The organism is Pseudomonas sp. PNPG3 (assembly GCF_023093815.1).
GTDB classification, from domain to species: Bacteria; Pseudomonadota; Gammaproteobacteria; order Pseudomonadales; family Pseudomonadaceae; genus Aquipseudomonas; species Aquipseudomonas asiatica.
The window spans coordinates 225,493-282,001 of the sequence record NZ_JALLKV010000001.1 but is presented as its reverse complement, the minus strand read 5'-3'; the positions used below and the strand labels follow the sequence as shown (position 1 = coordinate 282,001).

At 63.3% G+C, this 56,509-nt stretch carries 51 protein-coding genes and 3 pseudogenes (2 of these 54 running past the window's edge); 18 read left to right on the top strand and 36 right to left on the bottom strand.

The features are described from left to right. From MJ643_RS01310 to MJ643_RS01295, 4 genes and pseudogenes are all read right to left on the bottom strand, one after another. Window positions 1–225 carry the 5' portion of an entry exclusion lipoprotein TrbK gene (locus MJ643_RS01310; RefSeq protein ID WP_146537816.1) on the bottom strand. Its footprint begins 54 nt before the window's first position, so the window shows 225 of its 279 coding nt (coding positions 1–225); its start codon is at window positions 223–225; its stop codon lies beyond the left edge, outside the window. Further along, a pseudogene (locus tag MJ643_RS01305) lies at window positions 222–821 on the bottom strand (LysR family substrate-binding domain-containing protein); the annotation flags it as partial. The pseudogene MJ643_RS01305 and the gene MJ643_RS01310, both read right to left, overlap by 4 nt. A 59-nt stretch (window positions 822–880) precedes the next feature. Then, on the bottom strand, window positions 881–2,170 hold the full coding sequence (locus MJ643_RS01300) for an ISL3 family transposase (RefSeq protein WP_023343400.1): 1,290 nt from the start codon (window positions 2,168–2,170) through the stop codon (window positions 881–883). Window positions 2,171–2,184: 14 nt separating this feature from the next. Further along, on the bottom strand, window positions 2,185–2,502 hold the full coding sequence (locus MJ643_RS01295) for a multidrug efflux SMR transporter (RefSeq protein ID WP_146537815.1): 318 nt from the start codon (window positions 2,500–2,502) through the stop codon (window positions 2,185–2,187). A 148-nt stretch (window positions 2,503–2,650) separates the two neighbouring features. Here MJ643_RS01295 and MJ643_RS01290 point away from each other — a divergent pair, with 148 nt between their 5' ends. The 3 genes from MJ643_RS01290 to MJ643_RS01280 all read left to right on the top strand — a co-directional run bounded on the left by MJ643_RS01290 (window position 2,651) and on the right by MJ643_RS01280 (window position 4,041). Then, window positions 2,651–3,025 (top strand): FAD:protein FMN transferase, encoded by a 375-nt coding sequence (locus MJ643_RS01290; protein ID WP_077255916.1) that lies wholly within the window; start codon window positions 2,651–2,653, stop codon window positions 3,023–3,025. A 94-nt stretch (window positions 3,026–3,119) separates the two neighbouring features. Further along, the gene (locus MJ643_RS01285) at window positions 3,120–3,557 is read left to right on the top strand and encodes an HIT family protein (protein WP_042938790.1); all 438 of its coding nucleotides are present in this window, start codon (window positions 3,120–3,122) and stop codon (window positions 3,555–3,557) included. A 58-nt stretch (window positions 3,558–3,615) separates the two neighbouring features. Further along, window positions 3,616–4,041: a hypothetical protein gene (locus tag MJ643_RS01280; RefSeq protein WP_042938792.1), complete on the top strand. Its 426-nt coding sequence runs from the start codon at window positions 3,616–3,618 to the stop codon at window positions 4,039–4,041. A gap of 24 nt (window positions 4,042–4,065) precedes the next feature. On the opposite strand, the gene MJ643_RS01275 is transcribed toward MJ643_RS01280, so the two are convergent. From MJ643_RS01275 to MJ643_RS01245, 7 genes and pseudogenes are all read right to left on the bottom strand, one after another. Next, a complete protein-coding gene (locus MJ643_RS01275; protein ID WP_042938794.1) occupies window positions 4,066–5,391 on the bottom strand; it encodes an MATE family efflux transporter in 1,326 nt (441 codons plus the stop codon). Window positions 5,392–5,424: 33 nt separating this feature from the next. Then, window positions 5,425–5,850, bottom strand: coding sequence for a MarR family transcriptional regulator (locus MJ643_RS01270; protein ID WP_042938796.1), 426 nt, complete (start codon window positions 5,848–5,850; stop codon window positions 5,425–5,427). Between the two features lie 46 nt (window positions 5,851–5,896). Further along, window positions 5,897–6,235: pseudogene (locus MJ643_RS31435) on the bottom strand (LysR family transcriptional regulator); the annotation flags it as partial. A gap of 46 nt (window positions 6,236–6,281) precedes the next feature. Further along, window positions 6,282–7,523, bottom strand: a complete 1,242-nt coding sequence (locus MJ643_RS01260; RefSeq protein ID WP_308718689.1) for an MFS transporter — start codon at window positions 7,521–7,523, stop codon at window positions 6,282–6,284. A 61-nt stretch (window positions 7,524–7,584) separates the two neighbouring features. Next, window positions 7,585–9,017, bottom strand: a pseudogene (locus MJ643_RS01255) (efflux transporter outer membrane subunit). 14 nt (window positions 9,018–9,031) lie between these two features. After that, the gene (locus MJ643_RS01250; protein WP_247726584.1) at window positions 9,032–12,172 is read right to left on the bottom strand and encodes a multidrug efflux RND transporter permease subunit; all 3,141 of its coding nucleotides are present in this window, start codon (window positions 12,170–12,172) and stop codon (window positions 9,032–9,034) included. Window positions 12,173–12,188: 16 nt separating this feature from the next. Beyond that, window positions 12,189–13,238 (bottom strand): efflux RND transporter periplasmic adaptor subunit, encoded by a 1,050-nt coding sequence (locus tag MJ643_RS01245; protein WP_247726583.1) that lies wholly within the window; start codon window positions 13,236–13,238, stop codon window positions 12,189–12,191. Window positions 13,239–13,490: 252 nt separating this feature from the next. Here MJ643_RS01245 and MJ643_RS01240 point away from each other — a divergent pair, with 252 nt between their 5' ends. From MJ643_RS01240 to MJ643_RS01220, 5 genes are all read left to right on the top strand, one after another. After that, window positions 13,491–14,237, top strand: coding sequence for a response regulator (locus MJ643_RS01240; RefSeq protein WP_222436205.1), 747 nt, complete (start codon window positions 13,491–13,493; stop codon window positions 14,235–14,237). Then, window positions 14,234–15,313 (top strand): ATP-binding protein, encoded by a 1,080-nt coding sequence (locus tag MJ643_RS01235; protein WP_146537808.1) that lies wholly within the window; start codon window positions 14,234–14,236, stop codon window positions 15,311–15,313. The genes MJ643_RS01240 and MJ643_RS01235 overlap by 4 nt, the downstream gene beginning before the upstream one ends. Before the next feature lie 243 nt (window positions 15,314–15,556). Then, entirely contained in the window at window positions 15,557–16,741 is a 1,185-nt protein-coding gene (locus MJ643_RS01230; protein WP_247726582.1) for an efflux RND transporter periplasmic adaptor subunit, read from the top strand. A 2-nt stretch (window positions 16,742–16,743) separates the two neighbouring features. Next, window positions 16,744–18,690, top strand: a complete 1,947-nt coding sequence (locus tag MJ643_RS01225; RefSeq protein WP_146537806.1) for a MacB family efflux pump subunit — start codon at window positions 16,744–16,746, stop codon at window positions 18,688–18,690. 2 nt (window positions 18,691–18,692) lie between these two features. After that, the gene (locus MJ643_RS01220; protein WP_186775244.1) at window positions 18,693–20,075 is read left to right on the top strand and encodes an efflux transporter outer membrane subunit; all 1,383 of its coding nucleotides are present in this window, start codon (window positions 18,693–18,695) and stop codon (window positions 20,073–20,075) included. 50 nt (window positions 20,076–20,125) lie between these two features. Here the strand turns inward: MJ643_RS01220 and MJ643_RS01215 are convergent, their stop codons facing one another. The 12 genes from MJ643_RS01215 to MJ643_RS01160 form a co-directional block, all read right to left on the bottom strand. Then, window positions 20,126–21,922, bottom strand: a complete 1,797-nt coding sequence (locus MJ643_RS01215; RefSeq protein WP_186775243.1) for an ABC transporter ATP-binding protein — start codon at window positions 21,920–21,922, stop codon at window positions 20,126–20,128. Between the two features lie 210 nt (window positions 21,923–22,132). After that, on the bottom strand, window positions 22,133–22,732 hold the full coding sequence (locus MJ643_RS01210) for a cytochrome b (RefSeq protein ID WP_146537805.1): 600 nt from the start codon (window positions 22,730–22,732) through the stop codon (window positions 22,133–22,135). 241 nt (window positions 22,733–22,973) lie between these two features. Beyond that, complete coding sequence (locus MJ643_RS01205; protein ID WP_146537804.1) at window positions 22,974–24,956, bottom strand: relaxase/mobilization nuclease and DUF3363 domain-containing protein; 1,983 nt, start codon at window positions 24,954–24,956, stop codon at window positions 22,974–22,976. A gap of 436 nt (window positions 24,957–25,392) precedes the next feature. After that, entirely contained in the window at window positions 25,393–26,004 is a 612-nt protein-coding gene (locus MJ643_RS01200; protein ID WP_006473307.1) for a S26 family signal peptidase, read from the bottom strand. Then, window positions 26,001–26,546 carry a DUF2840 domain-containing protein gene (locus MJ643_RS01195; protein WP_006473306.1) on the bottom strand — a complete coding sequence of 182 codons (546 nt, stop codon included), beginning with the start codon at window positions 26,544–26,546 and terminating at the stop codon, window positions 26,001–26,003. The genes MJ643_RS01200 and MJ643_RS01195 overlap by 4 nt, the downstream gene beginning before the upstream one ends. Continuing rightward, the gene (locus MJ643_RS01190; protein ID WP_006473305.1) at window positions 26,543–26,827 is read right to left on the bottom strand and encodes a hypothetical protein; all 285 of its coding nucleotides are present in this window, start codon (window positions 26,825–26,827) and stop codon (window positions 26,543–26,545) included. Before MJ643_RS01190 ends, MJ643_RS01195 begins: the two co-directional genes overlap by 4 nt. After that, window positions 26,824–27,462, bottom strand: a complete 639-nt coding sequence (gene parA, locus MJ643_RS01185; protein WP_006473304.1) for a ParA family partition ATPase — start codon at window positions 27,460–27,462, stop codon at window positions 26,824–26,826. Before parA ends, MJ643_RS01190 begins: the two co-directional genes overlap by 4 nt. Window positions 27,463–27,715: 253 nt before the next feature. Then, a complete protein-coding gene (locus tag MJ643_RS01180) occupies window positions 27,716–28,561 on the bottom strand; it encodes a replication initiator protein A (RefSeq protein ID WP_006473303.1) in 846 nt (281 codons plus the stop codon). 26 nt (window positions 28,562–28,587) lie between these two features. Then, window positions 28,588–28,872, bottom strand: coding sequence for a helix-turn-helix domain-containing protein (locus MJ643_RS01175; RefSeq protein WP_004883058.1), 285 nt, complete (start codon window positions 28,870–28,872; stop codon window positions 28,588–28,590). Between the two features lie 111 nt (window positions 28,873–28,983). Next, on the bottom strand, window positions 28,984–29,754 hold the full coding sequence (locus MJ643_RS01170) for a DUF2285 domain-containing protein (protein ID WP_006473302.1): 771 nt from the start codon (window positions 29,752–29,754) through the stop codon (window positions 28,984–28,986). Between the two features lie 56 nt (window positions 29,755–29,810). Continuing rightward, complete coding sequence (locus MJ643_RS01165; protein WP_006473301.1) at window positions 29,811–29,978, bottom strand: hypothetical protein; 168 nt, start codon at window positions 29,976–29,978, stop codon at window positions 29,811–29,813. A 121-nt stretch (window positions 29,979–30,099) separates the two neighbouring features. Then, window positions 30,100–30,450 (bottom strand): DUF2958 domain-containing protein, encoded by a 351-nt coding sequence (locus MJ643_RS01160; protein ID WP_012076328.1) that lies wholly within the window; start codon window positions 30,448–30,450, stop codon window positions 30,100–30,102. Between the two features lie 319 nt (window positions 30,451–30,769). Between MJ643_RS01160 and MJ643_RS01155 the strand changes: the two genes are divergently transcribed. Beyond that, window positions 30,770–31,063 (top strand): helix-turn-helix transcriptional regulator, encoded by a 294-nt coding sequence (locus tag MJ643_RS01155; RefSeq protein WP_006473299.1) that lies wholly within the window; start codon window positions 30,770–30,772, stop codon window positions 31,061–31,063. Here MJ643_RS01155 and MJ643_RS01150 read toward each other — a convergent pair. The 4 genes from MJ643_RS01150 to MJ643_RS01135 all read right to left on the bottom strand — a co-directional run bounded on the left by MJ643_RS01150 (window position 31,060) and on the right by MJ643_RS01135 (window position 35,482). Next, a complete protein-coding gene (locus MJ643_RS01150; RefSeq protein ID WP_006473298.1) occupies window positions 31,060–31,326 on the bottom strand; it encodes a hypothetical protein in 267 nt (88 codons plus the stop codon). The two genes, MJ643_RS01155 and MJ643_RS01150, sit on opposite strands and share 4 nt — an antisense overlap. Window positions 31,327–31,365: 39 nt before the next feature. Further along, window positions 31,366–31,680 (bottom strand): DUF736 domain-containing protein, encoded by a 315-nt coding sequence (locus MJ643_RS01145; RefSeq protein WP_006473297.1) that lies wholly within the window; start codon window positions 31,678–31,680, stop codon window positions 31,366–31,368. 812 nt (window positions 31,681–32,492) lie between these two features. Further along, window positions 32,493–34,571, bottom strand: coding sequence for a ParB/RepB/Spo0J family partition protein (locus tag MJ643_RS01140; RefSeq protein ID WP_006473296.1), 2,079 nt, complete (start codon window positions 34,569–34,571; stop codon window positions 32,493–32,495). A gap of 80 nt (window positions 34,572–34,651) precedes the next feature. Continuing rightward, complete coding sequence (locus MJ643_RS01135) at window positions 34,652–35,482, bottom strand: DUF932 domain-containing protein (RefSeq protein WP_247726581.1); 831 nt, start codon at window positions 35,480–35,482, stop codon at window positions 34,652–34,654. Between the two features lie 658 nt (window positions 35,483–36,140). On the opposite strand from MJ643_RS01135, the gene MJ643_RS01130 reads away from it, so the two are divergent. Then, entirely contained in the window at window positions 36,141–37,271 is a 1,131-nt protein-coding gene (locus tag MJ643_RS01130; protein WP_006473292.1) for a nucleoid-associated protein, read from the top strand. Next, complete coding sequence (locus tag MJ643_RS01125; protein ID WP_006473291.1) at window positions 37,237–38,919, top strand: hypothetical protein; 1,683 nt, start codon at window positions 37,237–37,239, stop codon at window positions 38,917–38,919. The genes MJ643_RS01130 and MJ643_RS01125 overlap by 35 nt, the downstream gene beginning before the upstream one ends. Here the strand turns inward: MJ643_RS01125 and radC are convergent. After that, window positions 38,862–39,371, bottom strand: a complete 510-nt coding sequence (gene radC, locus MJ643_RS01120; RefSeq protein ID WP_006473290.1) for a DNA repair protein RadC — start codon at window positions 39,369–39,371, stop codon at window positions 38,862–38,864. The genes MJ643_RS01125 and radC overlap by 58 nt on opposite strands. Before the next feature lie 483 nt (window positions 39,372–39,854). Here radC and MJ643_RS01115 point away from each other — a divergent pair, with 483 nt between their 5' ends. Continuing rightward, the gene (locus MJ643_RS01115) at window positions 39,855–40,550 is read left to right on the top strand and encodes a helix-turn-helix transcriptional regulator (protein ID WP_012076332.1); all 696 of its coding nucleotides are present in this window, start codon (window positions 39,855–39,857) and stop codon (window positions 40,548–40,550) included. A gap of 299 nt (window positions 40,551–40,849) precedes the next feature. On the opposite strand, the gene MJ643_RS01110 is transcribed toward MJ643_RS01115, so the two are convergent. From MJ643_RS01110 to MJ643_RS01080, 7 genes are all read right to left on the bottom strand, one after another. Then, entirely contained in the window at window positions 40,850–41,023 is a 174-nt protein-coding gene (locus MJ643_RS01110; protein ID WP_006473282.1) for a hypothetical protein, read from the bottom strand. Window positions 41,024–41,028: 5 nt separating this feature from the next. Next, window positions 41,029–41,349 carry a helix-turn-helix transcriptional regulator gene (locus MJ643_RS01105; protein ID WP_006473281.1) on the bottom strand — a complete coding sequence of 107 codons (321 nt, stop codon included), beginning with the start codon at window positions 41,347–41,349 and terminating at the stop codon, window positions 41,029–41,031. After that, window positions 41,346–41,711, bottom strand: a complete 366-nt coding sequence (locus tag MJ643_RS01100; protein ID WP_247726580.1) for a type II toxin-antitoxin system RelE/ParE family toxin — start codon at window positions 41,709–41,711, stop codon at window positions 41,346–41,348. Before MJ643_RS01100 ends, MJ643_RS01105 begins: the two co-directional genes overlap by 4 nt. 139 nt (window positions 41,712–41,850) lie before the next feature. Next, on the bottom strand, window positions 41,851–43,050 hold the full coding sequence (locus MJ643_RS01095; protein WP_006473279.1) for a site-specific integrase: 1,200 nt from the start codon (window positions 43,048–43,050) through the stop codon (window positions 41,851–41,853). A gap of 488 nt (window positions 43,051–43,538) precedes the next feature. Next, a complete protein-coding gene (locus MJ643_RS01090; protein ID WP_023660577.1) occupies window positions 43,539–44,804 on the bottom strand; it encodes an MFS transporter in 1,266 nt (421 codons plus the stop codon). A 33-nt stretch (window positions 44,805–44,837) separates the two neighbouring features. Continuing rightward, window positions 44,838–45,908: a TIM barrel protein gene (locus tag MJ643_RS01085; protein WP_038409403.1), complete on the bottom strand. Its 1,071-nt coding sequence runs from the start codon at window positions 45,906–45,908 to the stop codon at window positions 44,838–44,840. Between the two features lie 111 nt (window positions 45,909–46,019). Continuing rightward, window positions 46,020–47,525, bottom strand: coding sequence for a PLP-dependent aminotransferase family protein (locus tag MJ643_RS01080; protein ID WP_038409405.1), 1,506 nt, complete (start codon window positions 47,523–47,525; stop codon window positions 46,020–46,022). A gap of 934 nt (window positions 47,526–48,459) precedes the next feature. On the opposite strand from MJ643_RS01080, the gene MJ643_RS01075 reads away from it, so the two are divergent. After that, window positions 48,460–48,696: a hypothetical protein gene (locus MJ643_RS01075; protein ID WP_015270586.1), complete on the top strand. Its 237-nt coding sequence runs from the start codon at window positions 48,460–48,462 to the stop codon at window positions 48,694–48,696. 664 nt (window positions 48,697–49,360) lie between these two features. Continuing rightward, window positions 49,361–51,904 (top strand): EAL domain-containing protein, encoded by a 2,544-nt coding sequence (locus MJ643_RS01070; protein WP_038409407.1) that lies wholly within the window; start codon window positions 49,361–49,363, stop codon window positions 51,902–51,904. A gap of 22 nt (window positions 51,905–51,926) precedes the next feature. On the opposite strand, the gene MJ643_RS01065 is transcribed toward MJ643_RS01070, so the two are convergent. Further along, entirely contained in the window at window positions 51,927–52,841 is a 915-nt protein-coding gene (locus tag MJ643_RS01065; RefSeq protein WP_015270113.1) for a LysR family transcriptional regulator, read from the bottom strand. 199 nt (window positions 52,842–53,040) lie between these two features. Here MJ643_RS01065 and MJ643_RS01060 point away from each other — a divergent pair, with 199 nt between their 5' ends. The 4 genes from MJ643_RS01060 to hutH all read left to right on the top strand — a co-directional run. Then, window positions 53,041–54,009, top strand: coding sequence for an ABC transporter substrate-binding protein (locus MJ643_RS01060; protein ID WP_015270114.1), 969 nt, complete (start codon window positions 53,041–53,043; stop codon window positions 54,007–54,009). A 75-nt stretch (window positions 54,010–54,084) separates the two neighbouring features. Beyond that, window positions 54,085–54,936 carry a proline/glycine betaine ABC transporter permease gene (locus tag MJ643_RS01055; protein ID WP_038409409.1) on the top strand — a complete coding sequence of 284 codons (852 nt, stop codon included), beginning with the start codon at window positions 54,085–54,087 and terminating at the stop codon, window positions 54,934–54,936. Continuing rightward, a complete protein-coding gene (locus tag MJ643_RS01050; protein WP_208209231.1) occupies window positions 54,933–55,766 on the top strand; it encodes a glycine betaine/L-proline ABC transporter ATP-binding protein in 834 nt (277 codons plus the stop codon). Before MJ643_RS01055 ends, MJ643_RS01050 begins: the two co-directional genes overlap by 4 nt. A gap of 12 nt (window positions 55,767–55,778) precedes the next feature. Then, on the top strand, window positions 55,779–56,509 hold the beginning of the coding sequence (gene hutH, locus MJ643_RS01045; RefSeq protein ID WP_023661494.1) for a histidine ammonia-lyase. 793 nt of this gene lie beyond the right edge of the window; the window shows 731 of its 1,524 coding nt (coding positions 1–731); it begins with the start codon at window positions 55,779–55,781; its stop codon lies off the right edge, out of view.

The following is a 56,509-nucleotide window of genomic DNA, read 5'->3' as shown; positions in this document are numbered from 1 at the left end:
GAACCGCTTTCGCGTGGCCTCGGCCACGCGGTTGCACAGCACGTCGCCCAGCGTGGGGCGGTCGGTCTTGCATTGCTGGCGCAACTCTTTGAGTCGTTCGGGGTTGGCCGCCAGTTCTTCCATCGTTGGGATGTTTGCTGCGGAATCAGCAGGTTTCTGAGATGTTTCGGATTGGCCGCAGGCACACAACGCGGCTGCAAGCAGGAACGGGATGATCGATTTCATGGCATCAATTCTTCCGGCGGGTCAGATCTGCGGCCACGAATGGGCCTAGGAATTTCCAGCAATTCGATGGTCTGTACGCGCTCAATGAACCGTGCCAGTTCGTCGGACGGATTGCCGTCCAGACGAAGCAAGTAGGTCGTCAGCGGCGGCACGCGCGACGCCAGCGGTCGTGCCACCACCCCTGGTTCACGGCTGGTGGCAATGTGTGCAGCACCCGCCAGTCCAAGCGCGAAGCCGGCCGATACCAGCGCCATCATCAGATCGCACGTAGCAACTCGTTCTGCGATCAGCGGCTCCATGTCGGCACGACGCAGCACTCGTTCAACATGCTTGGCGTGGCCTTCACACACTTGCGGGTCGCACAAGACCAGTGGGTAACGCAGCAATTCGTCCAGAGGGATGCGCTTGTGGGCGAGCAGCGGATGCCGATCGGGAACTGCCACCATGAGCGCGTCGCTCCAAGCAGGTAAGGTGACGATGCCATCTCCAACCTCGTCGGATTGGGCAAACCCTACGTCGTACAGATCATCATGCAGCCCTTTGATCTGCTGCGATAGCGGTACCTCGAAGAAGCGGATTTCGACCTCTGGTTCTTCCGGGTATCCGGATTTAATGGTTGATGGGGCTCCTTCACCCCACCAACCTTATACCACCCTCAGATGGTTGATAGATCGACCCCGTAATTGAGTTCCTCTGCGAAATCCGACAGTCCGTAACAGATGGTTTTCTTGTAGAATGGAGAGACCTTCGCAGTTGAGGCCTTCTTCTTGTGCTTCGTGGTGTAGAGCATTCGTGCCCGCATCACCTCGAAGGAGTAACCACGCCCTTCACGGTTCTTGTCCTTGGCCAGTCGGTTGATGGATTCCGTGTAAGCATTGGTGACGGGCATATCCGTCTCGAAGTAGGTCATGATCTCTTCGCGCCAGTTGCCCACCGCTCTGACCAGATCGCTCCAGATTTCCTTCTGGCCTTTCGGGACGGTGGCTATCCACTCGTCCAGGGCGGCTTCTGCCTGGGAGCGCGTGATGGCATCCCAGATGCCGTAGAAGTGCTCCTTGTGCTCGTAGGCGGCCAGCAGTTGCGGGAATGCGCCTGTCCAGGTCTCCATGATCAGCCGCTCTCGGTCTGAGACTTCGTGAGCGCGTTTCAGCAGGATTTTCCGGTCTCCCTTGAGGGTTCGGCTCTGGGAGGGTTTCAGCTCCTTTCTTAGGCCCTTGCGCACCTTCTCCAAGGCATCATTGGCCATGCGCACCACATGGAATTTATCGACCACGATACGGGCCTGTGGTAGCACCGTCTTGACCGCCGTACGGTAGGGGTTCCACATGTCCATGCTGACGATCTCGACCTTCTGCCGGTCTTTCAGCTTCATCAGGTAGTTGGTCACCAAGTCCTGCCGGCGGGTGGTCAGCAGGTCGAGCAGGGTTCTCTCCTCGATGTTGGTCAGAATGCAGCGGTAGCGCTTGTTCAGGTACAGCTCGTCTATACCCAGAATGCGAGGCGTCTCGAATCGGTGCCAGCGCCCCAGGAACTCGGCGCGAGCGCTGAAGATGTCGCGTACCGTCTTCTCGTCCAGGCCAGTCTGCGCCGCCACGAAGGTGTAGGGGTGGTTGAAGGATTCTTTCTCCACGTACTCATGCAGCCGCCGCGTCATGCGGAAGCCGTCCACCATCTCCGGTAGCTGGGGCCTGAAGGAGGTCTTGCAGGCCCGGCAGGTGTACCGGCGACGAACCACCCAGAGGGTGACCCGCTTGCCGTGGATGGGCAAATCACGATAAGGAACATCACGCTTGCCGAACCGCACGATTTCACCCTGCACGCCACATTTCTCGCACGCGATGGGATCGGGTGCGTCCACCTGGAAGTGCATTTCGTCGTCTGTCGACTTGGAGTCCCTGACCTCATAATTTGAGAGGTTAATAAGGCCAGTAACGAGACCCATCATTAATAACCTCGATGTCAGGCGCTGGATAGTTTCATTAACACCAACCCTGAAACAATGAGGATCGCAGCAATGATTCTCGCTGCATTAACCGGTTCAGCCAAAAATGCGATTCCGACAAGAAAAGCGCCTACAGCTCCTATTCCCGTCCAGATTGTGTAGGCAGTTCCGAGTGGAATAGTTCGCATGGCGACTGCTAACAGCCAGAAGCTGGCCACCATTGTAGAAATCGTGATGATCGATGGTAAGAGCCGACTGAAGCCATGAGATTGCTTCATTGTGTAAGCCCACACAATCTCAAGGACACCGGCACCGAGAAGATATACCCAAGGCATTGACCCCTCCGAAATATAACGGGGCCAGGTCGTCCTGGTCATTACTTCCCAAGGTGGGGGAGGTCGTCCTCCTATAGATGGACTGATACTAACCCGCGAAGGGAGGCTGATCAACCATATTCTCCGGTGAGAAAGTGGGAATTACAGGCTGCCAGCAAAGGAGATATCAACCAGATATTCCGGTTACCCGGAAAAACCCATTAAGGGTCGCCGTGAGGTGCTGGGCTCACTGGCGCTGAGTAAAACGGCGATGGCGACATCGGGCGACTATCGCCATTGGCGCGAGCGTGATGGCAGCGTGTTCTCCCACACGATGGACCCCTATCTGGGGGCACCTCTTGCCTCTGATCTGGCTTCGGTATCGGTACTTTGCGCCAGTTGCATGTACGCCGATGCGTGGGCGACCGCACTGATGGTGTTGGGCGTGGAGCGCGGTACGCAGGTGGCCACAGCGAGAGGCCTCAGTGCGATTTTTGTTGTCCGCGAAGGCGAGGAGTTGCGTGAGGTGATGGTCGGGTTCTAAGGCACCAGACGGGTTGGAACTGCGTGGGTTTTGCCTGTTGCGCAGAAGTCGGTATGGTTAAGCCCTTTCATCCCTCGCGCAACGGAGAACCCCGATGAGCCTGCACGGCGACTACGACAACCAAAACATCTTTGCCAAGATCATCCGCGGTGAAGCACCTTGCTACAAGGTCTATGAAGATGACGATGTGCTGGCCTTTCTCGATGTATTTCCACAGTCGTTCGGGCATACGCTGGTCATCCCCAAGCGCGCGGCGGCCCGTAACCTGCTGGAAGTGGATGCCGACAGCCTGACCAAGGTCATCACCGTTGTGCAGATGCTGACCAAAGCGCTGGTGGCTGAGCTGCAGCCTGCTGGCGTACAAGTGGCGCAGTTCAATGGCGCGCCGGCCGGGCAAACGGTGTTTCATCTGCACATGCACATCGTCCCGCGTTTTGAAGGCGAGGCGCTGGCCGTGCATGCCGGTGGCAAGGCAGAGCCCGAAGCGCTGGCCGCACTGCAGGCCCGTATCGTTGCACGTCTGGCCGCGTGACCCCGGACGGACCAAAACGGCTCTGTACCCCCTTGTTCGGTGCCCATGGAGGGCGATTATGCGATTGATTGCGGCGGTTTTACCGGTGGTGCTGTTGGCGGGCTGTTCTTCGTGGCAGCCCGAGGCTGAGTACATCAAACCTGTACCGGCTGAACGTTTGCTGGGCTATCAGGCACCGCTGACGCAAGGCGGCCAGTTGACCGTCAACCGTGATTTCGGCGGCATGGGCGGCGGGTGTTACGTGGCCATTCTGGTCGATCGACAAGTGGCCGCGCGGATTGGCGTCGGCGAGCAGGCGCAGTTTCAAGTACCGGCCGGCACGCGGGTGCTCGGCATCGGCATCGATGAAATGGATGACACCTTGTGCGGCAAAGGCCGCCTGCGCCGCGAACTGGCTGTGAAGGTTACGCCGGGCACGCAGCAGCAGTTCCGCATCCTCAGCGACAACCGCAAGGGCTTTGATATTGTGCCGTTGACGCCGTGAGGCAGTGCCCGCGCCTGGCGTGCCTCAGTGCGCCAGGCGTTTCAATTGCTGCAACTGACGCCAGAGCATCCAGATCACCACCACACTTAGGCAGACGTTGGACAGTGGTAGCGCCAGCCAGACGCCGTTGAGGCCCCATATCAGCGGCAGGATGGCCAGGAAGGGCAGTTGGATCAGCATGTTGCCCGCCGTCACCAGCGTGGCGTAACGGGCCTGGCCCATGGCTTGGAAGAAGCTGGCGGCCAGGACGATAAAACCATCCAGAAACATGGCGAACAGGTGCAGGCGAATACCCGTGGCGCTGGCGTCGAGCAGGGCCTCATCGCTGCCGTTGAATATGCTGGCAAAGGCTTTGGGCAACAGCAGCAGGGCCGCCGTCATCAGCAGGCCACTGCCGACTGCCGTGAGCAGGCCCAGGCGCAGCACGCGGCGCACTTTGTCCGGCTCGCGGGCTCCGTAGAAGTAGCTGACCAAGGGCTGCATGCCGCCGCAGACGCCTTCGGCAAACATGTAATAAAACGCCATCAGGTAGCCGGCGATGGCATAGGCGGCCACCTGCAGCGGGCTGCCGTAGTGCATAAACAGCAGGTTGTGCAACACCATCACCAGGCTCATGTAGAGGTACATCAACATGCTGGAAAAACCGGTGGTCAGTGACTCAAGGCTGTGGCGCAGGTTGAAGCGGCAGGCCGCTGGTTGCAGGCTTAGCGGGTTGTGCCGGCTGAAGATGTAGCCTAGGCAGATCAGCACCGACAGGCTTTCGCCCATCACCGTGGCCAGCGCCGCGCCATGCAGGCCCCATTGCCAGACCATGATGAACAGGTAATCCAGTGCGACGTTGGTCAGTGCACCCACCAGCATGGCTAGGGTGGCCAGTCGCGGTGCGCCGAGGTTGCGCACCAACAGGGGCAGGGCGATAGAGCAAAATACCAGTGGCGCGGCCCAGCCGATTACCTGCAGGTAGTCATTGCCCAGCGTTGCCAGTTCGCCTTGTGCGCCTTGCATGGCCATAAACGCTGGGCCTATCAGAACAATCATCGCGCCAGTGGGGATGCCCAGTATCACCAGCAGCCAGAGTGCCTGTGCCAGGTAGCTGCGCGCTTGTGGCCACTGGGCTGCGCCCTGCGCCAGTGAGCACTGCGCACCACTGCCCATGCCGACCATCATGCCGATGGCGAGCATGACGCCGGACAGCGGCCAGGCCATGTTGATGGCGGACAGGCCGGTTGCGCCCATGGCGTGACCAATAAAAATGAGATCTACGACCATGTACAGGCCGCTGATCATCAGGGCGGCGACGGCCGGAATGGTGTAGTGCCAGAAGGTACGGGTGAGGCTGTGGCTGTTCATAAGAGGGTCACGGGTAAGCGGTGTGCAGTGGTATCAATCGGTTTCGAGGCTTTGGCAGGCTTTTGCCAGCAGGTGGCTGAGTTGCTGCATTTCTTCCGGGCTGAGGTGTTCGGCCAGGCTGGCGGCGGTGTGCACGTAGACATCACGTTCTTCTTGTTCCAGTGCGTTGGATTTGGCCGTGGCCAGCAAACGCATGGCGCGGCCGTCTTCCGTGCAGGGCAGGCGCTGCAAATAGCCGCGTGCTTCCAGCTTGCTGGCCATGGCACTGGCGCTGGCTTTGCTGACATTCATGCGCTCAGCCAGTTCGGTCAGGCGCAGGCCGTGTTCGGCGGAGATCAGGGCGTAGAGGTAATCCAGTTCACTGTTGCTCAACTCCATGCTGCCGCTGTGCTGGGCGTACTGCCGCCAGTGGTGCCACATGTGCCATTGCAGGCGTTTCAGGCTGTCGGTGAGGGTCATGCTGTGCTCTTTTGTATTTTGTTAGGCTACCCGTTCTTCCTGGCGAACACAACGCCAGCAAGGTCGGTAAGCGCGATGGCGTTATGTCATCCGACAAAGCTACGCGTAGTTGTCCGTGGAAACCATTGGCCGCAGCTTTCACGCTGTCGCGCGCTTGTTCCAAGGCAGCGAGTACGCGGCGTACATGCGCAAGGAACAAGGTTCCCGCATGGGTTAGCCGCGTGCTGCGCGTGGTACGAACAAGCAGCGCCACCCCCAGTTCTTCTTCCAGTTCTTTAATCGCCCGCGACAATGGCGATTGCTCGATGTGCAGCTTTTCCGCTGCGCGGGCGAAGTGGAGTTCTTCCGCCACGGCCAGGAAATATCGGAGGTGTCGTAGTTCCATTATCGGTGCAGCCCTCTCGCATGACGACTTGAACACGGTTTCCTCATCACGAGCGTTGCTCCAAGTCGAGTTTCCGTAGAGGGGGCGACAGGAAGCCGGCCAGACTCACCAATGTGCCCGCCACACCCATCAGCACGAATAGCCAACGAATGCCGATCCATTCACCCAACGGTGTCGCCAATGCCAGACCCACCGGGGCGGCCAAACCCATGACCATCGCCAGCAGCGACAGCGCACGCCCCTGCAACTGGTTGGGAATGGTGGCCTGCAGCAGCGCGGTCAGGGGCGCGTTGCCGAGGATGAAGGTGAAGCCGCTGAGCACCCACCAGGCCACGGCCACGCCGAACAACCGGCCCGGCACCAGGCCGGTCAGCGCCAGGGCGAGGCAGGAGGCGGCAAATCCCCACAGCACCCAGGGCACCTGGCGGCGTGGTGCGAGCGCGGCGACCACCATGCCGCCGAGCACCATGCCGATGCCCGCCAGCCCCTCCATCAGTGCCACCTGCGGCGCGCCACCGTTGAAATGCTCTTTGATCAGCAACGGCAGCAGCGCAAAGGACGGCATGATCACCAGCACCACCGCGCCCAGCAGTCCATACAGCCTGCGCAGCCCAGGATGGCCCCAGACCAGCGTCAGGCCCTCGCGGAACTCGGTCCAGATGCCGCCGATGCCGCGCGCGCCGGCCGCGCGCAGTTGCGGAATGCGGAACACCAACAACGGCACGATGCCCAGCAGCGCGGTGCCCACGTCGATGCCCAGCGCCCAGCCCATCGGCATCACACTGATGGCGAGTGCGCCCAGCGGCGCGGCAGCGACCACGGTGAAGCTCTGCATCGACTGATTCAGGCCCGCCGCGCGCGGCAGGAAATCGCGTGGCACCAGCATCGCCATGCTCGCCGTCGCGGCCGGCGTCTGGAAAGCCTGCATGGCGCTGCGGATGAACATCATCACGTAGGCGTGCCACAGTTCGATGCGTTCGGTCAGGAACAGCACGATCAGCACCGCCATGCACAGCGCGCTGATCACATCGGCAGCGATCATCAGCAGGCGCCTGTTGTAGCGGTCGGCGAAGGTGCCACCCAGCGGACTCAACAGGGCCTGGGGCAGCATCGCGGCCATGCCCGCCGTCGCCAAGGCGGCAACGCTGCCGGTGGTGTCGGCGATCCACCACAGCAGTACGAACTGCGTCAGCGCCGAGCCGACCAGCGACAGGGCCTGGCCACTGAAGATCATCCAGAAGCGCAAGCGCCAGCGCGGGCCGGGATCGTGGACGGCCTGTTCCAGCATCTGCGCCTCAGCGACAGGCGTGGCCGGATCGGGACTGCCGGGGATCTGCATGGGGAATCCTCTAGTCTAGGTACGGCGCGGTCGGCGCCGCACCTGCGGCGACCGGTGAGGCCTCAGCCAGGCCGCCGCCCAGCGCCTTGTACAGCGCCACTACGTTGCCGATTTCGTCGCGGCGCAGATCCAGCAGGGTCTGCCGGGCGGCATAGAGCTGGCGCTGTGCGTCGAGCAGTTCTAGGCGTCCTTCCAGGCCGGCCCGGTAGCGCAGGCTCGACAGTTCCGCGCGACGCTCGGCGCTCGCTACCGCCCGCTGCTGCGCGTCGCCCTGGCGACCGAAGGTGGCACAGCCGGCCAGGCCGTCGGCGACCTCGCGGAAGGCGGTCTGGATGGCGCGTTCGTACTCGGCGATGGCGGTGGACTTGCGCACTTGGCCAGGCGCAGTTCGGCGCGCAGGCGTCCGCCCTGAAACAGCGGCTGGGTGATCTGCGGCGCGAAGCGCCAGGTGCCCTGATCGGCGTCGAACAGGCCGCCCAGCGACGGGCTGGCGTAACCCAGCGAAGCGGTCAGCGACAGACGCGGGAAGAAGGCCGCGCGCGCCGCACCGATGTCGGCGTTGGCCGCCACCAGCGCCTGCTCGGCCTGCAGGATGTCGGGCCGTCGTGCCAGCAGGTCGGAGGGCAGCCCCGCGGGCAGCCGGGTCAGCAGTGGCTGGGCGTCCAGCGCCAGCGGCGCGGGCAGTTCGGTGGGCAGTGCGGTTCCTACCAGCAGCGCGAGAGCATTGCGGGCGCGGGCCTGGGCGCGTTGGCGGGCTTCCAGGTCGGCCTCGGCGGTGGCGACTTGGCCTTCGGCCTGGGCCACGTCCAGCCCGCTGCTCTGGTCGGCCTGCCGCAGCAGGCGCGCCAGTGTCAGGGACTGGCGCCAGTCGGCCAGCGTGTGTTCGGCCAGTTGCCGCTGTTCCTGCGCCAGCCGCTCGGCGAAGTAGGCATCGGCGACCGCACCGACCAGCGCGATCTGCGTGGCGCGGCGGCCCTGTTCGCTGGCAAGGTAGCGAGCGAACGCGGCGTCGGACAGGGCGCGCACGCGGCCGAACAGGTCGATCTCGAAGGCGCTCAGGCCCAGGCCGACGCTGAGTTGTTCCTGCACGCCGGAAGGACTGGCCGTACCGCCGACTGTGGTGGCCACCGTGCGCTCGCGCGTGGCGCCGGCTTCGACACCCACGCCGGGCAGGCGCGCGGCGCGCTGGATGCGGAACTGGGCCTGCACCGCCTCGACGTTGAGCGCGGCCAGGCGCAGGTCGCGGTTGTGCTCCAGCGCCAGCGCGATCAGATGTTGCAGGCGGGGATCGCCGAACATGGTGCGCCAGCCGAGGTCGGCAGCATGGCCGGCAGCGGCCTCTGGCGCCGCTGCATCGGGAAACACGGCGGGCACGGGCGCTTGCGGCTTGACCAGCGGTGGCGTCAGCGAGCAGGCCGACAATGCCAGCACCAGCGGCAACATCAGGATGCGCATGGTCATTCCTCCACCACGTTGCGGTTGTCACGCGCGTCGCGTCGCGGCTGGCGCCTGCGACCGAAGCGCCCCTGCATTCCCATCACGACGACGAAGAACACCGGCACGAAGAACACCGCCAGCACGGTCGCGCTGACCATGCCGCCGAACACGCCGGTACCGATGGCGTTCTGGGTCTCGGCACTGGCGCCCACGGCCAGCATCAGCGGCAACACGCCCAGGCCGAAAGCCAGCGAGGTCATCAGGATCGGTCGCAGGCGCAGGCGCGCGGCCTCCACTGCCGCTTGCCGCAATCCCTTGCCCTGTTCGCGCAGTTGCTTGGCGAACTCGACGATCAGGATTGCGTTCTTGGCCGACAGGCCCATCACCGTGATCATGCCGACCTTGAAGAACACGTCGTTGGGCATGTCACGCAGCCACACCGCGGCCACCGCGCCGAGCAGGCCCAGCGGCACCACAAGCATCACCGACAGCGGGATCGACCAGCTCTCGTAGAGCGCGGCCAGCACCAAGAACACCACCTGCACCGACAGCGCCATCAGCAGCGGCGCCTGCGCGGCCGATTGCCGCTCCTGCAGCGACTCGCCGGTCCAGGCCACGGCAAAGCCGGGGGGCAACTGCGCGGCCAGCCGTTCCATCTCCGCCATCGCTGCGCCGCTGGAGACGCCTGGCGCGGGCGTGCCGGACAGGCGCGCCGACGGATAGCCCAGGTAGCGCACCAGTTGCAGCGGCGTTTCCGTCCACACCGGCGTGACCACCTCGCTCAGCGGCACCATGCCGCCGGCGGTGTTGCGCACGTACAGCCGGAGCACGTCGTCGATCTGCATCCGCGCTGGCGCATCGGCCTGGATGATGACCTGCTGCATGCGTCCGGCATTGGGAAAGTCGTTGACATACAGCGAGCCCATCGCGGCGGACAGCAGATCGCTGACAGCCACGAACGAAACGCCTAGCGCCTCAGCCTTCTGGCGGTCGATGTCCAGGCGCACGCTAGGCCCGACAGGCAGGCCGTCGCGATAGACATTGGCGACCAGGCGGCTGTTGGCGGCCAGATCGAGCAACTGGGCCTCGGCCGCCGTCAGCGCGGCCAGGCCCTGGTTGGCGCGGTCCTGCAACTGCAGGGAGAATCCCGACGAGGTGCTGAGTTCCTCGATTGACGGTGGCAGCAGCACCATGACGTCGCCCTCGGCGATCCCGGCCATCGCCTGCTGCGCGCGCGCCACTTCATCGGCCGCCGTGGCGCCGTCGCGCTCGCCCCAGTCCTTGAGCATGGTGAAGGCCATCGCCACATTGGGGCCGGAGCCGGAGAAGCCGAAACCCAGGGTGGTTTGGTTGCCTGCAATGCTGGGGCGCGTGGCGACATGCTGTTCGTAGGCCGTCACCGCTTCCAGCGTGCGCTCGGCGGTCGCATCGGCAGGCAACTGGAATGACGCCATGAAGTAACCCTGGTCCTCCTGCGGGAGGAAGGCCGTGGGCAGCAGCCGGAACCCCAGCACCAGCACCGCGACTAGCGCCGCATAGACCAGCATCACGCGTCCACCGCGTCTGACCAGCCTGGCCACCCGCGATGTGTAGCCCTCGGTCATGCGGTCGAAACGCCGGTTGAACCAGCCGAAGAAACCGCGGCTGTGGTGCTCGGGGGCCACCGGTTTCAGCAGGGTCGCGCACAGCGCCGGGGTCAGGCTCAGCGCCAGCAGGGCCGAGAACAGGATGGAGACCGCCATCGACAGCGTGAACTGCCGGTAGATCACGCCCACCGAGCCGCCGAAGAACGCCATCGGAATGAACACGGCGGTCAGTACCAGGGTGATGCCGATCACCGCGCCGGTGATCTCCTTCATCGCCTTGATCGTCGCCTCCTTGGGCGCAAGACCTCGGGTTCTCATCAGGCGCTCGACGTTCTCGACCACGACGATCGCGTCATCGACGATGATGCCGATCGCCAGCACCATGCCGAACATGGTCAGCACGTTGATGGAGAATCCGGCGACCAGCATCACCGCGAAAGTGCCCAGCAGGGCAATCGGTGCGACGATCGCCGGAATCAGCGTGTAGCGCACGTTCTGCAGGAACAGGTACATCACCGCGAACACCAGCACCATGGCTTCGAGCAGGGTGTAGATCACCTTATGGATGGAGATCTTCACGAATGGCGCCGTGTTGAACGGGGTCGTGTAGTGGATGCCGGCAGGCATGGAGGTGCTCAGCTCGGCCAGCCGGGTCTGGATCGCGTCGGCCGTGCGCACCGCGTTGGCGCCAGGCGACAACTGCACCGCCGCGCCGGCGGCGGGACGGCCATCCTCGCGGTTGGAGAAGCCGTAGGACTGCGCGCCAAGTTCGACGCGCGCCACGTCACCCAACAGCACCCTGGAGCCGTCCGGGTTGGCGCGCAGCACCATGGCAGCGAACTGCGCGGGCGTGGACAACTGGCCTTGGACGGTCAGTGGAATGGTCACCCGCTGGCCCGGTAGGGTCGGTGCATCGCCCACACGGCCCGGCGCGATCTGCGCGTTCTGCCGGCTGACGGCGTCGGACAGGTCGTTGATCGACAGGCCGTAGGCGACCAGTTGGGCCGGATCGACCCAGATGCGCATGGCCTGCTCGGCACCAAACAGTTGCACCCGGCCGACGCCGTCGATGCGCCGGAGTTCCTCGACGATGTTACGGGCCAGGTAGTCGCCCAGCGCAATCTCGTCGTAGCCATCGTCCTCCGAGGTCAGGCTGACGATCATCAGGAAGCTGGAGGTGGCGGATTCGACCGACAACCCGCTCTGGCGGACCACCTGCGGCAAGCGTGGCTCCACCGCCTTGAGCCGGTTCTGCACATCGACCTGCGCCATGTCGGGATCGGTGCCGGGTTTGAAGGTCGCGGTGATCTGCGCCGAACCCGAGGTGTCGGCCGAGGACGTGAAGTACAGCAGGTTCTTGACGCTGGACAGCTCGCGCTCGATCAGCCCGACCACCGAATCGTTGAGTGTCTGCGGCGTGGCGCCCGGATAGCTCGCGTAGATGCTGACGGTGGGGGGCGCCACCGACGGATAGCGTGCGACCGGCAGTTGCGGGATGGCGATCAAACCCAGCAGCACGATGAAGGCGGCAACGACCCAGGCGAACACAGGCCGGTGGATGAAGAACTGCGGCATGGTGATGTCTCCCCTCTCAGCGCGCAGGCGTGCGTGCGCCAGCGGCCTGCCAGGCCCTGGGTGCAACGGGCGCACCGTCGGTCAGGCGTTCGCCGCCTTCGACCACGACGCGCTGCCCTGCCTGCAGCCCACTGCGGACGAGGTAGTCGCGTCCGACCAGTTCGCCCAGTTCCACCGTCACCCGCTGCGCGTGGTCCTGTGCATCCACGACCCACACCCCAGCCTTGCCGCCTGTCCGCGACACCGCCTGCTGCGGCACCAGCAGCGCATCGGCTGGCTGGCCGCGCGGCACCCGGGCGCGCACGAACATGCCCGGCAGCAGTAACCGGTCGGGGTTGTCCACCAGGATGCGCAACAGCACGTCGCCGGTGCCGGCATCGACGTTGATGCCCGAGAACAGGATGCGACCGGCCTGCGGGTAGGGCTCGCCGTTGCTGCGCAGGATGCTGGCTGGCAGGCTGTCGCTGCCCGAGCCGTTGTCAGCCGCGTGCCGCGGCGCCAGCGCCGCGCGCAGTGCTTCCAGCGCCGCGGCGGGCTGGCGCACGTCCACATAGACCTGGTCGATCTGCTGGATGCGCGCCAGCGGCGTGCTGTCGGTGGGGCCGACCAGCGCGCCTTCGGTGATCAGGGCTTGGTCGATGCGGCCGTCGATCGGTGCATCCACAGAGGCGAACTTCAGATCGAGTTGGCGGCGCGCCAGGGTGGCGCGGGCCTGTGCCACGTCGGCCGCTGCTTGGTCGCGCTGCGACACCGCATCGTCATAGACCTGACGGCTCACTGCGTCGGCCTCGACCAGCGGCTGCAGGCGCGCCGCCTGGACACGCGCGCGTACCAGCGCCGCTTCGGCGCGCTGCAAGGCGGCGGCGGCCATATCGGCATCGGCCTTGAACGGCGCAGGGTTGATCTGGAACAGCGGCTGCCCGGCGCGGATTTCCGCGCCCTGCTCGAACAGCCTTCGCTGGATGATGCCGCCGACCTGCGGCCGGATCTCAGCCATGCGCACCGGGGCCACGCGGCCGGGCAGTTCGTCTTCGAGCGTGACCTGCCGGGCGGTCAACGTGAGCACCGACACCTGGGCCGGCACCGGCGCGGCCTCCTGCGCGCCACGGTCGCATCCGGCCAGCACCAGTGCTGCCAGCACGAGCGCCCAGCCGCCGCGCCGCATCGGTTTGATCCTCATGTCCACAACCTCGCCGTCTGTTGGGGTAGCCGAGTGCTACCGGGAAATAAGGGAGTGTGAAGACAGAGCGTTGGCTTCGCGTTGGGCTTGTGTGGAGGTAATATGGAGATTATCGAAAACTTGATCGACGTGACCTCCATGAACGAATTTGCCAACGCGCTGGGCGCGCCAGCCGAGCGCTCGAACGGGCGGCAGAGCCTGATCCTGATCGCCGAAGACGAGCCCGAAATCGCGGACATCCTGATCGCCTATCTCGCGCGCGGCGGCTTCAAGACCCTGCACGCCGCCGATGGCCGGCGGGCACTGGAACTGCATCGCACGCACAAGCCTGATCTGGTGCTGCTGGACGTGCAGATGCCGCGCATGGATGGCTGGCAGGTGCTGTCCGAAATTCGTCACCGCGGCAGCACGCCGGTGATCATGCTGACCGCCCTCGACCAGGATCTCGACAAGCTGACGGGCTTGCGCATCGGCGCCGACGACTACGTGGTCAAGCCGTTTAATCCTGCCGAGGTCGTGGCACGCACGCAGGCCGTGCTGCGGCGCGCGTTGCATGACGAGCATGAAATGCCCAGCGTACTGCGCGTGGATGGCTTCGAGATCGACCTGGAGCACCACGAAGCATCAGTGCGCATCGGCAGGCGGCAGCACGCCCTTGCATTGACGCTGACCGAGTTCAAGCTGCTGGCGTACCTGGCGCGCGCACCGCGGCGGGTATTCACGCGTGACGAGCTGTTGCACGCCTGCCTGCCCGAAGGCGACACGCTGGAGCGCACGGTCGATAGTCACATCAGCAAGCTGCGCAAGAAGCTGGAGAACCTGGGGGTCGAGGGCGTGCCCCACGGGGTTCGCGGGGTGGGCTACAAGTTCAGGAGTGCGGTATGAGGCTGCCGCGCGGGTTGAGCCGACAGATCGTGCTGTCGATGAGCGCCGTGGTGCTGGTCGTCATCCTGCTTAGCCTGCTTGGCTCGTATGCGTTCTACGCGCTGGGGTTCGCCTATGCACCGGCGAGCATCCCGGAGTCTGGCGACTGGATACCGACCGCACCTGAGTGGGCCTGGATGGCGCTGACCACTTTCGTCGCGCTCGCGCTAGCGGTGCTGGTCGCAGTCAATCTGGCGCGCCGCATCCTGCTGCCGCTAACCTCAGTAGCCGAAAGCCTGCGGCGTGTTGCTCAGGGCGAGCTAGACGCACGCGCGGTCAGTGAGGACCGTTCGCTCGGCGAGGCCGCGCTGCTGGTCGATGACTTCAACACCATGGCCGAACGGCTGCAGAGGATGGCCCAGGAACAACTGTTCTGGAACGCGGCCATCGCCCATGAGCTGCGCACGCCTGTCACTATCCTGCGCGGACGCCTGCAGGGCCTAGCCGAGGGTGTGTTTGTGCCCGATGCGACGCAGTTCCGCAGCCTGCTGACCCAGGTCGAAGGACTGGGCCGATTGATCGAGGACCTGCGCGTGATCGGCTTGGCCGACAGCGGCCACTTGGACCTGCACTGGCACGAAGTGGAACTGTCGGCGGAAATCGAGGCAGTGGTGCAACTGCTCGCGCCTGCGCTGCAGGAAGCGGGATTCACCATAGAGGTCGATCTACAGGCCGGGCGCGTGGCCTGCGATCCGCAGCGCATCCGCCAGGCGCTGCTGGCCCTGCTGGAAAACGCCCGCCGCCACGCCGAGCCCGGCATCCTTCGCATCGAATCACGTCTGGCGCAAGGCGAGTGCCTGCTGCGCGTCGAGGACGGCGGGCCGGGCATCGCGCCGGAGCTTGCCGAACGCCTGTTCGATGCGTTCCAGCGCGGTGAACACTCGCGCTCGCGGGAGAGCGGCGGCAGCGGCCTGGGGCTGGCGGTGGTGCGCGCCATCGCCCAGGCCCACGGCGGCCAGGCGAGTTGCCGGCCGTCGCCGCGCGGCGGTTCGGTGTTCGAGATTCGATGGCCAGCCGAGTCTGGCGAAATCGGCTGATCGCATGAATCGCCAAACCTGACTGGTTAGGTTCTGCACCCAGGGCGTCATGTGCGTCGCACGCGGCTGTCTGCATCGTTCACCCGGTTACACGCTGGCGGCGCCCGACCACCTCCATCCAATCTCCACGCAAGCGCCAATGCTTCGCCATCCGGCGCTGCCAGACTTTCGGCTTCGAGTATCGGGCGCACTGCCGTGCGCGGCGTGTTTCGTCCACGGCGCAGCGCCCCCACGAGAGGACGAATGACGTTGAATCGCAAATGGGCCGTCAGTGCCGTGATCGGTGCCTGCGTGATCGCAGGCATCGCGCTGTGGCAGGCCAATGCCAGGTCGGCCGTCGAGTACGCCACGGCCCCCGTCACCGTGGGAGACCTGGAGCAGACGGTGCTGGCCGTCGGTCGCCTGCGCGCCAAGGAACTGGTCGCCATCGGCGCCCAGGTGTCCGGCCAGGTCCAGCGGCTGCACGTGGAACTGGGCCAGCAGGTCAAGGCGGGCGATCTGATCGCCGAAGTCGATGCCCAGCCGCAGCGGATCGCGTTGCGCAACGCCGAGGCGTCGGTGAACGCGCTGCAAGCCCAACTCGCCGCGCGGCGAGCGGCGTTGGTGCAGGCGCAGCTCACCTTCCAGCGCCAGCAGGAACTGCTGACGGCCGATGCGACTTCGCGCGCCGACCACGAGGCCGCCAGGGCGGCACTGGACACGGCGCAGGCGGAGATTGGCTCGTTGCAGGCGCAGATCGAACAGGCGCGCACCCAGGTCGAGACCGGCCGCATCAACCTGGGCTACACCCGCATCGTCGCGCCGATGGACGGCGTCATCGTGGCCGTGGTCACCAAACAGGGCCAGACCCTCAACTCGTTCCAGACCACACCGACCATCGTCATGCTGGCCAGGCTGGACGTGATGACCGTGCGCGCCGAGATCGCCGAGGCCGACGTGGACAAGATCCAGCCGGGCCAGGCGGTGTGGTTCACCACGCTGGGGAACAGCCGCCAGCGCCACCATGCGCGAATCGAGCAGATCGAGCCCGCGCCCGAGTCCATCGTCAATGACGCGGGCGGCGCCGCAGCGGCGGCAGGCACGACTGCCACGGCCAGGGCGATCTACTACAACGCGCTGTTCGACGTGCCCAATCCCGAAGGCCGGCTGCGGCCTTCGATGACCGCGCAGGTCTCGGTGCGGATCGCCGACACCAAACAGGCGGTGCTCGTGCCGACCGCCGCGCTGGGCGAGCGCGGTGCGGACGACAGCCATGCCGTGCAGGTGATGGACCGCCGCGGCCGGGTGTCCGAGCGTCAGGTGCGCATCGGTCTGCGCACCAACGCCCAGGCGCAGGTGCTGGCCGGGCTGGAACCGGGTGAGCAGGTGGTGATCGGCGAGGCGCAGCGTGGCGCCGTGGCGGCCGATTCCGGCCTCATGGGGTACTGAGCATGGGCGCCGCACTGCTGGAAATGCGCGCGCTGCGCCGGGAGTTTCCTGCGGGCGAAGGCGTGGTGGCCGTGCTCAAGGACATCGACCTGCGCATCGACGCCGGCGAGATGGTGGCCATCGTCGGTGCCTCGGGCTCAGGCAAATCGACGCTGATGAACATCCTCGGCTGCCTCGACCGCCCAAGCGCCGGCAGCTACCGGATCTCCGGCCGGGAAACCGGCGAACTGGGGCCGGACGAGCTGGCCGCGCTGCGCCGCGAGCGTTTCGGCTTCATCTTCCAGCGCTACCACCTGCTGGCCGACTTGTCCGCGCAGGGCAACGTCGAACTGCCGGCCGTCTATGCCGGCACCGACATCGCGGCCCGCCACGCGCGCGCCCAGGTGCTGCTCGAACGACTCGGGCTGGGCGACCGGATGCAGCACCGTCCCGGCCAGTTGTCGGGCGGACAGCAGCAGCGCGTGTCGATCGCCCGCGCGCTGATGAACGGCGGTGCGGTCATCCTCGCCGACGAGCCCACCGGCGCGCTGGACACGGCCAGCGGCGAGGAAGTGATGCGCATCCTGCAGGAACTGCATGCCGAGGGGCACACCATCATCCTGGTCACCCACGACATGGCGGTGGCCGGCCATGCGCAGCGGGTGATCGAGATCAGCGACGGCGCGATCGTCGCCGACCGCCGCAGCGTACCGGCGGATGCCACGCATGCCCCATCGGCGGCACCGCAGGCACTGGCCGCGTCGTGGCGGGTGTTCGCCGACCGCTTCGGCGAAGCCTTCGGCATGGCCTTGCGGGCGATGAACGCGCACCGTCTGCGCACCTTCCTGACCATGCTCGGCATCATCATCGGCATCGCTGCGGTGGTGTCGGTGGTGGCCCTGGGCCGTGGCGCACAGCAACAGGTGATGGTCCAGATCAGCGACCTGGGCACCAATACCCTGGACATCTATCCGGGACAGGACTTCGGCGACATACGCGCCGCTGCGATCGAGACCCTGGTCGCCGCCGACGCCGAGGCGCTGGCCGAACAGCCCTACGTTGACAGCGCCACGCCCAACCTGTCCGTCAACGTCACCGCGCTGTACCGCGAGAGTGCCGTATCCGCCCAGGTCACCGGAGTCGGTCCGGGGCATTTCCGGGTGCGTGGTCTGCGCCTGGCCGCCGGACGCTTTTTCGATCAGGCCGAGGCCGCGCAACACGCGCAGGTCGCGGTGATCGACCAGAAGGCCGCCACCGCGCTGTTCCCCGGCAGCGGCAACCCGGTGGGCGAGGTGGTCCTGCTGGGCGACATGCCGGTCGAGATCATCGGCGTGCTGCAGCCGGTCCAGACCAGCTACGGCGGCTCTACCCCGACGTTCTACGTCCCCTACACGGCGGCGGCCACCCGCTTGGTCGGCAAGTACCACCTCGACAGCATCACCCTGCGGGTCAGCGACAGCGTCTCCAGCCAGATCGCGCAGCAGGCGGCCACCGCGCTGCTGACCGAGCGCCACGGCGTCAAGGATTTCTTCATCATGAACTCGGACAAGATCCGCCAGGCCATCACCCGCACCAGCAGCACGCTGACGCTGCTGATCTCCACCATCGCCATGATCGCCCTGCTGGTGGGCGGCATCGGCGTGATGAACATCATGCTGGTGTCGGTGACCGAACGGACCCGCGAGATCGGCGTGCGCATGGCCATCGGCGCGCGCCAGTCCGACATCCTGCAGCAGTTCCTGATCGAGGCCGTGCTGGTGTGCGTGGTCGGCGGTGTGCTCGGCGTATCGCTGGCGCTGGCGCTGGGCCTGGTCGCAAGCCTGACCGGACTCGGTTTCCCGTTGTCCTTCTCCACCTGGTCCATCGTGCTGGCCGTGGCCTGCTCGTCGCTGATCGGCATCACCTTCGGCTTCCTGCCGGCGCGCAACGCCGCCCGGCTCGATCCCGTGCAAGCACTGGCGAGGGACTGAAGATGCGCCCCCTGATCTCCTGCCTGATGCGTGTCGCGATACTGGGCACCGTGCTCCTGACCGGCTGCGCCTCGCTCACCCGCACCCCGTACCACGCGCCGGACGTACCGCTGCCGGCGCACTACCAGCATGCACAGCCAGCGGCCGACAGCCTCCGTGCCGATGCCTGGTGGCGTGCCTATGGCGATCCGCAACTCGATGCCTGGGTGGATCTCGCCCTGGCGCGCAATCCCGACTTGGCGGCCGCTGCCATCCGCGTGCGCCGCGCGACGCTGGAAGCGAGGCTCGCGGGCAATGCGCTGCTGCCGGTCATCAACGGCAGTGCCGGCACCGGCGTGTCCCGCCCGCTGTCGGGCAGCCCGCGCGCCACCACCGAGAGCGGCAGCGGCACGCTGGGCGCGAGCTGGGAACTGGACCTGTTCGATCGGCTGGGCGCGCAACGCGACGCCGCCGTGTTCGAGGCGCAGGCCAGCGCAGAGGATCGCGATGCCGTGGCGCTGTCGCTGATCGGCACCACGGCCGGCCTGTACTGGCAACTGGGCCTTGCCAATGAACGCATCGACCTGGCGGAACAAAGCCTGGCCTACGCCCGCCGCACCCGCGAGCTGGTACAGGCGCAGTACCGCAGCGGCGCGGTCTCCGCGCTCGAACCCCGCGAAGCCGAGCAGTCTTTGGCCGAGCAGCAGGCGCAGATGACCCAGTTGGTCCAGGCGCGCATCGACCTGCGCCAGGCGCTGACCGTGCTGTTCGACGGTGCCGCTCCACCCGGCAACGAGCCCCGTGAATTGCCAGCCAGCGTACTGCCAGCCATCGGTGCCGGGTTACCCGCCGAATTGCTCGGCCGCCGGCCGGACCTGCGCGCCGCCGAACTGCGACTGCGCGCGACCCTGGCCGCGAGCGACGCCGCCACCACGCGCTACTACCCGGCACTGTCGTTGACGGGTGCATTGGGTACGTCCAGCCGTGCGCTGCTGGACGTGCTAGCCAATCCTGTGGCCACGCTGGGCGCCAACCTGACGCTGCCGTTCCTCAATGTGCGCGAGATGCGCCTGAACACGGCCATCGCGCGCACGCGCCACGAGGAAGCCGTGATTGTCTTCCGAAAGTCGCTGTACACGGCGCTGACGGATGTGGAAAAGGCGCTGTCAGCCAGGACGCAGTTGGCCGAACAGGAGGCCGCGCAGCAGCGCGTGCGCGATGAGGCGGTCGAGATTGAAAGACTCTACGAGGCGCGCTACCGGGCCGGACAGGTTCCCGTGCGGGCGTGGCTGGACGCGCAGGAGCGACGCCGTTCCGCGGAATTGGCCTACGTGGCGCTGCATCTGGCGCGGCTGCAGAACCATGTCGTGCTGATCCAGGCACTGGGCGGCACGGCATCGCAGTAAATCCTGCGCCATTCCGATGCCGTGATCCTGATCGCCCGAGCCTGCGCCTGCTACGAAAAGGAGTGCACCAGCCCGGCATAGACGCCACCCTGCGTCAGCAGTTCGTCATGCGTGCCGCGCTCCACGATCCGCCCCCACTGCAGCACGACGATCAGATCGGCGCGGCGGATGGTGGACAGCCGATGCGCGATGGTGATGGTCGTGCGGTCTTTCGACAGGGCCTCCAGCGCCTCGGTCAAGGCTTGCTCGGTGCGGACATCGAGTGCGCTGGTGGCTTCGTCGAGCAACAGCACCGGCGGATTGCGCAGGATGGTGCGGGCCAGTGCTAGGCGCTGTTTCTCGCCGCCGGAGAAGCGATGGCCGCGTTCGCCCACCAGCGTGTCGTAGCCGTGGGGCAGCGCGCCGATGACAGCATCGAGCTGCGCGGCCCTGGCGGCCGACGCCAGTTCGTCGTCGGTTGCGTCCGGCTTGGCGAAGCGCAGGTTGTCGGCCACCGAGGCATGCAACAGGTAAGGCTCCTGCGAGACTACCCCGAGCATGTCGGTCAACGACTGGAAGCTGAGATCGCGGACATCAATCCCGTCGTAGCGGATCGACCCGCCATCCACGTCGTACAGTCGGGCCAGCAGGTGGCCGAGTGTGGTCTTGCCCGATCCGGTGGCACCGACGATGGCGACATGGCTGCCGGCCGGAATGTCGATGTCGATGTCCTTCAGCACGGGCGCATTGCGCTTGTCGTAGCGGAAGCTGACGCCATCGACCTGCACCCGGCCGCGCATGTGCTCGCGCTCCAGCGTCACCGCGCCGATCCGTTCGGTGATTTCGACCGGCGTGTCCAGATACTCGAAGATGCGGGCAAACAGCGCGCGGGTGGTGCGCACATCGCGCCCAAGCTGAAGCAACTGCTCGAATGGCCACAGCAACTGTTCCTGCAGCGCGATCATGGCGACCAGCGTGCCGATGGTCAGCGGCGCGCTGCCGTGCATCAACCATCCGCCGAGCAACAGGGTCAGCGCAGGCAGGATCGAGAGCGCCAGGCCGATCAGCGCCCACTGCCATTCGCCAGCGGTACGCGAGCGTACTTCCAGCGCGGCGACCTCTTGCGAAGTCCGGGAGAACCGGCGGATCAGGAAGCCGCTGCGGCCCATGGTCCGGGCCAGGATGATGCCGGAGAGGGAAAGCGATTCCTGGACCGCCGACGACAGATCCGCCTGCCGGGCCTGCTGCTCGTAGGTGATGGCCTCGCGCAGCCTGGCGACCCGTTGGCTGATCAAAACCGTCAATGGAACGACCAGCAGCGAGAACAGCGCCAGCCGCCAGTCGAGCAGGCACATGGCGATGGTCGTCATGAGCACGGTGCTGAGGCTGCGCGCCAGCTCGTTGCCCGCATCGGTCACCAGCGATTGCAGTCCGCCGATGTCGTTGGCAATGCGCGACTGGATTTCTCCGGTGCGCGTGCCGGTGAAGAACCCCAGCGACAGCGACTGCAGGTGCGCGTACACCCGCACGCGCAGGTCATGCAGGATCGCCTGGCCGATCCGGGCCGACAGGATCGTCTGCAGCGTGCTGATTGCCGTACCCAGCACCGCCACCGCGACCAGTCCTCCGACCAGCCAGAGCAGCATGGACAAGTCGGCGCCCGGCAGCGCATCGTCGATGATGGCGCGCAGCAGGAACGGTGCGGCCATGCCGATCATGGAGCCGACGAGAAGCAGCCCCACGACCCACAGGATTCGCAGCCGATAAGGCATGAACAAGGCGAACACGCGCGCCAGAGAAACGTGTTCGGCGGCCAAATCTTCGTAGCCCCCTTGGCCGTTCGCGGGGCGTTCTGTCGAAGTCTGCATCTTCACTCCATCCGCAGGCGTCGATCCGAGGTCGTCCTGGGGCAGTCGGAGGGCATCCCGGATCGGAATCGCCCGAAGCCATGATTCTGGCAACCGGCGATCGAGACACGCTGCAGCCTTCATGGATATTCCGTGGAGACGAAACGGCATCAGCGGTTGACATGAAGAACCCGGCCCTCAAGGTCGGACGGCACGATTTTCGTGCCCGGTTCACCCTGATTTCGATGCCGTTGACCAAGGCAGCATGCGTGTCAGCACGTTGTCGCGGCGCACCCAGTGATGAAGCAGCGCGGCGGCCACGTGCAGGACGACGACGCCCCAGGCGACCCACTTGCCGATGAAGTGATGCACCACGTCGATGGGGGCCTCGAATGCTTCCCATGTGACATCGAACGTGTGGCTGATCCAGGCGAACAGCGATGTCTCGTTGAAGCCTGTGACAGTGAAGAGTCCGAAGTTGGTCGGTTCGCCAGTGCCGAGATAGCCGGTCAGCGGCATCACGATCAGCAGGCCGTACAGCCCCACATGCGCGACATGGGCAAGCCGGTGTTCCAGCTTCGATCCCGGAGGTTCTTCAGGTTGCACATCGAGCAGACGCCACAGCAGCCGGGGCAACACCAGAAAGCCGACCAGCAGGCCGAGTACCCAATGGATGTTGAGCACGAGCAAGGATTCGGGCTGCGTCTCGTAGTCCATGAACCAGATGACGTAGTAGACGACGATGTAAGCGCCAATGAAGGCGGCCGCGTTCGTCCAGTGGAAGAATTTGGCCAGGGCGCCAAATCGGGTGTTGGTGTTACGCCAGTGCATCGGGAGTGTCCTCATGGAGCGTGGATGGGCGTCATACAGGCGTAAGTCACCCGGACAGCAGGCTGTCGCGCACTTGCGCCAGGCCACGTCGATCTTCGACCCGGTGGGAAGCAGTCTTGTGGCCAACAAGGCGGGCATCCCGAACCGGAATCGCTCGAAGACATGATTCTGGCAACTGTCGATCGAGCAACGATGTAACCGTCATGGAGATTGCATGGAGAAAAGGCAGTGTCAGCGGATGTCACGACAAAGCCGGCCCTCGCTGCCGACCGATTTCCCACGACACTCCGCTGCCGCGCACCGTGGCAGCGATCTGCTGCCCCAGCCGCTGTTCGATCACCGGCCGCCACGGCACCAGGCTGAATCCCATGCCGTCATCGAGCATCGCGTAGCGCCCGCTGGCGAGCATGACGCTGCGCCGGTAGATGCCGGCCACGCGCTGCCCGTCGGACACCGGGCGATGCTCCAGGCCGGTATCGGCGGCAATGTCCTTGGCGGCCTGCGCCAGTTCCCGATTGCGCAGCGTGCCCAGCAGGTTGCGCGCCAGGATCACGCGCTGCCCGCGCCGCTCGGCCAGCCCTTGCTCGGCCAGGAAGTCGGCGCGCTGCTGCATGGACTGCTTGGCATCGCCACCAAAGCCCAGGTCGCCCAGCCCCCGGCCACCGCCGATCAATTGCTGGTCAAGCCAGGTCGCGCCTATGACGCGGGCCTGCCGCTCGATGGGCAGGTGCGATTTCAACTCTACGGCTACACCGCCCAGCCGTTGCGCGTCGTATTGGCGGCCACGCTCGGCCAGGTCGTCCGGCACCTTCCATAGCCCTTCGGCCACGCGCTCCACGATGCCAGCCCGGCGCAGGGCTTCCAGCCGCCGGACGTGGGCAGCGACGACTTCCTGCGGGTCGCGTCCGGGCGTGGCCCGGCCCTGTTCGATGGCCAGGTGATGGTCGGCACGGTACAGGCCATTGCTCGCCAGCGCGGCGATGTTCTTATCGGCGGCGCGCACGTCTCCCGAACCCTTCACTTCCACCACCGCGCCCGTGGGGTAGTTCGCCAGCTCGTCGCGGGCGTTCAACGCGACGTAGTGGGCCTTGCCATCCGTGCCGTCGATGACCAGATAGCCACGGTCGTGCAGCTCGTCGGCCAGTCCCTTCGCGGCGACGCGGCCGATGATGCTGCGGCCATCCTCGCCCGGCTCGAACACCGCCAGCTCGCGCGGCTCGCCGCGCATGGCGCGCTGCATGGTGCGGATGATGTCGCCACGCTCGCCCAGGGCGCGCAAGGTCTTCTCGGCATCGGCATGAACGGCCCAGGTGCCCGGCTGCGTCTCGTCGGCCAGTCCCAGGCGCTGCAAGCGTTGCAGGCGGCCGATCAGCAGCAGACGTTGGCGCTGCAAGCGGGGTTCGTTGAGCCGTTCGACATGCACCCGGCCATCCTCGCCGGCCTCGCGTTGCAAGGTGCGATCCAGACTCGTCCACCGCTCCTGTTCCACCTCGCGCCCCAAGGTCTGGTGGATCTCCAGTTCGGTACGCGGCCCCAGCCACTCGGTCGCCAGCTCGGCGGCACGGTGGCGGAAGCCGTCGGCGATGTAGTCGCCCGCGATGATGAGGTCTTTGCCGGTGTCATCGCGCCCGCGCACGATCAGGTGGGTATGCGGGTTGTCGGTGTTCCAGTGATCGACCGCCACCCAATCCAGCCGTGTGCCCAGGTCGGCTTCCATGCGGTTCACCAGATGGCGGGTGTAGGTGCGCAGGTCGTCCAGTTCCGCGCCGTCTTCGGGCGAGACGATGAAACGGAAATGGTGCCGGTCGTCGGCGCAGCGTTCCTTGAAGGCATCCAGGTCGGCTTCATCGGCCTGCGGCCCGTAGGCCCGGCCCGGTTCGCCATCGCGGCCCGCGCCGTCGCGCTCGACGTAGCGCAAGTGCTTGGCGAGCGATTGCGGACTGGCCCGTTGGTGATTGACCAGAAGCGTCTTGATGGTCACGCGCCGCGACATGGGTGTCAGCTTCGCCCCGGCGAAGCGCGCCGCCGTATGGCCGCGCCCCAGGCGCGAGCCAGGCCGGTGGCCGGTGCCGGCCGCCCCAGGACGGCGCATCGCCGACTTGCCGCTGCTGGCTTTCCCGGCCTGCTTGAGCACCTTGGAAACGAAGCTCTGACCCTGACCCTTGCCCCGGTTCTTCGGGGCGCTGGGGCGCACCCGGAAATCGTCGTCGCGGCGGTCGGTCATCGCCGTTCTCCCTGCAAGCTCTGGCGTGTCCGGTCGTGCGAAGCACGCGGACATGCCTGCATTGGCGCGACCTTCGCGCCGAACGCGGCACGGCGGCAAAGCCGCTCCGTGCTGCGTTCCCCCCATGTGCAGACTGGCTTTCGACGCGGCCCGGTGCCGCGTCCTTTTGTCTTGCCTTCCGCCTTTGCCTTCCGCTGTCGCTCCAGGCACCGGCGGCCCGGCGGCGCTGCTGCGTGAGCAGCCAGCGCGCCGGCGAACGCGGCGATGGCCGTAGGCCGGGCGCGTTCGAGGCAAGACGCCTGCACGTTGGACGGCTGCGCCGGATGCAGCGCGACGTGCGGTGCGAATGCACCGGCACGGCAGGTGCGGCGACACGGAAGCAGCCAGCAGAACGACATGCCCGATGGCACGTCAGAGCGCAGCGAGTCGGCGGCCATCATGGGCGTGTCACCAGCCACACCGGATGCGCAACGCCGATCACGGCGGATGTGCTCACCGGGCCGAAATAGCGGCTGTCGAACGATGCCGGATTCGTCACGCTCAACAGGAACAGTTCGCCCGGTTCAAGGCGGCGGCAAAGCTGTAAGGATGGCAGCTCCCGGCCCAGCCGGTCGGCAGGCAGCACGGTGGCCGAAGGCACGCCGTCGATGCGTACCTGACCGGCGACGATGCAGACGTGTTGCGGCGCGACCGCGCCCACACGTTTGAGCAGCGGAACGCGCGTCGGCAGGTAGCCGCGCTGCGCAGCGAGCCCGGCGGCCGTGGCCGGAAGCGGCACCAGCACGATGCTGTCCACGGACAACGGACGTGGCAGCGAGGCGGTGCGCGGGTTGAACGGGTCGATGCGATACCAGCCGACCGCCACGCTGTCGGACGGGTTGTAGGTCAGACGCGGCAGCGGCGACACGAAAGCCGCCCAGGCCAGCGCAGCGAAGCCGATGGCGGCCAGTGTCGCCACGACGATGCGAGCGCGCAAACGTGAACGCGGGTGCGAGCGAGGACGTGGCGCAACGGCAGGCGCGTTGGCGGTGGTGGTTGGGGCGGTCATGGCAACACCTTCCCGGCCAGCCAGGCGGCGTGCCGCTCGGCGGTGTATTCGGGCAGCGCAAGGCGAGCCGCCAGACGGTTGCCCAGCGTGCGCCAGTACGCGGGCGACACGTCGATGGCGGCGATACCCAGCGCCTCGATGCCGTCGATGCGCTCCAGCACGGCGCGCACGTTGGCATCGCCTTCGGCGTGCAGCAGCAGGCGCGCGCCCGGCTGCACGCCGGGGATGCGCTGTGCCGCGTCCAGCGGCGGGCAAGCCTGCATCACCATGAGCTGCCAGCGGATCGTGCCGTAGTCGTTGGCCTGCCAGCGGATGCGGCAGAGCATCGCGCCCGGCAGGAACACCGCGCAGCGCCGCCAGTCGTCCAGGCGCAGCGTGCGCGCAGGTTCGCCGAAGCGCAGGTAGAGTTTGAAGCGATGTTCGAGGTAGGCCAGCGAAACGCGGGTCAGCGGCACGTTGCCGGCCTGACCGGCGAGTATCGCGGGATGCAGCGGCGGTGCAGCCGTGGCCGCGCCAGCGGCGGGCGAAGCGGATGCGGTCATGGTGTGTTCTCCCTGCGGTGTTCTGGAAACTCCCGCTCCAGCAGGCTGCGCAGCAGATCGGCCACAGTCACGCCTTGCGTGAAGGCCGACACCTTGATGCGCGCCCGCATGGCGGGCGTGATGTCGAGCGTGAGGCGGGCCGTGTAGAGGTCGCCTTTGCCAAGCGCATCGGCGTCGCCCTGGCGAATCCACGCCTCGGCGTGTGGATTCGCGGGCGGACGTGCGCCGATGCCGACGCGCTTGCCCGTGCGTTTGCTGTTGGGTGGCTGCTTGGTTGTCATGTGGGCCACCGCAGCAGTTCGTCCACCAGGGCGGTGATTTCGCGGGCGGCGGCGCTGTCGGGCGCTGTCTCGCGTGCGAGCCGGCCAGCGGCCACGCTGTCGGCGAACACGATGCGCTGATGCACTTCCGAGCGCAGCGCGGGCAGCGGCTGTTCGGCCAGCGATTGCCGCGCCTCGCGGCCGATGATGGTGGTGCTGACGCGCCGGTTTATGACGAAGGCCGCGCGCAGCGCAGGCCGGAACACCTGCGCCTCGCGGATCAGCGCCACCATCTCGGCGCTGGCCCACAGGTCGTAGGGGCTGGGCTGCACCGGGATCAGCACGCGCTCGGCCGCCAGCAGCGCGGAGCGCGCCAGGGCCGCGATGCGCGGCGGGCCGTCGATGATGACGTGATCGGCGCGGCGGGCCAGCTCCGGCGCTTCCTGATGCAGCGTCTCGCGGGCAAGGCCCACGGCGCTGAACAGCCGTGGCAAGCCTTGCTGGCTTCTGCGCTGCGTCCAGTCCAGCGAGGAACCCTGCGGGTCGGCATCGAGCAGGACGACATGCTGGCCGCGCAGCGCCAGTTCGCCCGCGATGTGCGTGGCGAGCGTCGTCTTGCCGACACCGCCTTTCTGGTTGAGCAGAGCGAGGATCATGGCGCGGCCCTCCGTGTTGGAAAGCCGGTCTTTCGCTCCTGCGTTTGGTGCCGTTGGGTGGTTGTCCACCGAAACGGCGCGCTTCTACTAAAAGTTATGTATTTCTTGTTAGGTAAGTTAGAGGGGACGCAAACCCGCGCCGTTATTGGCTTTCCGGCGTTTTCGTACTCCTGATAGCACGATAGGCGTACTCCTGATAGCACGATACCCGGTACTCCTGATAGCACGAGGCTATTCACACCTTTTCCCGCAGTTATCCCCGTGCCGTGTGCAGCACGGGCCGGAACGTCAGCAGCTCCGTTCCGTCGTCCGGTATCCGCTCGATGCCCAGGACGTAGCCGGGCAGCGACTGCCGCACCACCAGAGCGCGCAGGTCGTAGGCGAAGTCGGAGAAGCGCGCCGCGCTGCCCGACTTGCGGTGCAGGTGCCGGAAATCGAATTGCCAGCCGTCCGGCTGCTTGCCGCCGTGCTTGCGCACCAGGCGGTACAGCCAGCGTTCGATGCCGCCCTTCAAGCGGAAATAGGCCGGGTCGATGGTCAGCACCAGCGCGGCATCGAGCACGCCGGCATAGAACCAGTCCGGCAGGATCAGTTCGATGCCCAACGGCGTGCCGCTGGCGTCGGCCAACTCGCGCCATTCGTTGATCCACGAGAAACGGTGCAGCCGCCGGCCGGTCGTCTCGCGGATGGACGTGGCAATGCTGGTCGATTGCAGCCGGTCGAGCGCGGCTTTCAGCCGCAGGTAGTCGTTGAGGGACGTGCCGCGCCCGATGAAGCGCAGGATCTCGTAGGGCGTGGCGCGTATCCAGCGCGAGGGGCGGATGCCCGCATCGCGCGCCTCCACGATCTGCGAGGCGGCCCATATCAACACGTCGGCATCCCATATCGTTGCGATGCCATGCTCGGCCGTGCCTTCCACGCGGATGGTGATGCCGCCGGCGCGGAAGTCGATCGGCGCCGTGCGCCGCGACTTCGCCAACGAGAAGAACGGAAAGGCCATCAAGTCCTGGCTGTCGCGGGGTGCCATGTCGCCCGGCAGCGCGCGGAACAGGTCGAGCTGTTCGCGCTGCGGCAAGGCTTGCCCTGGCGGGCTGGACATGGCGACGGCCACCCACGCGCCAGCGATCAGCGGCCATCACGGTAGTCGCCCGCGTGGCGTTCGGCATATTCCGGGTCGGAAGTCGCCTCGTAGCTGCGTTGGTCGGCCCAGGCATCGAGGTCGGACACCGCGTACATGACACGGCGGCCGAACTTACGGAACTTCGGGCCGCCGCCGATCACGCGCTGTTTCTCCAGCGTGCGCGGCGAGAGGCGCAGGTACTCGGCGGCTTCGTCGTTAGTCAGGTAGCGTTGGGGCTGCGCAGGCGCAGCGACAGCAGCGGCGGCAGGCCGCAAGGGAGCGGGTCGCATGGGATGTACCTCCATCAAGCCCGGCCACACCACGCGGCCGGATAGAGGCACTTTCAAGAAAGCGAGGCTGCTTGCTAAGGGACGATCTGCGGGGGACGCGAAACGTCCCCCCTACTGCAACGGCAGCAGCGGAAGCTGTGCCAGGCGGCGATAGCCGCCGCGCATCAGCGCCTCGCCACGCCGCACCAGCCGGCGCACGCGGGCGCGCAAGGCGCTGTCCTTGTGCCAGTCGGCCGCGACGGCATCCGCGCCGAACAGCCCTTCGGCGACTTCGCGCAAGGACGCGCCCGCCAGGGTCGCATCGAGAGCCTGCAAGGTGTGCAGTTCCAGCACCGCGGCCGTCGTGGGCCGGGAACGGGCCGCCGCCGCAGGCGCGGCAACCGTTGCCACGGCCAGGGCGTCCAGCTCGGCCGCGAGCGTGCGATAGCGCGCGCACGGCGTGGCGCAGGCCCGAGTGGCGTAAAGGTAGGCCATGCCGTCCTCCAGGCCCGGCGCAAGCGCGAGCCGCAGGCAGCAGCCTGGCCAGTGCGACACCAGCACCAGGCGCTTGCCATCGTGGATCAGTTGCTTGCGCCCAGGCACGCGCCAGAACTCGAAGGCATGGGCCTCGGGCGGTGGGTCGGCATCCGGGTAAAGTTGTACCACGGCGTCGTGATCGGGGAACCAGGCCGGATGCGCGTCGCGCGCATCCAAGGCTGGATCTTCCAGCAGGCGCAGACCCCATGCCTGCGCTGCGTCCGGCCGTCGGCGACGGCGCAGCCAGTCGCGGCGGTAGTCGGGATTTCGGCGCAGGTATTCCCAGGCCAGCGCGGGGGCGTCGAGGTGCAGCGTGTAGAGATACGCGGCAGTCGGATACCAGTGTGCGGCGCTCGAATCAGCCATGACGCAACCTCCTGTCGATCAGCAGGAACGTCGCCACGGATTCCGCCGTGCGGGAGCTATCGAATCGCCATCAGGTCGTCATCAAAAACGGTTAAGCTGTAACTGTCGGTGTCAAGACCATTTGGCTCCTGCGTGTTGCGGAAATCGTCTGAATGCGACGGCTGCACCGCCAGAAAAATGACGAGCAACATGGGAACCGTGCTGCAATCCGCGCCGTCGATCATGACTATTTGCAGCAGAGCGGCACTGCATTGGCGCAAGAATGCGGATTCAGACCTGCACGGTCTTGACCAAGACTGAAATAGTCACAATGCGCCCCGGCTGGCTAGGTCGCGCTGGTTTTCATCAGTCCGTGATCGCGCCGTTCTCCTGCGCCAGCCGGACATACTCCGATAACGGACGCACCGCCTGGAAATACCGATCCCGCCGCACCGGCAGCTTGCGCGGCCCGACGATGCCCGCCAGGTCGGACAGCTTGACCGTCCCGAGCGCAGGCATCCCGATACTGAGGTCGATCAGGCCGTAGGCCGTGTCGCCATCCGCAGGATCGAGCGACACCAGCAGCCAGGTCACATGCGCGTCCGGCGTGAACAGACGCACCACGGGCAGCGGGTCGAGCCGCTGACCAGCGGCGAGCGCCGCGCCGTGGGCCAGCAACCGGGCGCGTTCATCAGCGGTGACAAGCGGCAGGGTCATGGGCAGCCTCTCCACGAAACCGATGATGCGCGGATGCGCTTTGGTGCCGAAGCGCAGAACCGCCGAAACGCATCCGTGCATTCGTGTGAAAGCACGGATGCACAAGCCATCGCATCCGTAGAAGCACGCAAGCGCAGAAGCGGAATTGTAGGAAGCCGGAAAGACACGGATGCGATTCCCCGGTTCTGTCGGAATCCGCAGATGCGGATTTCCGTAAAAGCACGAAAGCGGGCCTTTCAGCCACGAATGAACACTATAGATTGTAGCCCTATAGGGCGCAATGGGCTGTCATCTTGGTTTTTGTGGGGAAACCAAGTTAGTGGCAGCGAAACACTCATTAGCAGCGGCAATACGGACAGTCAGGAAGGCGCGAGGCTTGAGCCAGGAAGCGTTCTCCGACGTGTCCAGCCGCACCTATATGAGTACGCTGGAGCGCGACTTGAAAAGCCCGACCCTGCACAAGCTGACCGAGCTGTGCGAGGTCATGGAAGTACATCCGCTGACGCTGTTGACGCTGGCCTACGCCGGCGACGACACGCACAAGGCCGACGAACTGCTGGCGCGGGTGCGCCAGGAGTTCGAGGCCTTGCTGAAAGAGCGCGACGCGCCCTAGCGCGTCTGAATGCCCGCAAGCGGAGCGCGCAGCGCCGCCAGGCGCGAAGGCGTGAGGGATTGAAGCCGAATGGACATGACGCCATTAGCGGCATGGGGCGCAGCCCGAAAGCCCGGCGGCGCAATGCGCCGACACGCCATATTGTTCCTGCTGCCACGGGCTTCGAGCCATCCGACCATCGCCAATGCGATACCGATCCTGGACATGCCGGGCATGAAGCAACCGGCGAAACCCTGTGCGTGCGGTGCTGCGATCAGCAGCATCGCGCCCCGCCGCAATGAGTGGGGCGCGGTGGGCGGCCGTTAGGCCGCCTTGGGCTTGCTGCGCGACCAGATCAGGTCGTGCGTGCCGTTCTCGCCTTCGATCAGGCGGGCATAGACCGTCGCCGGGAACGAAGGATCGTCGATGGCCACCGACAGGTAATCCCGCCCGGCCTCGCTGGTTTTCTTCCACGCCGCGCCGAAGTCGTGGCCGGCCGCGTGCAGGCGGAAGTCCGGGGCGCTTTCGTTCTCGCCCTTATCGTTGGAAACCAGCTTGACCTTGATGTTGAGGGTCAGGGTGCGGAGCTGGCCGGTGAAGCCGTCTTTCTCTGCGGTGAAGGTGCCGATGTTAGCCATGATGATTTCTCCTTTCGGGTTGAACAAGGTCGCGCCAGTGCGTCCTTGTTGTGATCCGTCCGGCGGGGGATGGGCTGGCCGCACCGCGCAGCGGTCGCAACAACGTGGAGAACCTGGAAGCGAAAAGAATTTGTCCCGCGAGGAATGCGCGCAGCGCAGGGGAAATTGTTTTCGCTGGAAGGTTGCGGCCATGAAGCCCAGCCACCGCCAGGATTCACAACAACACAAGGACGTACTGGCCGCCCACTCCCGAATGGAGACATGGCCGACTCGGCATCCCCGCGCGACGGCTTCACCGGCCTGTGCCCTGACACGGGCAAGGACAACACCCGACGACAAGGGCGCAAGCGCCCCTGACGTTGCAGGCGGCCTCTTGCATGAGGCGTGGTGTGGAAGCTCCATTGCAAGGCCGGGCGGTGTGTCGGTGAACCGTCCTTCGTGACGTACAGGCGACGAACCGCCAGCGTCGAGGACGGCACGCTTTCGTGCAACCTGCGGCAGCAAGCCGGGGCGTAGCCCCACAAGTCCCGCCCATTGCAGCGGGGCGCGTTCGGAATGTCGTCAGCGCTGTGCGCCGACGCACTTATGGGCTTCAAGGGTTTCACGCGCACAAGGCCACTTGTGCGCCGCCCCTTCGCCGCCTGCCCGAAGGCGGCGAAGGGGCGTTCTGGCTTTGGGCCTTGAAACCGGGCGCGGCCACCGCCGCGCCCGGATTTTTGACCATCGGCACCAGGGCGGAACGGCCTGGGGCCGATGCTGATGGAACAGCGAAGCGCCCCGGCCGAAACCGGGGCGCTCGGTGGTGGTGAAGCTCAGGCGGCGAGTGCGTGAGCCTGCTGCTCGTCGTCGTTGTCGATGGCTTCCGGCTCGTCGTTCGTCACGGCCTGCGGCGCATCCTGCGCCGTGGTGTCGTCGGTGCCTTCGGCCTTGAAGATGGCAGGCATCCAGCCAGTGCCATCGGCCAGCCGCTCGGCTTCGCTGGCAATGTCGGCCTTCTTCAACTTCGCCAGTCGGGTGACGTGCGCCGGGGCGTACTGCTCCACGGCTTGCAGAATCGCGGCCTTCGGGATGTGCTGGAAATAACCCTCATTGGTGGGCTTCCACCATGCGGCCATGTCCAAGCCGACAGCCTGCGCCAGTTCCGCGCCCGGTTGCTGCTGCGTGGCGCGGGGTGTCACCACGTCCACCGTGACGGCCACGCATACCGCCAGCAGCCGCACCAGTTCATCTTGCGACTTCGCCAGCAGCACGGCGAACAGTTCGGCGCTGTCCTCCGGCAAGCCTTCGCCTGCCACCTGCTGCAACTCGCGCAGCGCCACGGCGGCGGGCGAATCCGGTATGTCCGGGGCGATGCCTTCCAGCCGGTCTTGCGCTTTGAGGCTCACGCCCAGCGGCAACGCATCATGACGGGGGCCGTAGTGGCTTCCCTGCAAGACGGTCTGCACCATGCCATGCACCAGCGCGGCCAGCGCCACTTGCGGATGCCGGGCGACTTCGATTTGCAGCGCGGCGGTGCGGTGGGCGCTCAACCGCTGCGCCAGCTTGTCGGACATGGCGGCGGTCTTGTGCTGCTCGTCGTCTTCGCCTTCGTCGTCGTTCCCGGCTTCGCTTTCGCTGCTGAAACCCTGCCGCAAGCGTTCCAGCGTGCGCAGCGCCTTGGCTTCGGCTTCGCGCAGCAGCCCGCGATGAATCACGGCTTCGCCGTTGCGGTCGATGGTGACGATGGCACCGGCTGCGGCCTTCACTGTCGCGCCGTAGTCCTGCAAGCCATCTTCCAGCGCCTGCAACTGCTCGCCCACGGTTTCACCTTCCTCCTGCAAGGCATCGGCCTTTTCTTCGTCCTCGGCATCCAGCGCGTCATCCACGGCTGCGGCCAGTTCGTGTAGCTTGGTTTGCAGCTTTTCGATGCGCTGCGCTTCGCGCTTGTTCGGTTCGCGGCGCTCCCTCGGCGCACGCTGGAAGGCGTGCAGGTCGGCATGGGTCACGGCGGGGGTGGCATCCACCCACGCCCAGCCTTCGGCCTTCACCTCGGCGGCGATGCCTGCCAGCTTGTCTTGCGCCAGCCGTTCCAGCAGCGCGGCATCGGTCAGATACACGCCCGCGTCACCTTCCGCGAACAGGTCGCGGCGGATGCCGCCGCCTGCGGCTTCGTAGGTGTCCAGTTCCACGAAACGCACCAGCGGATGCCGGTAGGCGTCAATCTCGCGCTCGGTGAGGCGGTCGCGCAATTGGGAAGGGTTGCGCTGCCACGTCGGCGCGTCGTAGAACGCGGTTTCCTGCGCGGCGTGGTCGTCGGTGATGGCAAGGGCCATCAACTGATCGAGCGTCACGGCTTCGGCGCGGTAGTCGGCCAGCAGGCGGGGCGACACGTTCGCCAGCTTCAAGCGGCGCTGCACCACCAGCGGGGACACGCTGAAATCGGCGGCTATGTCCTCGATGGGTCGGCCTTCGGCCACCAGCGCGGCGAATGCCTCGAACTGGTCGGCGGGGTGCATGGCTTCGCGCTGCACGTTCTCGGTGAGGCTGGCCGTGCGGGCGGTGCCATCGGCCACCAGCAGGCAAGGCACTTCCCATTCCTTGCTGATGCGGCGTTTCTTCGCCAGCAGCTTGAGGGCGGCAAGGCGACGGCCACCAGCCACTACTTCGTAATGCTCGCCATCGGCGGCAAGCGTGACGATCAGGTTTTGCAGCAGGCCCACGCGCTGGATGCTCGCGGCCAGTTCGGGGATGGACATGCGCGGGACGGTCTTGCGCACGTTGCGGCCCTTGGGGCGCGACACCAGCCGCGACAGTGGAACCAGAATCAGGTTCTTGCTCGGGTCGGCGGCTTCCAGCGGGATGACGGCGGCGGTATTGACGGCGCGGGCTTCGGTTTGAGTGATGGCGTTCATGGTGATAGCTCCTAACGGTTCAGGGATGCAGCAGCGAGGGATGCGGCAAGGGCTGCTGCCTGCCCCTGCCGCGTGGGGAATCAGGCTTTCAACTGGCGCAGGCCATCGGCCAGCATCCAGAGGGCGCGATTGAGGCGCACATCGGAATCAATGCCCTGCACGGGGCGGGTCTGCTGGCGACGTCCGTTGGCGCTGCGGCCATGCAATCCGCCTTTGGTCAGGTTTTCTTGCGTGCGGTTGAACACGCTCCACAAGTCCGGGCGGCGGTCGTCGAACCGGCGCGGCATCAGGATTTGCGATTCGGTGATGGGCGCGGGCTTGTTGTCGGTGGGGTCGTATTTGAGGGCCAGCGCGGAACGGGCGAACACTTCGGCTTCGCCTTCGTCCAGCGTGATCGCGCGCATGGCATCGCGGGATTCCTTCACGCGCTCGAAACCGCTCAACACCTCGAAAGCGCCTTCGATGACTTGCCCGGCCACGTCGCCCTTATGGGGTACGCGCACATCGGCCACGGTGTCGCCGCACACGAGGCCATTGCTGCACACAAACCGGAACATGCCCGCGAGCATCTGATAGCTGCTCGTGCCATCGTGCGAGTTCAACAACACGATTTCATTGGCTTCCGCGCCGTTGATCTGGCTGGCATGGCGCAGGCGCAGCATGTGTTTCGTATGCTCGCGCTTGCCTTCATCGCGCACGCGGGTTTGCGTCACCATGAAGGGCTGGAACCCTTCTTTGCGAAGCTCGGCCAGCACGGCAGTGGTGGGGATATAGGCGTACCGCTGCGAACGGCTTTCATGCGGCGCGTCCGCGAAGATGGACGGCGCTACGCGGTGAATCTGGTCATCGGTCAGCGGGTAGTCGCTGCGCAGCGAGGGGGAACGGGAAGCGAAACGGGATGCGAGTTGCATGGTCTTTCTCCTGACAAAGAAAAAAAAGGGTTTGCTGTTCACCGCACACCGGATTCCAAGATTCGGAGCCCAGCCTTTGTGGCTGTTCGGTGCGGTCGGCACGAGGAACCCGGTTGGCCCTGTTGCCACCGTCTTTCCTGAGTTCATCGCCCGCGACGGTCAGGAGCGCGCGGACGGGGGCCGTCAAGGAAACAAGCGCAGGGGGTGGTGCGGCCCGCAGGCGTAGCCGAGGACACGGCCCTGCGCGCCTTGATGGCACGCGGAAGCGGGCTACAGTCGCGGACAAGGTGATGAAGTCAGGGGAGACGGCTGGACATGGCAACGGCCGTCCCTGTGTGCCGAACCGCACGCAAGCGAAGCGCGCAGGCCCGAAGCTGGAAGCCGGGCCGTAGGCGTCAGGGATGTGGAAGGCTGGCGAATGCCAGTCCCGTCAGGGATGAGCGGATAGCGAACCTGGAGCAGCGCGGTTCGCGAAGCGGAGACGCAAGGATGTCTCCAGATGTTATGAATTTCTGATAAATTACATACTTGGGGCAGGTTGGCACCAAAAAACTATTTGGCTTGCCTTAAAGGAAAATATTGCCAGCGCCAAAATAATGTGAGGAAAAATATAGCTCTCACATTATTTAAATAAATTCAATATGAAAACGGGGTGTTGATGAGCATTCTTAGCGAAAAAGAGGCAGAAAGCCTCACCATTGAGCGAATGATCTTCCACGTTGTCGATCCAGCATCAGAGTCCCCCGTTTTCTTAGCAGAAGTCAAACCACCGCAATGTGTGGATTTTTTCGTTGAGCGAGTTAAAGAAACTCTTCGTGGAGCCGCGTATGAATTTCTCCCGGGCGCAGGAATTCCGGGCCTTCTTTATCGAGCCTTGCCGAGTCAGGGCGCGAAAGATGAATTTGTTAAAGTCTCGCACGACCTGGCGGATAGATTCAAAGAGAAAGTAAAACAAGATAAGCGACTTGCACCCGGCGTATTGATGCTTTTCTCCTTAAAAACGGAAGGTGATAACCGACTTGTCGCCGTCATAAAATATGAGCACCAGCAAGTTGTATCTTACTCCTACATTAAGGATGACAAGGGCAAGCCGATATTGGATGCAGACGGAAACCCTGTTCCTGATTTGCAGACGCTTGTGGAAACATTTACGAAGGATCGCAAGGCTATGCAGAAATCTGCAGTCATACGATTCCAAAGAAGTAATAGCTCTGAATCGGATGGAGACGTTCAATCATCAATCGTTGTAATTGACCATTCGTCCGGTCGCTACCGCGATGCCACTCAACACTTTGCAAATTTCCTGGATATACGCCGAGCCCTTGAACCTGTCGAACTGACCAAACGCCTCGAAGATGCGGCAGTCGAGTCCATCAAGGCGCACAAGAGCGAGGTCCCCCCAGAAGTTGCTAAAGCTCCCAAGCGGTTTGTACGAGCAGCCATGTCAAGGCTTGAAGGGTTTGACTTTGAAAAACCAGAGGAATTTCTTGGTGCCGTATTGCAAGGAGTGGCTCCAGAGGCCGCAATCCTCAAAACCTTCAAGAGCAAACTCGCCAGCAAGAATATAAGCACAGAAGCATTCAAGTTTGAGGGAGCCACCCCACCACCAGCCGAGTACCGACGAGTAGTCACAAACGAGGGGATTACTCTCTTGTTTAGTGCCGGGCATGAAGAAAACAAGAACGTAGAGATAAAAACAGAGGGGAATGGAGGCGTTGAAATAACCATACGCTCTACCGGCCTGGAACGTAACGATGAACTCGAAAAAATGCCTCGCATCCCTGATTGATTCTTTGGGGGAGCATGCCAACATCCGAGAAACCATCGGGCAAATCGACATTTCCGGGCATGTCTCTCCTGAAAAATCGGACGATTTCAAGCAGGCCTTCAAAGATTTCTCGGAAAAGAAATCTGAGGCTTGGTCGATTTCTATCCGTGATGGCGAATTTTCCGAGATCTCCACAGATGCCATTGCGAATGAGGATGTCACCCTTGTAATCAAGAAGCCAATAGGAGGCAGGATTTTCTTTGCGTCACTAGCAGGATTCTCGGCAGCCTTGGAAGACAAGGCGCTGACATTGGCTAGCGAGCTATTGGTGCTAAGTTCTTTTAATGGATTCAAAACCAGAGGATTTTCTGTCCTGCCTTGGGATGGTGAACCTTTGCCTGGCTTGCCGTGCTTGGAGCCTGATTCAGATGCAATCGACCCTAGAAAAGGCGTAGTACGAGACTTGACCGGCAACACTGTTCCGGCAGACCCCTATCGTTGGATACTAGTAGGTCATGACGGCGGCGGCGAGCCGTGGAATATATGGAAGACTCTGGCAACTAAAAATCTGGCAACACTACTTGTTTCGGATGTCTGGAAAGAAGATACAACGAAAGTATCCATCAATGGCGCGAGAAAGCGCACTTTCTCACTCGGAGAAAAATGCCAGGATAGCAACGCTTACTCGAAAATATGCCAAGCTGCCGATTGGATACTTGTAAAGCAGGACACGGAAGCCCGGCATGAAGTTCTTGTGCGACGTCTTTCTTCGATTGTCAGAGACTCCGACTCCAATGGAGTCGCGGAGTGGCTAACCGTATTGCCTGAATCTCTGCAAGAAGCCCTTGATGGGGCTCGGCTTGATCATCGCGCCTATGTGAGATCAAAGTCAGCAGAAACGGTAAAAGCTATGGCCGACCTCAGAAAGGCGGTTGGAGAAGATGTTTCGCGTATCGTAGAGCGCATTCATAGACTTTCTGCAGGTTTTGTGATTGGTCTGGCTGCACTGGCAACGGGGCTAGGTGTCCGCCTTACATTGCTGACCTCTCAGAAGAACACCTGGGCAGTTGCTGGGATAATTTTCTGCTGCGTCGTACTAGCGATTACATGGGCAAGCATTGTTCTTCAGCATCATGTTAGCTCTAAATCATTGGTAAATGAGTTGCGCAACATGAGGCGTTGGCATAAAAACATTCACATAGCACTAACCCGGTCGGACTATCGAGAGTTGGCATTACATCCGGTGCTTGATGCCATTCGCCTATATAAGAAAACAGCGAAGTCCACCATTAATGGAATGATTGCCGCTTCATTTGTTTTTATTGCCCTTTTTATTATTACCCCTTTTTTCTACTCGGCAGAACCTGTTGGCGCCAATGATAAAAATAGGGAGTCGCAATCATTACTTAATTCTGATATTGAAGAGTCGGCTTTAAAAGTTAGCCCTACCCAGAGAGAGGGCAGAAATTTGGAAGTAGCTCCCCCTACAGGGCAAGAGTCAAATTCAGAAGACGACAAAGCCGTACAAGATACGAGCATTCTTGATGATAAGCAGAGCAGCTCTTCCCAAGATGTATTTGAGGCCGGAGAAAAGGGCCGAAGCCCCGAAAATTATATTAGCCCTCGCTCGGCGAACGACACCGTTCCTACACCCGCTACGATCATGTGATCCAACGTGCGTACCTCCACCAGCCCCAGCGCTTCCTTGAGTCGCTGTGTCAGCACCTGGTCGGCATTGCTTGGCTCAGGATTTCCGCTCGGATGGTTGTGCGAGAGGATGACCGCCGCAGCATTGAGCCGCAACGCCTCCTTGACCACTTCACGCGGATACACCGATGCACTGTCGATGGTGCCGTGGAACATCTCCCGGTACTCGATCAGCCGATGGCGTGCATCCAGAAACAGCACCGCAAAGACTTCATGCTCGAAACCTGCCAGCTTGTTGTGCAGGTATTCTTTGACCAGCGCCGGGGAAGTGAACTCAGCACCGCGCTGCATCTTCAGCTCGATGGCCTGGCGTGCAGCTTCAAGAATTTGATCCACCGATGCCGGGAGGTAGCGCCCTTGGGCGTCACGCACCAGCAAAGCGTTATCGAACGAGGAAAAGGACAGTTGCGACATGATCGTGCTCCGGTTGCTCGGGCGGAATTGCCCGGAACCGTGGCCAGCACGGCGCAGCGCAAAGCAGTCAGGGGGCGTAGCCGACCGCCAGGGCGCAAGCGTGCAAGCACGCGCAGCCCTTGACGCTGCGAACGCCGTGATACGGTGAAGGGAACAGCAAGACCGCCTACACCCCACTCAGCCACACACCCGCCGCCGGCAAGTGCGCAGCACGCGCAGGCCCGGATCAACGATCCAGGCCGAAGGCGTCAGGGATCAGCGCCGAATGGCTGTGATTCGGCACGAAGCGCAGGGCGCAGCCCGCGAGCCCGACGGCGGTACGCCGGGACGCACTGATTCACTGTTTGAATAATCCTTTGGAGCGAACCGCATAAGACCCTTATAGTTCTGAAATGTCGGCCTACTGTCGGGTTGCTGTCGTGTTGTCGTTGTTCCTGGCTCCCCATACTTCGCCACATCGAATGAGAACGAAGGAGCCTTTCCATGAGCGCTACAGAACATGCCCAACAATCCCGTCTGCTGACTCCGACCGAACTGGCCGCTTGCATCAAGCTGTTCCGCGAGATGCGGCAGTGGTCACAGGAACAGTTGTCCGCGATTTCCGGCCTCAACGTGCGGACGATCCAGCGTGTAGAGCAAGGCCAAGTCGCCAGCCTTGACACCCGCCGAGCCCTTGCCCGAGCGTTCGAGCTTGAGGACATTGACGCGCTCAACAAGCCGTTCGTCATTCCATCCGAAGAAGACGCCAAGGCTGCGAAGGAAAAGTTCGACCAGGAGCACGTCACCTTGACGGCGACTCCGCTGACTACTGGTAAGCAATTGGCCAAGCTGGCAGAAACTTGCTCAATGGACTTGTCAGAACCGGCTTTTGAGCTGCCTCGCGAGGCCGACGAAACCTTCGCGATGCTGGTGGACTACCTGCGTGAGTATCGGGATTGTGCCGATGCCTATAACGAAACGCAGAAATTCGAGATATACGATGAGCTGCAATCCCACATCGACGCGCTCAAGGTGCTCGGCGTCTCACTGCGCTACGCCACGCGCAAGATTCAGGTGAAGTGGGGAACAGGTGCAGATGTGAAGCCGATGCTCGCCACGGTGCTTTATATCGTTGGCTTCCCACTCGGCAAAGAACCCGAACAGTTTGCAACACCGAAGTCTGCCAGCATCCGTCTGTAGTTGGGCAACCAACAAAGGCCACAGGCATCAAGGGTCAACGCCGGGCGACCTCGGAAATGAACCTTTCCTTGATCTGCTCCGTTTCAATGATCTGCTTCTCCGACGCCAGGTACAGCCGCTCGGCTTCCTCAGGTGGAAAACCTAGTTCCAGAAACAGATTTGCATCCGGCTTGGTGAGCTAGGCACTGTCTGGCGAATTGGCTCAGCCACAAGCCAGCCCAGCACGAGTGAATTTCCGAGACACTGTCTAGGAAATCCAGATGGGCAGCTTGCGAACCCGCCACTGCCTCCCGGGATGTCTACGATTGAGAGGCCCGCTGCTCAGAAATTCTCGTATCAGTGATACGGGAATCGACAGGCCCGGATAGCGTCAGTAGTGCGGCGAACTCCTGCAGCGTCTCCTGACTGATCGCGCTGGCTTCATGCAGCGCAGCCATGTCGTCCAGCAAGGGTTCAATGATCGGGCTTTCCATGGAAGTCAGGCCGCGACCGTAATGCCTGGCGCGTACTCGTGACGGGCCGGCTGCACCACGATTTCCACATGCTGATCCAGCGACACCAGCGCCTGCATCAAGCGCTCCAGCGAAATGTTCTGGAGCTTGTAGCGGCGAACCTGGGACACCTTGGGCTGGGTCATGCCGGTGATGTGGGCGGCTTCGGTCTGGCTCAGGTCGCGCTGGTCAATTAGTTCGTTGAGTTTGAGCGCGAGCGCGGCCTTCGCCGACAATTCTTCCGCATCGTCGAAACCGAGATCCAGCAGCACGTTGTCGGTGCCTTGAGGGGTATCTTTGCGACTCATAATGTTCTCCTGTTCGCTGCGTAGCGGGCGAGCACTGCCTTCAACCGCTTCTCGATCAACTCCACATCCGGCTGCGGCGTAGCGATGCCGGACTTGGACTTCTTCTGGAACGCATGCAGCACATGCACCGCGTCCCCGATCTTCACTGTGTAAACCGCACGGAAGGTGTCGCCCCGATGGTCTTCCACCAATTCGTACACCCCAGAACCGAGTCCCTTCCAGGGCTTGGCCGAGTCCGGCGTGCCGCCCAACTGGACGACGAACAATGACACGCCCATGTCCTTCTGCACGGGGACGGGAAACTCCATGAAGTCCTTCTTCGATGAGCCTTCCCAGTACAGGAGCTTGCGTTTCTCTATCATGATTATATCCGTTCAGGTATAGATGGCAAGCGCCTGAATTGTCGCGACAGCGTTGCGACAATTGGGCCGGCAGGATCAGCATCAGGATGCCGCCGCACCACCGGCGCAGCGGGGCAAGACGTGAAAGCTCGCAGGCAGTTCATATCGCCATTTCCTCCGTGCGGCGCGCACCCGTAATCGCCAGCCGCCGATTCGCCACCAGTTCGGCCGCATCACGCACCGGCTTGTCCTCGGTGTGGACGTAGTGCATGAACATCGCCACGGTCTTGTGGCCCGTCAGCTTCATGCCCACCTTGGTCGGCACGCCCGAATTGGCAATGTCGGTTGTCGCACGGTGGCGGATGCCATGCGTGCCGACGTGCGGTACACCAGCGGCCTTGAGCACACGCGTCCAGCCGCCATAGTGTTCGCCGTGGGTCATGTGCCGGGTCGGGTCATTCGGCGACGGCAGGACATAGGGGCAACCTTCCCGGCGCGGCGCTGTGGACAGTAGCCGATAGGCTTCCTCACTCATGGGCTTGGAAATGCCGCCGGTCTTGCTGTCGGGCCAGACGACGCGGCGCTTTTCCAGATCAATCCAGTCCCACTCCAGCGGGCAGATTTCGGAGCGGCGGGCAGCGAACTCGAATTGCAGGCGAATCGCCAGCGGGATGACGTAGTTCTCCAGTCCTTCCGCCTCCAGCGACTCCAACTGGCGGAAGATCCGCACCAGTTCATCGTCCACGATGAGCCGGGTTTCCTTGCCGGGTGGGTACATCGGGACGTGGCGGCATGGGTTCGTCCCATCAGGGCGCAGCCCCCATACTTCGGCCAGGTTGAACATCTTGCGCAGCACGCCGAAGGTGCGGTTCGCCTCGGCCTGCTTGTAGGCCAGCTTCTTCATCAGCGTGGCCACGTCCGGGCGCTTTACGTCCTGCACCTTCATCCGGCCCATGATCGGGATGATGCAACGGTCAATGACTCCCTGGTAGCCGCGCTGCGTGCTGGGCTTGTTGCGCTGCTTGGAGTAGTCCTCCATGAAGGTGTGGCAAAACTCCTTCATAGTCGGTGCCTTGCGGGCGGCGTTCTTGGCCGCGCTTGGGTCGCCACCTTTGCGCACCTCGGCCAGCCACTCCTGCGCCATTGTGCGTGCCTGATCGACGGTCAATTCCCCGTATTGGCCCAGGGCGGGCTTACGGCGCTCGCCCGCGTTCGTGCGGTACTGGAGCATGAACACCTTGCGGCCCGCCGGGGTGATCTTGCACAGGAAGCCGGGCACCACGGTATCCCGCAGTTCGATGGCCTTGTCTTGAGGTTGTGCCGCATCGACTGCGGACTTGGTGAGCTTGATCTTCGCCATGATGACCCCTCGGAAAGCCCGGTTTCCAAGAGCCGCATGGGAGCCACGCGAGGGGAAGCCGGGTCAGGTTTCGGAAAGCACCGGCATATGTTGAACTCGCCTAAGTGATTGATAAACCTGCTGTATCGAGCCTTGGCGTAGTCCAGCGAATTGCGGTACTGGAGTCATCGTGAAACAAAAAAAGGCGCGCTATGCACCGAGCTGCAGCTTTTGCTCCGAATTGGAGCGAGTCCATGGCGAGGCGACACTCCGGCCGCGCAAGCAAGGAGTAGTGCGTTTCGTTCCGAGTGTCAGGTTATGACGCAGTCCCCGACGCAGAATGTTCTGGACGTCGCTTGCAGATCGAAAACGGTCACTATCAATCAATGGATTTGGCCATTTCCGATGTTCCAGCCGCGTCGTTCCAGGATGAAAATGCATTTCGTCGAGTGGGCGGAGGAGGAGTCGGCATGATGGACGAATCCTCCTCCTGTAGTCCGTGACGACGATCAGGCTTGTACCGCGTCGGCCCCGCCAGAGAGCACGGATTTTTTGCGTACCGCTTGATAGAGAAGGCTGGACACCATGAAGCCTGCAATGGCCAGCACGCTCATCAGAATGAACACATAGTTGTAGCCCTGTTGACCAGGGAAGTGGTCGAGGATCGCGCCATAGATGACGTAGGCAAACATGCCAGGGGCATAGCCGATCAGGCAACCGATGCCGAAGGCCGAGCCGGTGATGTGCTGGGGAATGCCGACTTCGCCCATGGGTGCCCAGAACACGCCGCGCATCGAGAAAACAATCAGGGCGAAGGATAGGGTGGCCGCCATCCCCGCATAGATGAAGCCCGGGCTTTTAGGAATCAGCATGATCACGGCCATCAGCGGCAATAGCGCCAGAAATGCCCACTTCAGATAACGGCTGGTGCTCTTGAACTGCTTGTCGGCAATGAAACCGCCGGCAGGCCCGCCGAGGATTTTCAGGAAGTATTGATTGATGATGCCGTAGGCGCCTACCAACGCTACTGGCAACCCGTACATTTCCTTGAGGTAGGGGATGAAATAGGTCAGGCCGCAGTAGACGATGTAGACCATGAACACATTGAGGCTGACCAACCAGATACCGGGTACCTTGATAGCCTCCATCAGGTTTGCCAGACCGTTTTTCGGCTTGGTGGCCGATTGCGCATTACCGCCCTTGAGCAGGACCCAGGTCAGGGTGCCAGCCAGAATGTCGATGACCGAGTAGAACAGGATCGCCGATTTCAGGCCGGCTTCCCCCGAGCCCATGGCGACGAACACGCCCAGTGCGGAAAAGGCCACCAGCGTATCAACCACGCCGCGCCCGCCTTCCAGCAGGCCGAACAACCGGCCTTGCTCCTGATCGTCACCCAGATTGCGGATGGCCTTGAGCAGCGATGGCCAGAACAGGCAGTCGGCACAGACGGCCAACAGACTGAACACGATCAGCAAACTGCTGAAGGGCGGAAAGGTCGCCAGGTACAACCCCAGGCTCCCGGTCCCGATCAGGCCGAGGGGGATCAGTTTGCGCGTGTCGTAGCGATCGGCGAGCAGGCCACCAACCACGAACAGTGCAGTCGCGATGATCGCGTTGGCACTCAACAGCATGCCGATTTCAGTGTGGCTCAGGCCCATGAATTCCTGCATGGGGACATAGAAGGCGTCCTTGAGATTCGCCAGCTTGTAAATGGTGCCGCCACCAAGGATGAGAATCAGGAATCTGAGCCATTTGGCCTTGTTTTGAGTTGTCATTATTGTTCTCCGGGCGTAATCGGGTCGTCAGGTTCAGGCGTTGGAAGGAGCGGCCAGGGTCAGTTCAGCCAAGGTGCGCAGTTCGCCCAGCAAACCTCGGACATAGGCCACCTGATTGTTCGCCCAGCGGTGTTCGTCGGCCAGCATGCGCTCGAGCGAGTAGCCTTTCGGGAGCGGCGTTTCGCTCATCTCCCGGTAAGCAATGAATGGATCGGCTGCTTCGAGGCTCTGGCGGAAGGCCGGGGCCACGTAGTGATTTTCCTGCTCGAGAATGAACGCGATCACTTGCGGGGTTGCTTCGCCCAGCATCAACAGTTCGAACAGCATGCGGGCGCTGGGCAGATCGTCTTCGTCGCTGCCTTGCAACACGCCGTAATGGCCGAAGCCGTTTTGTTCGGGGACGATGCGTACGCCCTTGAGGTGAGCCTGGCGGATGTGCGGCGCCAGGTTGTGCAGGGCCTGCAGGGGCTGTTCGCAGGCATTGATCATGTTGCCGAAGTCGAACAGGGCATGCAGGCGAGGGTGGTTGACACGGTTGAGCAGCTGCGCGATTTCGCTGCTCTTGAGTTCTTCATGCTGCTCGAAGTCAAAGTACAGATCGTTGGCATCGGCCTGTTGTGCGAGGTAGTGCAGGTCGGTCTCGATCACGTCCATGACCCGCGACAGCGGACCCTCGTAACGTGAGTAGACACGGATGTTGCGCACGCCCAGTGCGTTGGCGATGGCGATCACCTGGTCGACATCCTTTTTCAGCGTGCTGCTGATTTCCAGATGCACATCCAGCCCCAGCGCCTTGGCCTTGCTGGCAAACACCTGGAGCTGCTCTGGCGACATCTGGCTCAGGCTGTTTTCCTCGCCGTCGAGCAAGTGCAGGCTCAGGCCTTGCAGCTCGTGGCGATAGGCGAAGTCCAGCATGTCCGCGGGTGTGACACGACCGTGGGTGAGGTTGGTCAGTAGCGGGTAGGCGTGGGCAAACAGGCGCAATTGCCCGAGACGCTCAAGCAACCGCTGGGCCAGTGCCTCTGTCAGCACTGGAGCAGCCACGTGTTCGACCACCTTGTGGCTCAGCAAGGCGTTGAATCGTTCCTGGATCTTGTTGTTCATTAGAGTTGTTCCTGGTTCAGGCACCGGTCTACCGGCGCAGCCTTTATCGCGCCAGCCAGGAACTCTCGATAGATCCATTATCAATTAATTGATAAGGCCACTTTCCACGCATCAAGTGGTCGGCGGAAGATAACCCAGCGTGTGCAAAGCCTGGGCCAGCTCCTCGACACGCTCCCGGGCCTGCTTTTCAGGCGTGCCGGCAAAACCGATCAACAGGGCAGGCGGCAGGTCACGCTTGATGCGGTAGTCGCTCAAGGCGTAGGTGTGGATGTTGTGTCGGGCCAGTTGCCGGGCGATTTCAGTGTCACTGAGTTCGGGGGGCAGCCAGGCGATCAGGTGCATGCCAGCATCCGTCGGAGTGATCCTGAAAAAGCTGCCGATCTGCTTTTCAAGTTGTTCGATCAACGCCTGCTGGCGCGCCTTGTACAGTGCACGCATGCGGCGGATGTGCCCCAGGAAGTGGCCTTCGCTCATGAAGTCGGCCGTTGTGGCCTGAAGCAGTGTGGGCGGGCTGCGATCCATGACCGCGCGCAGGGTGCAGAAGGGCTCGACCAGAGCCTGCGGCAGAATCACATAGCCCAGTCTCAGTGACGGGAAGAGCACTTTGCTGAACGTGCCGACGTAGATCACTCTGGCCATCTGGTCCATGGCATACAGTGCCGGAAGAAGTCGACCACTGTAGCGAAACTCGCTGTCGCAATCGTCCTCGATGATCCAGCTCTGATGCTTCGCAGCCCAGTCGATGAGTGCCTGGCGCCGCACATAACTCAGGGTGACACCCAAAGGATGCTGACGCGAAGGCGTACAGAATACCAGGCGCGCATCAGGGCACTCGGCAAGGCCTTGCTGGACATCGATCCCCTGTTCATCAATACGCAACGGAATGATCCGGGCCCCCTGGGCTTGCAACGCAATTCGCGCGGCGATGTGCCCAGGGTCTTCCATCCAGACACTGTCCTGCGGATTGAGCAGCAGCATGCCCAGCAGGTTGAATGCTTGCTGCGCGCCGGAAACGATCACTACCTGCCCGGCATTGCAGTCGATACCTCGCGCATCGAAGACATACTCGGCAATCGCTGTGCGAAACGCCTGCAAGCCTTGCAACTCGCCATAACCCAGGATCGCCTTGGTTGGCTTTAGCAAATGTCGGTTCATCAGGCGCCGCCAGATTGCTTGCGGAAACCCTTCATAGGTGCTGTGACTGGGCAGGAAGGAGGTCGGCGTCGCCGGATCCCAGTCGGCATAGGACACCCCGCGAAAATGATCGCTGCGCAGCGACAGCATCGACTGGCTCAGTTCGGACAGGCGCGGTGGCTGGCGCGGTTGCTCGTCCTCGATACTCCGGTTTTCCCACTCAGTACCGACATACGTACCTGCACCCGTGCGCGAGGCCAGGAAACCTTCGGCAATCAACTGATCGAAAGCATTGAGGATGGTGATCCGCGACAGCCCCAACTCGATGCTCAAGGTCCGCGTCGACGGCAGGCGCACGCCCCCCTGAATTCTGCCGTTGAGTATCTGTTTGCGAATTTGCAGATACAGTTGACGGTACAGAGGTATGGCACTGGCACGGTCCAGTTCGATAGCCGACAGCAGCAAACCTGTGGGGGATTTCATGACATGCTCGTCTGGTGAAATGGGACTTGACCTGGAAACCGTCAGGCGACGGGGCTTTCAGGGTAGCGAGCGATACCCGATAAGTCATCCGTCCGGCTTTGATGTCCGGTGCAGTTTGATGGCTGGATACTGCAGAAAAGACCGAATAAAGCGTCCGCTTTGGGTCGTTGACGCTCAGTCGCGAATGGCTGCTAACGATCCATTGCGGACACCTGTAACCGGGGCCGCTTCGCGGCCCATCGCCGGCAAGCGCGGCTCCCACAGGTACAGCGCATGCCTGAAAGTTGGTGATATTCCTGTGGGAGCCGGCTTGCCGGCGATGAGGCCGGTACTGACTACAGAGCTTTGGATCAGTGTCCGCCGTGGGTCGTTAGCCGCCATTCGCGGTCGATCGCTTTTGGCCCAAAGCGGACGCTAAAGGATAACTGGTTTCGTAAGCGCGACGCCGCTCCTGTGGGAGCGGGTTTACCCGCGAAGAGGCCGGTGCAGGCGACACAACATGGTGATCACTGCTGACTCGCCGGCCGGTGATGAGTGAGAGGCGCCAATGGAAGTGTTACTGCACATTCCCTTCGCTTGAAACGCTTCCCTGACACCGGTAGTCTTTGCCCGCTGCTGTAAGTCCAGCGGCCGGGTTTGGTCACCCGCAATCATCAAGGCGCACAAGCGCCCGCTCTGCGATACAGTTGGCGCTTTTTTGTGCCCGCTGTTTCGTTTTATGGCGGCTGTGCGTGGGGCGCCTCCGTGCGCGCCGGTTTCCTTGATTCCCGGTTGACCAACCCGCGTACAGTCGCCACCCATTCGTTTGGTCACGTTGTGTGGCGGCTCCAGTGAATCAAGGAGCGACACAATGACAAAAGGCTTACCCGATCCTCCCGTACGCGCCACCACGGCGTCCTCCAGTTTCTCCACGTGCGAATGCAGCCATCCGCCGTTGTTTGCCGTGCGTTCTGGGGTGGACTACGAAGATGCGCTGGTGCATCTGTCCACGCTGCTCAAAGGCGCTTTTGCGACCAATCTCAAGGCACTGGAGCTGGCCAAGGGAACCTGTCGTGATCTGTTGTTGAGCAATGACCATGGGCTGGATTCGGCCAAGGCGGTGGTGGAGGCGTTGCTGGATGGGGTGGAGAGACAGCAACTGGTTGGGCGGAAGACGGTACCGGGTGTCTGACGAGCGTTTGGGCTTTGTTTGACTCAAGCGGCAGCCGTGATTGACCTCGAGGGCCCCTTCGCGGGTGAACCCGCTCCCACAGGTTCAGCGCCAACTCGAAGCCCGCGCAGTATCTGTGGGAGCGGGCGCGCCCGCGAAGCAGGCGACGCGGTGGATGGCACCGGCTTTGCCGGTGTTCGCGGGCAAGCCCGCTCCCACAGGTTCAGCGCCAACTCGAAGCCCGCGCAGTATCTGTGGGAGCGGGCGCGCCCGCGAAGCAGACGACGCGGTGAATGGCACCGGCTTTGCCGGTGTTCGCGGGCATGCCCGCTCCCACAGGTACCGTGTGATCTCAAGTGCGACGCCGGCCCTGTGGGAGCGGGTTTACCCGCGAAGAATGCGACATGGTGCATGGCACCGGCTATGCCGGTGTTCGCGGGTAAACCCGCTCCCACAATGATCGCCGTTGGGCAAAACGACAGCTATGGGTCGTTATCCGCGGTACGCACCAGAACCGTTATCCAACCTGGCGGTCGTTCACCGCTGGCAGGCCCCCGCGCTGTACTGACCATAGCCCCGTATCAGGCTCTAGGTTGCCTTTCGCCAACCACCGATCGTCAGCTCCATCGACCTCCAAGCCTGCCGCCCGGTCAACCGGGAGACCCTAGGCCGCGATGGTGAACCAATGGACGTCCTTGCTGACAATGAAATGTCGACCCGTAGTCATGTGGTCGGGCAACTGATCGTGGTGTTTTCCTTGATTCTGCTGCTGGCCTTGTTACTGGGGCTGTTCTCCCTCTACCGCCTCGCCGAGGCGCTGGATGCCCGGCAAGTGCAGCAAAGCCGCTTCTATGCTGAATCCGCCATGGCCCAGTTGCAGAAAAACGACAAGACGTTCCTGCTGACCCATGCCAACTGGCAGGCCGCCTATGATCACTTGGGCGGGCAGGTCGATGCACATTGGGCATACGACGAGGACAACGTCGGCGCCACGCTCTATACCTCCGATGGGTACGAAGGCGTATATGTGCTCGATGACGACGGCACTCGGTACGCAATACTGGACGGTAAGCTCAGCCAGCAGGGCCTGGAGCATCATACTGTCAGTGCTGGCAAGATCCTGCAGGAGGCTCGGCAAGCAGCTCAGCACGATCAGGCGTCTTCAGGCTACCTGGTCTTTCGTGGCCAGCCGGCGGTGTACGTCGCTGCACTGATCCGCCCGCAGACCCAGCCGGCCCGCCCGCCGGGACCAACTGCGGTGTTGGTGTTCATTCGGGTTCTATCGCCACAGGTGCTTTTGCCGCTGGGCCAGGCGGCGGGGTTGTCCGGCCTGGCCGTGGACGATTCGGCCGATCAGCGCCAAGGGCGCGGTGCCCTGCCACTCGAAGGCAGCGGCCACGCCTTGACATGGGATATACCGCAGCCTGGCACCGAACTGACCCAGACGGTTATCGCGCCCTTGGCTATCGCTGTTCTATTCATCGCGTTGAGCATGGCATTGTTTGCACGCTATGCGATTCGGGCCAGCACCAGGATCGATCGTAGCCACCGTGCTCTGGTGACTTCCAGGGCTGCCCTGCAATCGAGTGAAGAGCGCTTCAAGGCCGTGGCCGAAGCCGCGTCGGACTGGATATGGGAAACTGATGTACTCCTTCGGCTGACCTACCTGTCGGACCGGTTCACCGCACTCACCGGGCACCCGGTCGAGGCGTGGCGACAGCGCCCGATTACCAAGTTGCTGTCGTGTGACACCAGTAACCTGCGGACCTCGCTGCACAGCCTGGCCGCGACAGGCTCTTCCGGCACGCTGCGTTGCCAGTACCAGGACCATCTCGGTCAACAGCGTATCTGCAGGATCGCATCTCGTGCGATCGTGGCAGAGGGCGTCTGTACCGGCTTTCGTGGCACGTGCAGCGACATCACCGACGAAGTGGCCGCCCATGCCCAGATTCAGCACCTGTCTTTGCACGACGCCCTGACCGGCCTGCCGAATCGCAACAAGCTGTTCCGTTTTCTCGAACAATCAACGCCTGGCGCCCAGCTGGCGCTGTTGATGCTGGACCTGGACAACTTCAAGCCCATCAACGACAGCCTTGGGCATCCAGCCGGCGACGCGGTGCTGCTCGAGGTAGCGAGCCGCCTCGGTCAAGCTACCCGTGACAGTGATCTGGTCGCCCGTCTGGGAGGTGATGAATTCATCGTCGTACTTACCCGGCCGGGCGATCACGAAGACATGGACCGGTTCTGCATGCGCGTGATCGAGGCGATCAAGCGCCCCATTCAGGTCGAAGGGCATGTCGTGCAAGTGGGGGTGAGCCTGGGTGTAGTGCTGTCGGCCGAATACCCCGGTACACCGAGCGACCTGATCCGGCACGCCGACGTGGCCCTTTACAGCGCCAAGCAGGCGGGCAAGAACACCTGGCGCTTCTTTTCGGCACAGATGAACGCAGCATTGATGGAGAAACGTGTGCTGGAAAGCGAGTTGCGCGAGGGTATACCGCGTGGCGAACTGGTGCTGCATTTTCAGCCGCGCTTCAAGGTCGATGGGGTCTCGATCGCATCGGCCGAGGCCCTGGTGCGCTGGCAACACCCTCGCTTGGGCCTGCTGCGCCCGGACCGTTTCATTCCACTTGCCGAAGAGTCCGACCTTATCGTGCTGCTTGGCAACTGGGTGCTGCATGACGCCTGCATCAAGGCGCGGGGCTGGCCGCAGGCGGTGATGGTTTCGGTCAACATGTCGCCGGCCCAGTTCAGCCGCAGTGATGTGGTCCGCGACGTCGGTAACGCGTTGCGCGCCACCGGGCTGCCAGCCCACCGCCTGGAGCTGGAAATTACCGAAAACGTCATGCTCAACGATGTCGAAGGCGCACTGCACACCATGCTTGCACTGAAGGAGCTGGGCGTGCGCCTGAACATGGACGACTTCGGGACCGGTTACTCCTCGCTGGGCTACCTGCGTACCTACCCGTTTGACAGCATCAAGATCGACAAGCGCTTCGTGCAGCACCTGGGCAAGAGCGGCAGCGACCGTAGCGTGGTCCAGGCCATCATCAACCTTGGCAATGCAATGGGCATGACGGTGACTGCCGAAGGTGTCGAGACCGCCGAGCAATTGGCCTTGCTCAGCGATGACCAATGCCATGAAGTACAAGGCTTCCTGCTCAGCAAACCGCTGGAAAACGAGGCACTGATGGGGATGATGAAAGACCAGGTGTCGTTAGCGCAATGACGCTTCGCAGAGGAGGGCAGTTTCATTCGGATGCAAACGACGGCCGTTCCGCGAACCATGCCACCGCCAGCTCCTTGAACGCCTCAGCCGAAGGCGTCAGCGGATAGCGTTGATCATGCGCCAGCACGATGCTGTGCGTTGGCAATTTCTCCTCGGTCGGCCGACACACCAGCGCTTGACCATCATAACTGCGGTCACCAAACGGCCGGGTGTAGATCAGCGCCACGCCAAACCCGTTGGCGACCAGGCTACGCTGCATCTCGAAGGTGCGCACACGGTGTACAGCGGCGGGCGAAAGATCGTAGAAGCTGAACAGATCCAGCACATGCTGCCAGCTGTGGACCTGATCGGTGACTACCAATGTGTATTCGGATAGCGCTTTGAGGCTGACGCGCGATTCCTTGGCCAACGGGTGATCGGCAGCCAGCAGTACCTGAGCGGTCAGCTGACACAGCTGGGTGCATTGAGTGTTCGGCGGCAGGCCCAGATCGTAGGTGATCGCCAGCTCTATCGCACCCTCACTCAGCCGCTTGCCAACATAATCGAAGCTGCCTTCGCGCATATCGACCGTGACCCTCGGGCAGGACTCCTGCATCCGGCGCACGATCTGTGGCAGGCAATAGGGCGCCAGGTCTTCAAAACACCCGACCACCAACTCTCCGACACACTCTCCCGCATTGGCATTGATCTCGGCAAAGGTCCGAGCCTCGCTCAGAACGCGGCGGGCCTGGACCATGACGGTACGCCCGAACGGGGTCAGCGATATGCCGAGGCCACGTTGGCGCACGAAAATCGATTGGCCCAGCACCTCTTCCAATTCGCTGATGGCCGCCGAAATGGAGGGCTGCGAAACATGAAGCTCCATGGCGGCAGTCGTGAGGTTCCCGTGCTTGGCCGCTGCGAGCGCGTAGCGCAGTTGTCGCAGTGTGAACTTCATAGGTTTTTCCGTTGTGATACATCAGGACATATTATTTTATCCTTTTTTGAGGTTGTGAAATATTTCCTCTGTGTAGTGGCAACCGATCACAGGTGCCACGCCGATGCCGATTGCAAGGCTGATCAGCCAGTTTGGCGACCCTCTTTGGGCCGGATGCCCTCGACTACTGCAATCCATGTTCTTGTTTGGGAGCGTCACAATGAAAATTACAAAGGCTCTGCTGACCACCACACTATCTTTCGGGCTGCTGGCGGCCGCTGGTGCCAGCCAGGCGGCCGGCTGGTGCGAGTCTGGCAAACCGGTGAAATTCGCCGGATTGAACTGGGAAAGCGGGATGCTGCTCACCGACGTGATGCAGTTCGTGCTGAAAAATGGTTATGGCTGTGAAACCGACAGCCTGCCGGGTAACTCCATCTCCATGGAAAACGCCCTGAGCAGCAACGACATTCAGGTGTTTGCCGAAGAGTGGGTAGGGCGCAGCGAGGTCTGGAACAAGGCTGCGGCCGCCGGCAAGGTCGTTGGCGTCGGCGCGCCGGTCGTTGGCGCAGTCGAAGGCTGGTATGTGCCGCGTTACGTGATCGAAGGCGACCCCAAGCGCAAACTCGAAGCCAAGGCACCGAACCTCAAGACCATCGCTGATCTTGGGCAATACGCCCAGGTATTCAAGGACCCGGAAGAGCCGGACAAGGGGCGCTTCTACAATTGCCCGGCCGGCTGGACCTGCGAGCTGGACAACAGCGAGATGCTCAAGCACTACGGCCTGGAAAGCAGCTACACCAACTTCCGCCCGGGCACCGGCCCGGCACTGGATGCCGCCGTGCTGTCGAGCTACAAGCGTGGCGAGCCGATCCTGTTCTACTACTGGTCGCCGACGCCGCTGATGGGCCTGGTCGACCTGGTCAAGCTGGACGAGAAGCCAGGCGTGGATAAATCCCTGACCATCAAAGTGGGCCTGTCGAAGGCCTTCCACGAGCAGGCGCCGGAACTGGTGGCGGTGCTGGAAAAGGTCAATCTGCCGATCGACCTGCTGAACCAGAACCTGGCGCGCATGAGCAAAGATCGCATCGAGTCGCCGGAACTGGCCAAGTTGTTCCTCAAGGAGCACCCCGAGGTCTGGCACAGCTGGGTCAGCGAAGACGCAGCCAAAAAGGTGGACGCGGCACTCTGAGCGTATGGGTTCGTCCGGCTCCTGCCGGACAAGGCACGCGACAGTCCGTTTCATGCACTTGCTCGAGAGAATTCCATGTTTCCCAAGAACTTCACGTTTTCCATTGCCGACTGGGTAAATGGCTGGGTCGATGCGCTTGTAACCAACTACGGTGACGTGTTCCGGCACATCTCCGACACCCTGCTGTGGGCCATCGTCAACCTCGAAGGCCTGCTGCGCGCAGTACCCTGGTGGCTGATGCTGGCCGTTGTTGCCGGTATCGCCTGGCACGCCACCCGTAAAGTCGTGACCACTGCCGTGATCGTCGGCTTGCTCTTTTTGGTCGGCGCGGTCGGCCTCTGGGACAAGCTGATGCAGACCCTGGCGCTGATGCTGGTCGCAACGCTGATATCGGTCCTGGTCGGCATTCCGCTGGGCGTGCTGTCGGCGCGCAACGATCGCCTGCGGGCGGTGTTGATGCCGCTGCTCGACATTATGCAGACCATGCCCAGCTTCGTGTACCTGATCCCGGTGCTGATGCTGTTCGGCCTGGGCAAGGTGCCGGCGATCTTTGCCACCGTCATCTATGCCGCGCCGCCGCTGATTCGCCTGACTGACCTGGGCATTCGCCAGGTGGATGGCGAGGTCATGGAGGCGATCAACGCTTTCGGTGCCAATCGCATGCAACAACTGTTCGGTGTGCAGCTGCCACTGGCGTTGCCGAGCATCATGGCCGGTATCAACCAGACCACCATGATGGCCCTGTCGATGGTGGTCATCGCCTCGATGATCGGTGCCCGCGGCCTGGGTGAAGACGTCCTGGTCGGCATCCAGACCCTGAATGTGGGCCGCGGCCTCGAAGCGGGCCTGGCCATCGTGATTCTGGCGGTCGTGATCGACCGCATTACCCAGGCCTATGGCCGACCACGGCATGGGGTGGGCAAATGAGCGCCAAACAGACAATGAACAAGATCGAAGTCAAGAATGTCTTCAAGATATTCGGTGCTCGCGCCGAAGATGCCCTGAAACTGATCCGCCAGCAAAAAGCCAAGGATCAGGTCCTGGCCGAAACCGGCTGCGTGGTCGGGGTCAACGATCTCTCGTTGTCCATCGGCAGCGGCGAGATCTTCGTGATCATGGGGCTGTCGGGCTCGGGCAAGTCGACCCTGGTGCGCCACTTCAACCGCCTGATCGACCCGACCAGCGGCCAGATCCTGGTCGATGGCGAAGACATTCTGCAGTACGACATGGACGCCCTGCGCGAATTCCGCCGGCACAAGATCAGCATGGTATTCCAGAGCTTCGGCCTGTTGCCGCACCGCAGCGTGCTGGATAACGTCGCCTACGGCCTGAAAGTCCGTGGCGAGAGCAAGGCCAGGTGCGCAGAGCGTGCCCTGCACTGGATCAACACCGTGGGCCTCAAGGGTTACGAAAAGTCGTACCCGCACCAGTTGTCGGGCGGCAGGCGTCAGCGCGTCGGCCTGGCCCGCGCTCTGGCAGCCGACACCGACATCATCCTGATGGACGAAGCCTTCAGTGCGCTCGACCCACTGATTCGCGCCGAAATGCAGGACCAGTTGCTGGAGCTGCAGAAGACACTGCACAAGACCATCGTGTTCATCACCCACGACCTGGACGAGGCGGTGCGTATCGGCAACCGGATTGCCATTCTCAAGGACGGTCGCCTGGTCCAGGTCGGTACGCCGAAAGAAATCCTCTACCAACCTGCGGACGAATATGTAGATCGTTTCGTGCAGCGTCGCGTAGCTTCGCTTTAAGGAACCGGGTGTATGTCGTTTGCCGAAAGAATCATCATCGCCGACGCGCCAGTGCGTTGGCAGGACGTGGTGGCAGTGGCCCGGCATGGCGCGAAGCTTGAGCTGGCCCCATCGGCCTGGGCACGGATCGAGAACGCCCAGGCGATTGTCCAGCGCATCGTTTCCAGCGGTGACCGCGCCTATGGCGTCAACACCGGGCTTGGCGCCTTGTGCAATGTCTCGTTGCAGGACGAACAACTCAGCCAGCTGTCGCACAACACCTTGCTCAGCCATGCCTGTGGCGTGGGTACGGCGCTGTCGGACGAACAGACCCGGGCGATCATGTGCGCGGCGATCATCAATTTCTGCCAGGGCCGTTCCGGCCTGCAGCGCAAGGTGGTCGAGGCGCTGCTGACCTTGCTCAACCAGCACATCACACCGCAGGTGCCGAAGCAGGGGTCGGTGGGGTACCTGACCCACATGGCGCATATCAGCATCAGCTTGCTGGGCGTCGGCCAGGTCAGCTATCGCGGCCAGATCATGCCGGCGCAGCAGGCCTTGGCCGAGGTCGGCCTGGCGCCGGTCAAACTGGGTGCCAAGGATGGCCTGTGCCTGGTCAACGGTACCCCTTGCATGACCGGCCTTAGCTGCCTGTCCCTGGACGATGCCACGCGGTTGAGCCAATGGGCGGATGTTATCAGTGCCATGAGCTTCGAGGCCCTGCGCGGCCAGCTCGATGCCTTCGACCCTGAAATCATCGCGAT

Coding starts and splice junctions, on each gene's coding strand:
- MJ643_RS01300 (WP_023343400.1), bottom strand. CDS start 2,170: ATGATGGGTCTCGTTACTGGCCTTATTAACCTCTCAAATTATGAGGTC.
- MJ643_RS01070 (WP_038409407.1), top strand. CDS start 49,361: ATGGACGTCCTTGCTGACAATGAAATGTCGACCCGTAGTCATGTGGTC.
- MJ643_RS01095 (WP_006473279.1), bottom strand. CDS start 43,050: ATGGCGAAGATCAAGCTCACCAAGTCCGCAGTCGATGCGGCACAACCT.
- MJ643_RS01110 (WP_006473282.1), bottom strand. CDS start 41,023: ATGGAAAGCCCGATCATTGAACCCTTGCTGGACGACATGGCTGCGCTG.
- MJ643_RS01085 (WP_038409403.1), bottom strand. CDS start 45,908: ATGAACAACAAGATCCAGGAACGATTCAACGCCTTGCTGAGCCACAAG.
- MJ643_RS01130 (WP_006473292.1), top strand. CDS start 36,141: ATGAGCATTCTTAGCGAAAAAGAGGCAGAAAGCCTCACCATTGAGCGA.
- MJ643_RS01270 (WP_042938796.1), bottom strand. CDS start 5,850: ATGACCCTCACCGACAGCCTGAAACGCCTGCAATGGCACATGTGGCAC.
- MJ643_RS01145 (WP_006473297.1), bottom strand. CDS start 31,680: ATGGCTAACATCGGCACCTTCACCGCAGAGAAAGACGGCTTCACCGGC.
- MJ643_RS01160 (WP_012076328.1), bottom strand. CDS start 30,450: ATGACCCTGCCGCTTGTCACCGCTGATGAACGCGCCCGGTTGCTGGCC.
- MJ643_RS01280 (WP_042938792.1), top strand. CDS start 3,616: ATGCGATTGATTGCGGCGGTTTTACCGGTGGTGCTGTTGGCGGGCTGT.
- MJ643_RS01250 (WP_247726584.1), bottom strand. CDS start 12,172: ATGCCGCAGTTCTTCATCCACCGGCCTGTGTTCGCCTGGGTCGTTGCC.
- MJ643_RS01050 (WP_208209231.1), top strand. CDS start 54,933: ATGAGCGCCAAACAGACAATGAACAAGATCGAAGTCAAGAATGTCTTC.
- MJ643_RS01105 (WP_006473281.1), bottom strand. CDS start 41,349: ATGAGTCGCAAAGATACCCCTCAAGGCACCGACAACGTGCTGCTGGAT.
- MJ643_RS01100 (WP_247726580.1), bottom strand. CDS start 41,711: ATGATAGAGAAACGCAAGCTCCTGTACTGGGAAGGCTCATCGAAGAAG.
- MJ643_RS01285 (WP_042938790.1), top strand. CDS start 3,120: ATGAGCCTGCACGGCGACTACGACAACCAAAACATCTTTGCCAAGATC.
- MJ643_RS01195 (WP_006473306.1), bottom strand. CDS start 26,546: ATGACCGCATCCGCTTCGCCCGCCGCTGGCGCGGCCACGGCTGCACCG.
- radC (WP_006473290.1), bottom strand. CDS start 39,371: ATGTCGCAACTGTCCTTTTCCTCGTTCGATAACGCTTTGCTGGTGCGT.
- MJ643_RS01175 (WP_004883058.1), bottom strand. CDS start 28,872: ATGCGACCCGCTCCCTTGCGGCCTGCCGCCGCTGCTGTCGCTGCGCCT.
- MJ643_RS01240 (WP_222436205.1), top strand. CDS start 13,491: ATGAACGAATTTGCCAACGCGCTGGGCGCGCCAGCCGAGCGCTCGAAC.
- MJ643_RS01170 (WP_006473302.1), bottom strand. CDS start 29,754: ATGGCTGATTCGAGCGCCGCACACTGGTATCCGACTGCCGCGTATCTC.
- MJ643_RS01135 (WP_247726581.1), bottom strand. CDS start 35,482: ATGCAACTCGCATCCCGTTTCGCTTCCCGTTCCCCCTCGCTGCGCAGC.
- MJ643_RS01260 (WP_308718689.1), bottom strand. CDS start 7,523: ATGCTGGAACAGGCCGTCCACGATCCCGGCCCGCGCTGGCGCTTGCGC.
- MJ643_RS01190 (WP_006473305.1), bottom strand. CDS start 26,827: ATGACAACCAAGCAGCCACCCAACAGCAAACGCACGGGCAAGCGCGTC.
- MJ643_RS01295 (WP_146537815.1), bottom strand. CDS start 2,502: ATGCCTTGGGTATATCTTCTCGGTGCCGGTGTCCTTGAGATTGTGTGG.
- MJ643_RS01090 (WP_023660577.1), bottom strand. CDS start 44,804: ATGACAACTCAAAACAAGGCCAAATGGCTCAGATTCCTGATTCTCATC.
- MJ643_RS01065 (WP_015270113.1), bottom strand. CDS start 52,841: ATGAAGTTCACACTGCGACAACTGCGCTACGCGCTCGCAGCGGCCAAG.
- MJ643_RS01165 (WP_006473301.1), bottom strand. CDS start 29,978: ATGATCGACGGCGCGGATTGCAGCACGGTTCCCATGTTGCTCGTCATT.
- MJ643_RS01080 (WP_038409405.1), bottom strand. CDS start 47,525: ATGAAATCCCCCACAGGTTTGCTGCTGTCGGCTATCGAACTGGACCGT.
- MJ643_RS01215 (WP_186775243.1), bottom strand. CDS start 21,922: ATGCAGACTTCGACAGAACGCCCCGCGAACGGCCAAGGGGGCTACGAA.
- MJ643_RS01115 (WP_012076332.1), top strand. CDS start 39,855: ATGAGCGCTACAGAACATGCCCAACAATCCCGTCTGCTGACTCCGACC.
- MJ643_RS01205 (WP_146537804.1), bottom strand. CDS start 24,956: ATGACCGACCGCCGCGACGACGATTTCCGGGTGCGCCCCAGCGCCCCG.
- MJ643_RS01210 (WP_146537805.1), bottom strand. CDS start 22,732: ATGCACTGGCGTAACACCAACACCCGATTTGGCGCCCTGGCCAAATTC.
- MJ643_RS01140 (WP_006473296.1), bottom strand. CDS start 34,571: ATGAACGCCATCACTCAAACCGAAGCCCGCGCCGTCAATACCGCCGCC.
- MJ643_RS01225 (WP_146537806.1), top strand. CDS start 16,744: ATGGGCGCCGCACTGCTGGAAATGCGCGCGCTGCGCCGGGAGTTTCCT.
- MJ643_RS01235 (WP_146537808.1), top strand. CDS start 14,234: ATGAGGCTGCCGCGCGGGTTGAGCCGACAGATCGTGCTGTCGATGAGC.
- MJ643_RS01125 (WP_006473291.1), top strand. CDS start 37,237: ATGAACTCGAAAAAATGCCTCGCATCCCTGATTGATTCTTTGGGGGAG.
- parA (WP_006473304.1), bottom strand. CDS start 27,462: ATGATCCTCGCTCTGCTCAACCAGAAAGGCGGTGTCGGCAAGACGACG.
- MJ643_RS01150 (WP_006473298.1), bottom strand. CDS start 31,326: ATGCTGCTGATCGCAGCACCGCACGCACAGGGTTTCGCCGGTTGCTTC.
- MJ643_RS01275 (WP_042938794.1), bottom strand. CDS start 5,391: ATGAACAGCCACAGCCTCACCCGTACCTTCTGGCACTACACCATTCCG.
- MJ643_RS01180 (WP_006473303.1), bottom strand. CDS start 28,561: ATGTCCAGCCCGCCAGGGCAAGCCTTGCCGCAGCGCGAACAGCTCGAC.
- MJ643_RS01055 (WP_038409409.1), top strand. CDS start 54,085: ATGTTTCCCAAGAACTTCACGTTTTCCATTGCCGACTGGGTAAATGGC.
- MJ643_RS01200 (WP_006473307.1), bottom strand. CDS start 26,004: ATGACCGCCCCAACCACCACCGCCAACGCGCCTGCCGTTGCGCCACGT.
- MJ643_RS01230 (WP_247726582.1), top strand. CDS start 15,557: ATGACGTTGAATCGCAAATGGGCCGTCAGTGCCGTGATCGGTGCCTGC.
- MJ643_RS01220 (WP_186775244.1), top strand. CDS start 18,693: ATGCGCCCCCTGATCTCCTGCCTGATGCGTGTCGCGATACTGGGCACC.
- MJ643_RS01060 (WP_015270114.1), top strand. CDS start 53,041: ATGAAAATTACAAAGGCTCTGCTGACCACCACACTATCTTTCGGGCTG.